Source organism: Kitasatospora sp. NPDC051853, from assembly GCF_044452665.1.
Classification (GTDB): domain Bacteria; phylum Actinomycetota; class Actinomycetes; order Streptomycetales; family Streptomycetaceae; genus Kitasatospora.
This window is the reverse complement of sequence record NZ_JBITBY010000009.1, coordinates 314,590-369,608: the sequence shown is the minus strand read 5'-3', so window position 1 is coordinate 369,608 and position 55,019 is coordinate 314,590. Positions and strand designations below refer to the sequence as shown.

The following is a 55,019-nucleotide window of genomic DNA, read 5'->3' as shown; positions in this document are numbered from 1 at the left end:
CGACGACCGGGAGACCGCCGCCGACGTGCGGACCGGCCGTCGAGCCGGAACGGGCACGGCCACCCTCATCGACGGATCCCACGGACGACCCTCCCCACCGGCCGACGACATCGCCTCGGACGGTACCCACCGACCCTCCCCTGAGGCCGTGGGAGCGACCAACCCGTTACACACCCGGACCGCCGGACCGACCGCTCCGGAAGGGTGGCCTGGCGAGGTGTCAGGGCCGGGTGGTAGCCCTGGTCCGTCGATCTTCGAAAGGGGCAGGTGTGGCCGACGGCGACGTGGCGTTCGACTGGAAGCGGGTGCACAGGGACGGGATGGGGATCTACGGGGACACCGGGCTGGACTCCCGCAAGGTGCTCACCGAGATGCCCCGGCGCGTCAAGGACGGCTTCCTGCTCGACGAGGTTCCGTGGGCCCGCTTCATGCTGGGCGACCACCGGCGCGGCCACGTACCCGCCAGGCACCTGATCGTTCAGGCCTGCTCCGCGGACGCCGGAACGGTCGACCGCGCGTTGACCGGCCTGTTCCACCTCCTCTTCTCCGACTACGTGGTCCGGGCGAGCGCACCGCTGACCGTCCCCTTCCTCATCCGCCTGGCCGTCGTCCCGGAACGCCCGTGCCGCGCCGACGCCTTGGGGCTCGCCGCCGCGCTGGCCCGCTACGGCGACCACCTGGCCACCCGCGAGTACTTCCTCGAGACCGTCACGCCCGACATCCGGTTCTCCCCCGACGGCTACCTGCTGAACTGGACCCTGGAAGCGTCCCGCATCGCCGTCACCGCCGACACCGACCTGCTCCTGCCCCTCCTCCACGACCCCGACCCACAGCTCCGCACCGCAGCCGCCGACATCCTCGGTACGGCCCTGGGCCCCACCGACCACATCACCGCAGCCCTCCGGGACCGGCTGACCACCGAGCCCGCACCGGCCGTTCGCGCCGCCCTCGTACTGGCCTGCGCGGAACTCGCCCGCAACCACCCGACCCCGCACACCACCGACTGGCCCGGCACCCTGTGGCCGGCCCCGGACCAGCCGGGCGACGTCCGCATCGCGGCCGCCCTCGCCCGGCTCTGCCTCACCACCGACCCCGTGTCCGACGACCTGCGCACCTTCGTCGAGGCGTTCGTCGCGACGGACGCGCAGCACGTCCTGGACGGCGTGCCGTGGTTCGCCCGCAACGGCGGCCTGGCAGCGACCGTACAGCGGCTGCTCGACGTTCCGACCGCCGAGGGTTGCTGACACAGCCGCACCCGCTCCACGTACCTGAACACCCCTCAGACAATCGTGAGGCAATCGCCTCCACCGGCCCGGTGCCCCACACCCCTGCCTGAGCCGCCGTCAGGCTACGGGCCCTTCCGCACCCTGCTCGGCGGCCCAGGCCCGCAGCCGGGCCACGGCCTCCTCCGCCGTCAGCGGGCCGAGTTCGAGGTGCAGCTCCTTGAGGTGCCGTGTGGCCGCTCCGACCAGCGGTCCCGGGCGCAGCCCGAGCAGGTCCATGATCGCCTTGCCGTCCAGCGCCGCCGGGACGTCCTGCAGCGTCCTGGCCCGTTCCGCCTCCGCGGCGGCCCGCTCCGTCCGCTCGTGCTCCGCGTACCACTCGTCGTGGTCCGCCGCCCACAGGGCGGCCTGACCGGCCGTCAGCCACCCCTCTGTGTCCCGTTCCCAGCCGAGGCCCGCCTCCTGGAACAGGTCACACCGGTCGGTCTTCCCGGCGCCGCCGGGAGTAACACCGAGCAGCGCCAGCGCGGCGTTGATCGGCCACGTCTCCCGGGGGCCGGTGAAGTCCCGGGTACGGACCGGACCCCACACCCGTACGCCCGCCCGCCACAGGGCGGCACTCTGGTGCCCGGTTCCCCCGTGGAACTCCGCCTCGACGTGGGCGACCGGCCCTTCCCCGGACCAGTCGCCGAGGGTCTCCTCCAACGCCGGGAACCTCAGCGCCCCCGCGACGGGCACCAGCCCCATCCCCTGGCGCAGCGGGGCGACGTGCACACCTCGGACCCCGGCGGTCCGACTCCTGAGGAGGCCGAAGTCTCCGATGACGGCGTCGAGTTCGTAGGACATCCCCGCAGGCTAGGGCATACCTCCTCGATGGGGTGAGCTGTTGATCGGATGTACTTGTCCGATGGGTGATCAGCGATGTGACGTGGGGCCCGGCGGCCCGGCGGCGAGGCCGAGCCGGTGAAGTACTGGATCTCCGACCTGCCCGTCGGCATCCCCGCCGAGAACCTCGTGTGCCTGGCCGAGTCACGCCGGCGCACCGAACACGACGACCGGGAGCTGAAGACCCCTCCGGCCTGGACCACTTCGAGAGCCGCTCCTACACCGGCTGGAACCGCCACATCGCCCTCGTCAGCGCCGCCCACCTCTTCCTCGTCCAACAGCGCACCCACCCAAAGCCCCGTCCAGGGCCTGACCTTCCATCAGACCCCGGACCTCTTCCAACACCTCATCGCCACCTGGACCGGCCACTGCCCCACCTGCCGACGACCCACCCCATGGGCGACGGCCCGGCCCTGCCGAGCTCTGCCGAGCCGGGCCGGGGCCGGGCCGGGGCCGGCTCAACCGTTGTTGCCCAGCTGGAGCAGCTTGCCCACCGCGGGCGCGGCGGCAGCCGAGCCGTGGCCGGCGCCCTCGACCTCGGCGGCCACCGCCAGGTTTCCCCGGTACCCGGTGAACCAGCTGTTCGCCGTCCGGCCGTTGACCTCGGCGGTGCCGGTCTTGCCGGCCGCGCCGGTGATGCCGCCCAAGACCTCGGCAGCGGTGCCGCTCTGGACGGTGCGCCGCATCATCGACTGCAGCTGGCCGAGGACCGTGCCGTCGAGGCGGCGGGCGGCCTTGGACTGGGGCAGGCCGGGGACGAGGATCGGCTGCCGGAAGACACCGCTCTGCACCGTCGCCGAGACCGAGGCCATCGCCAGCGCGTTGGTCTGGATCCGGCCCTGCCCGATGTACGCCATCGCGATCTGCTCGGCGTTGGTCTCGGCCGGGATCTTGGTGTCGAAGTTGCTGAGGCCCGTCCGCCAGACCTGGCCGAGCCCGAAGACGTCCTTGGCGATGGCCGGCAGGCTTCCGGCGGTGAGCCTGGCCCGCCCGGCCTCGATGAAGGCGGTGTTGCAGGACTGCGCGAAGTCGTCCTTGAAGGTGTAGCCGGGCCGGGCGTCCGGGAAGTCGTTGGACACCAGGCGGCCACCGGCGTCGGTGTTCTTCGGGCAGGCCAGCGGGCTGTCGGGGGTCAGGCCCGACTCCAGCAGCGCGGCGGCGGTGACCACCTTCATGGTCGAGCCGGGGGCGATGACGGCGGTGAAGGCCCGGTTCTGGCCGGATGCCGGAGTGTTGGCCAGCGCGAGCACATGACCGGTGCTGGGCTCGATCGCGACGATCGAGGCCGGCCCGGACCGCTCCTTGAGGGCCGCCTCGGCGGCACGCTGGAGGTCGGCGTCGATGGTGAGCTTCCGCTGCTCCCCGTTCTTGGGCTCGGTGATGGTGAACAGGGGCTCGGCGGCCGTCGCTCCGCCCGACTGGGTCACCACCACCCCCTGGCCGGCGTCCGTCGGCGGCGCGTCCGCCGTGCCGAAGTCCACCTGGCCCAACAGGGCCGCGATGGACGGGAATTCGGCCAGCGGCCGGCCCTTCCGGTCGACCACCTTGGACGGCGACGCGGTGACCGGCCGCACCGCGAGCGCCTTCCCGGCGGAGGTGAGCTTCGGGTGCACCACGCTCGGGTCCCAGCGCACCACGGCCCGGCCGTCGCTCAGCTTCACCATGGCGACCCTGCCGTCGTACTCCCAGGGGCGGGCCGCTCCGGCGAACTCCACCCGGGCCTTGAAGGTCACCGTCAAGCCGTCCGGCCCGATGGTCGCGCCCGTCGCGGCGGCCGGGACGAGGGCCACCGCCGTCGGCTTGAGGTCGTCCCGGAACCGGGCCAGGGCGAGGTTCGCGGCTCCCGGCTGGTCGGTGTGCCGCCCGGCCTCCTCGTAGTCGCCCGCCGCCCAGGCGGCGAGGAACGCCTTCGCCTCCTTGGCGGCCGTCTCGGCCGACGGGGCCTCGGCCACCGGCGTCGCCGCGCGCGCCACGGCGGACGTCCCGTCCGAGCCCTTCGCGCCGCCGGTGATCCCGTTCCACAGGTTGTACGCGGCGAGGCCGCCCCCTGTGAACATCGACGCCGTCAGGACGGCGATTCCGACCTTGGCACCCTTGTGCATCTGGATTCCCCCTGGAATGACGTATGTTCGAACGACATGTGTGCCCGCCCGCCTGCGCGGCCGGCTCAGCCCGGCATCTTCCACACGGCCGCGGTCGCGATGTCCTTCAGCTGGGCCATGGTCAGCGGCGGACGCTGGCGCGAGACGGGCAGTAGCAGGCCGGCGCTCTTGTGAGCCGAAGCGATGACCACCAGACCGTCCGGCCGCAGCGCCTGGACTGTCCACCAGCCCTCGTTCCGAATCTCCAGCAGCCGGGTGCCGTCCGGCAGGGGCTGCGCGGTGGCGTAGTCGGCGGGCGGGTTCCCGAGGTATCCCCGCCGGTCCTCCAGGACGACCTCCACCAGGCCCGCGCCCTCGCCGTCCGTCACCGTGAAGCCGACGTACCCGGCCTTGCCGGTGGAAGCGTCGGCCGGAGTGAGCCCGTGCGGCAGGAGACCGGCCACGGTGGCGAGGACCTCCTCGCCCGGGAACCAGACCGGCTGAACGGACGAAGCGGCGACCGGGAGGTCGGCCACCACGGCGTCCCAGGCGAGCGAGGTCATGGCGGCGGTCGCCTGATCGGCCGTCAGCGGCAGCGCGGCCCCGCCCGGCGAGACCGACTTGTTCGACGTGGTGATCTCGATCAGTCGCCCGTCCGGGGCGGCCAGCCTGGCCGACAACCCTCGCTCCACTCCGTCGGCGGAAGCCGCCCCCTGAACCAGTATCAGCTTCGACCCGTCCGTGAGGGTCTCGGTGCGGCAGTCGTCCTGCGGGCCGATCCGCACGTTCGCGCACCGAAGCTCGCGCGCTTGCATCGCCGCTTCAGGGGTCCTCCGCTCCACCGACAGCGACAGCGGACCGACCATCGCGCTACCGCCGAAGCGCACATTGGCCCGGGCGCCGTCGACCGTGATCTCCAGGCTCTCGGTATCCTTCGCCTCCGCCAGGAAGCCCGCCGGCAGCGCTGCCCGCAGCACCGTCCGCAGCCGCTCGGCCGTGACCGGCGCCGCCGCCGGACCGGTCGAGACGGTCGGAACTCCCGGGCCCATCACGTACACCGCCCCGCCGGCCAGGGCCAGCACCGTCGCACCGCTCACCACGGCCGCCGCTGCCCTGCGCCGCCGCCAGGCCCTACGGCCGCGCTCCAGCCCGGCCAGGTCCAGCCGCATCGTCTCGGTGCGGAACGCCTCACCGGCGCGCGACATGGCGTACGTCAGCTCGTCCTCGAACTTCTGGTCACTCGACACGCGGAAGCCTCGTCACTGTCGTCGTGGTCGTCATCGGCCCCATCACCTCGGGAAGGAAGCGCCTCAGCTGGACGCGAGCGTGCTGAGCGAATCCCCGAGCAGGCCCCGCAGCCGGGCCAGCGCCCTGGTCGTCCTGGTCCGGACCGCGCCCGGGCTGGACCGCATCACCTCGGCGGTCTCCTCGATGCTGCGGTCCTCCCAGTGCCGCAACACCACCACCGCCCGGTCCTTCGGCGGCAGCTGCGCGAGCGCCTGGAGCAGCGTCAGCCGCAGCGCGCTGTCACCCTCCTCGCCGCTCACCTCCGGCAGCTCACCGATCGGCAGCTCGCCGCTGGACCGCCGCTTGCGGTGCGCCAGGAAGGTACGGACCAGGACCCGGTACGCGTACGCCCCCGGATCCTCGATCCGCGAACGACCCGTCAGCCAGGAGTTCTGCCGCCGCCAGATCACGTACATCCGGGCCAGCGTCTCCTGCACCAGATCCTCGGCCAGATACCTGTCCCCACCCGTCAGCAGGCACGCCGAGCGGTACAGCTGGGCCGTCCGCCCGGCCGTCAGCTCAAGGAACCCGGCGTCCCTCGTCTCTGCGGCGGCGTGATTGCCTGCCATGCCCACCCCCTAGCGGTCCGTACACATGAGCAGAGCGGCCGACCAGGTCCGAACGTTACACACGAGATTTTCGAGGGGCGTGTGGTGTGCAGCACACGCCAGTGGCTCCGGCGGCCGACCTCCGGAAGCGGGGACGCCGGAGACGTCGACCGCGGAAGGCGTAGGAGGTCTTGCTCCGGTTACCGGGGGACCAGGGGCACGCCTTCGGTCGCGATGTCCTGGCTCTGCCGGCGGAGCGGAGCGGCCGATCCCCGGTCGGCCCGTTCGCGGCTCCGCGGCACGAGGTCGCCCGCCCCGGCCACGGTCCTGATCGCCCGTCGGGTCCGCACCCCCGGACCCACGGCCGTCCGCGTCCTGTGCTCCGTCTCACCGACGGCAACCCCGCGCCCGTCCGCGCGGTGCTCGCCAACCCCGCGCAGCAGGCCGGCGCGCAGGCTGAACCGCCCCCGCCCACCCTGGCCCGCCACCTGGCTCACCGCACCCGGTTCACGTACCCGGGCGCCGGCCCCCGGACGCGGTCACCGACGGCACCGACACCGCTCGGACACGCGCTGACGCCGGGTCAGCCGGTTGCCGGCACCAGGGGGGTGGTCAGCCGTTCCAGGTGGCACGGGTTGGGGTAGTGCTCCTCGAACTCGCGGAACTCGCCGTTCCAGTAGCCGCTGATCTCCAGCGTGCGCGGGTCGTAGATGCGCGGGCAGCCGCCGACCGGACCGTTGCGGAGCGGGGTGAAGTCCCCTGCCAGCTCGACCAGTCGGGCGCAGGCCGCGCCCTGGTCGGGGTGGTTGCCGCCGGTCGGGCCGGTGGGGCCGCAGCGGAGGGTCCAGTGCCGGACGGTGCCGTCGATCCCGTCCCGGACGGTGATCCCGAGTCCGGCGGAGGGGCCGGCCTCCCGTGGTTGGGCCGCGGCGGGCAGGACCGGGACCAGCGCGGCCAGGACCGCCGCGAGGACGGCGCTGCGGAGGAAGGGGCGGGCGGAACGTCGCACGGTCAAGACTCCGTTCGATCTTCGATCACTGACGGATGCTCACGTCCTGCCGAGTATCCGGTGGCCCGCGGGCGCGGCCGCTCCGCCGCACGGGGACGGCCGGATTGTTCACCCGATGTGGTGCCGGTGTCCCCGGGTGGTGCTCAGAGCTCGAGGACGGTCCGGTGGTGGCCGCCCGGGACGGGGTGGTAGCCGAGGGTGGAATTGACCGCGAGCATCGGGGAGTTGGCGCCCTCGACCTCGGTCCGCAGGCGGCGGACTCCGGCCAGGGCCAGGTGGTGGGCGGCGGTGAGTTTGAGGGTGCGTGCCAGGCCTCGGCCGCGCCAGGGGCGGCGGACGGCCGTGTAGGAGACGTGGGCGACCCCGGGGTGTCCGGTCTGCTGGACGGCGGTGACTCCGGCGAGTTCCTCGCCGCTCCGGGCCAGCAGGATCCAGTCGGGCCGGCAGCCGGGGCCGTCCAGGACCTCGGCGCGCCAGTCGGCGAAGCCGGGGAGGGCGTCCACGAAGCCCGGGTTGTCGGGGAGGGTCTCGCGGTAGAGCCGGTGGAGGGCGTGGGCGGCCCGCGACGGGTCCGGCGCGTCGGCGAGGGTCTCCAGCCGGATGCCGTCCGACCGCGGTGGTGCAGGCAGCGGTTCCGGCGCGAGGACGGCCTCGGCGAGCCGGAGGTGTGCGTCGGCGCGGTGGCCCCGGCGCAACAATATCCGCAGCAACTCCGGTGAGGAGTCCGGCACTTCACCGAGCAGTCGGGACGCACCCGCCGAACGTGCCCAGCCCTCCAGTGCGGCCGCCAGCCCGTCGAGTACGGCGTCGCCCCCGCCCACCAGGCGGCTGGCCACGTCCCCCGGCGGGGTCCACGGTGCCCGCCAGGCGGTGCCGTAGCCCAGCGCGACGCCGTCGGCGGTGAGGGCCAGCACCTGCGTCCGGCCGTGGCCGGCGAGCAGGCCGGTCGGCGCATCGGGGACGAGTGCTTCGGAGGCGGGGAACTGCCGTTCCTGGTCGATGAGTTCGGGGAGGGACAGACCCAGCAGGGCGGACAGCGCGGGCAGGTCGTCGGGCGAGCGGAGCGCCCGGAAGGTGAGGGTGTCGGTCACCCGGCCGAGGCTAGGCAGGCGGCGGCGTCCGGTGCGAGCGCATTACCGCTGCGGGCGGCGGGGGCGGCACGCGAGCGAGGCGCGGACTACTCGATCGGAGCGGGAGACCATGACGGGGAGGAGGCGAGGGGCCATCGGAGGTCCGCCGGGTAGGTGCGCCACTTCCACGAGCCGTCCGCCTCGCGCACCGCCAGGCCCGCACCGGGGTAGTGGACGACGACGACCGTGTCACCGGGGGCCGCGGCTGCCAGCGTCAGTTCCATCGCGGTGTGCGGCGGCAGCCGGTAGTCCGGTGCCGCGCGCCAGACGAGTGCCCACTGCCGTCCGCCGTCGGCGCTCTCCTCGATGACCCAACGGGTGAGGGCGGCCTCCGCCGGGCTGGACCACGACGTCGGCGTGGCCCAACTACCGGGGGTGCTGCGCGCGGGGAGCGGGACGCGCTCGCCCGGGGCCGGGACACCCGGGGCGGGCGGGCCCGGACGCTGTATCGAGGGGTCGATCCGGAGCGGGGTCCGGTTCCAGGCGGCCTCGTGGCTGATCCAGTCCGGGGGCTCGCCCTGCGTGACGCGGTAGCACCGCCGCGGCTCCCGGGGCAGGCAGAGCGCCCCCGCCGACGCACCCTCGCGAGTACCGGCTCGGCCGTCACCGCCGCCGGTGGCGGTGTGCGGTTCGGCGGCGCTCCAGGTCAGGCCGGCGTCCCGGGAGGTCCACCGCGCGTCCGGAGTGTCCAGCAGCACGGTGCCGCCCGCGCCGACGGAGAGGCGTACCGGATTGGCGGGAGGAGCCCCTCGTGGGGAAGCGCCGTCGGTCGGCGGATCGGCGCCGGTGGCCACCATCACCGCCACCGCTACCGGGACGACCAGCAGTCCCGCGTACGGGGCCCGCCGTCCCGCCCGGACCAGCCGCCACAGCCACCAGCTCACCGCCAGGGCGGGCAGGGCGAGCAGGTCGGTGGGGTCGCCGACGATCCGGCTCGGCAGACCGCTCGACGACCAGACGCCGGAGGCGAGTTCGCCCCCGGCCGGGCCGGACTTGGCGACCGCGAAGGAGAGCGCCGTCCCGGCCAGGCCGGCCACCGCGGGCCACCGGCCGCGCAGCCGCAGTGCGGGGGCGAGCAGCAGTGCCAGCACCGGCGGTGCCACCAGCATCCACGCCACGTCGCTGACCTTGCCCGTCACCGGCCCCGGCCAACTCCGCTTCCAGACCTGGTCGTTGAGCAGCAGCACGAGGACGGCGAGCACCGTCCCCGGGTGGCCGGCCCAGCGCAGCACCGCCCGAACCGACCCGCTGCGCTCCCCGTACTCCCCCTGCTCCCCGTGCTCCCGCTCCGGCATGGCGACCAGTCTGGCGGACGGCCGCCCCCTTCGCACCGGAACGGCACACTCCTCGTACGGGGAACCGTTACGGCACCAGCAGCCGCTCGCGCAGCGCCGCGACGTACGGCTCCCCGAGGCCGAGCCGGTCGGAGACGTAGCCGGCCACCGATCCGTGACGCTCCGTCAACGCGCCCAGGAAGGAACGGATCAGCGCGGCCGGCGCCTGGCCGTAGCCCGGCCAGAGCTCGGCGGGGCCGTACTTGGCCTGCCAGTCGGCGACCAGGGCCGCGGTGGCGAGGTTGGTCAGCGCGAAGTCCTCGGCGACGGTGTCCTCGGGGACGTCGAGCAGGGTGAGCACCAGGGCGCCGACGATGCCGGTGCGGTCCTTGCCGGAGGCGCAGTGGAAGACGGTGCGCCCGGCGGACGGGTCGGCGATCACCTCCATGACCCGGCGCAGCTCGGCGGTGCCGTCCTCGGCCACCTCCAGGAACTTGTCGACCAGGTAGACCGCCGGGTCCGCGTCCTGGCCCAACGCGGCCTGGTCGTAAGGGCGGTGCTCGATGCTGAAGTTGTGGAAGGCGAGCCCGGGCAGCTCCGGGACGCGGCCGCCCCGCTCGATCTCCCAGGGGTAGCGCAGGTCGATGACGGTGGCGACGCCGAGCTCGGTGAAGCGGGCCACGTCGGCCTCGGTGCGCAGCTTGCCCAGCGAGTCGGAGCGGTAGAGGATCCCCGGCCGGACCTCACGGCCGTCCCCGGTCCGGTAGCCGCCGAGGTCACGGAAGTTGTGCAGCCGGTCGAACTCCAGGTGTCTGATCATGGCCGCCACTCTAGGGGCTGCCCCGGCCCTCAGAACCGCCCGGCCGGAAGCTGCCGACCAGGGCTTGCCAGGTACGCGGTGGCGCCTGGACTCAGCCGGACGATCATGGTTCGATCATCCAGGGGGAGCAAGAGATGGTGACCAGGCGTGGATTCCTGGGCTGCGCCGCCGCGTTGACGGGGGCGTCCGCACTGCTCGGCGGCGGGGTGGCCGCGAGCACCGGTGTGGCCGAGGCGGCCGAGGCGCGGAACGTCCCGTTCGGCTCCGTTCCTCCGCCGCACCTGGTGCAGGCGGAGCACATGGTGCAGTACCAGCGGATGCTGGCGGAGGGTCAGCTGACCAGTGGTCTGGCCGGGCACTGGCTGCTGACCGGGACCACCGAGGACCGCAGTGGCAACGGCCGTGCGCTGACCAGGGGTTCGGCCACCGCCACCGGCTGGAGCGACCTGCGGGTCGGCCAGGAGCTGAGCCTCGACGGCACGGCGGACGCCGCCTACGCGGCCACCGCCTCGGTGCTGGACACCACCGCGCCGTTCACGGTGTCGACCTGGGTCCGGCCGGCCGAGCTCGGCACGATCATCACGGCGGTGAGCCAGGACGGGGCGCAGACCAGCCGCTTCCTGCTGATGTACGACACCGCCGTCAACGCCTGGGTGGACTGCACCGCCTCGCCGCACGGGGTGTTCGGCCTCTCCACCTACTGGGACTGCCCGGACACCCGGATGGTGGACAACCTCGACAAGGCCGTCTCGCAGAACCACCAGGGCGCGGGCATCGGGCACATGGTGTTCTACGCCAAGGCGGACGGCAGCTTGGCCGGGCACCGCTGGAGCGTGAACTCCGCCGAGTTCCGCGCGGTCGCCGAGACGACCGGGACCGGCCCGGACGCGACCACCTCCTCCGGCGACAGCATCACCGCCGCCCGGCCGGTCCGATCCCGCTGGGAGGAGAGGGCACCGAAAAACCGGACGACGGCGCCCGGAGCCCGGTGTTAGCGTGCGAAGCATGGAGCCACTCACCGAGCAGCAGATCCGCGCCTCCTTCGTCAACTGCACCAAGGGGGAGGCCGGTCGGCTGAGCCTGCCGCGCGGCCTGGCCGAACTGCCGTGGGAGCACCTGGACTTCCTCGGCTGGCGGGACCAGGGGGCGCCCGACCGGGCGTACCTGGTCGCGCCGGCCGAGGACGGTCCGGTGGGGGTGACGCTGCGGGTGCCGACGGTGCGCCGCAGTTCGCTGAAGAGCAACCTGTGCTCGCTCTGCCTGACCTCGCACACCGGTACCGGGGTGGCCCTGCTGGCCGCCCGCCGGGCGGGGGCGGCCGGGCGCGAGGGAAGCACCGTCGGCACCTACGTCTGCGCCGACCTGGCCTGCTCGCTCTACGTCCGGGGCCGCAAGCGCACCGCCTCCGCCGAGCGGGTGGCGGAGTCGCTCACCCTGGAGGAGCAGATCGCCCGCACCGTGGCCAACGTGGACGCCTTCCTGGCCCAGGTGCTCCGGGGCTGAGGCCGCGGGCCGCCCGGTCCGCCGGGGCGGACTCTTGACCTGCTCCTGACCTGGGGCGTCGTGAGCCGGGGGTCCGGCATCCGGACTCGCGGCGGGCCGATAGGGTACGGGCACCACGACCCATTCAGGAGGGGCAGACATGGCTGACATCGAGAACGCCAAGAAGGTCTTCGCGCGCTTCGACGCCGACGGCGACGGCTTCATCACCGCCGCCGAGTACAGCAAGGCGATGGCCGAGCTCGGTGACCCGTACGTCACCGAGACGGTCGCCCAGGCGGTCATCAACAAGGCCGACACCAGCAAGGACGGCCAGCTGAACTTCGACGAGTTCTGGGCCGCCCAGCAGGGCTGAGCCCCGACGGCCGGAGCCGCGGGGCCGAGGCCCGACGGCCGGAGCCGCGGGGCCGAGCCCCGACGGACCGGGCCGGACGGACCGGGCCGGACGGACCGGGCCCTCGCGGCCGGCGGTCAGCCGGCCGCGCCACCGTCCCGGCCGCTTCCCTCGGCCGGGACGGCCCCGAGCACCACGTAGTGCTGCGGGGCCATCGCCGTCTCCCGGCCGGGCAGTGCCGCCACCACCGCGCGGTGCACCTCGGCCGGGGTGAGCGGCCGCCCGCCGGGGTCGATCCGCGCGGTCAGCCGTCCGTCCCGGACCGCCACCGTCGTGGTGACGCCGGGGCCGAGCGCGTCGCCCAGCAGGGTCCGCACGGCCGCCAGGTCGATCCAGCTGTCGTCCACCCGCTCCCACTCCCCCACCCGCTTGCGCGGCTCCAGACCGGTCAGCTCGGTGAGCCGCGCCAGGTCGACCGGCCCCTCGGCCACCGCGGCGACCAGCTTCAGCAGGCCGCGGGCGAAGAGCTCGCTCTCCTGACGGTCCAGCACCTGCGGGCAGGTGTGCAGGGAGATCTCCACCACCTCGCGGACCCGCCAGATGTTCATCATCACCCGCACCGGCACGGCCTCGTCCGGGTACCAGCTGAGCTCCGGCTCGGCGCTCGGCAGCGGGCGGGACCGGGCGGCCGCCTCGGGGATGGTCAGGCTGAGGTCGTTGACCACCACCTGGCGGTTCCACCGCGCCCCGCGCTGCTGGGCGGCGTCCTCGACCAGCTCCCAGATCCGCGGCGCGTCCAGGGTGCTGTGCCAGTAGCCGGCGAAGGCGGCGGCCTTGGTCCGGCCGATCACCTCGTCCAGGCCGTCCGCCCCGGCGTCCACCGCGATCAGCGCGTCCTGGGCCAAGGTACCGATGTGGGTGGCGAGTTGGGCCCGGTGGCGGTTGGCCGAGAGGGCGGCGAGGACCAGCTTCGGCTGGTCGGCCAGGTGGGCGACCAGCGCGGCGAAGACGCCGAGCAGCACGCTGGACGGGCTGGCGCCGGTGCGCCGGCAGGCGGCCTCCAGGGTCTCGGCCGCGGCCCGGGAGCGGATCGCCAGGGTGGCGAGCTGCTCGGGCGGCCCGGTCAGCCCGGAGTCGGCGAAGACCGCCGCCGGGCTGGTGAGCAGGATCTTCTCCCAGTGCTTGAGCGAGGCGGTGGTGCGGCGCCGCCCGGCCGCCGAGTGCTCGGCGGCGGCGATCTCCAGCGGGGTGGGCGCGCTGACCGCGGGCGGCTCGCCGCCGGAGAGCAGGGTGAACCACTCCTCGAACAGGACGGAGGTGGCCGCCCCGTCCGCGCCGGTGTGGCAGACCACCACGGCCAGCCGGACGGGCCTGCCGTCCCGGGTGATCAGGGTGAAGCGCAGCGGGAAGTCCACCGCCAGGTCGAACGGACGCGGCCGGTCGAGCCGCGCCAACTCATCTGCCTTGGCGTCGAGTTGGTCCTCCGGCGCGACCTCGGTCAGGGTCACCTCGAAGGAGCCGGCGGCGTGCACGGACTGCCGTCCGTCCACCGCGAAGGTGGTGCGCAGCGACTCGTGCCGCTCGGCCAGCCGGCGCAGGGTGGCCAGCACGTCGGGCACGGTCGCGTCGGGCGGGACGGGCCAGACGGCGTGCTTGTTGATCTGGTCCGGGTCGTCCCGGCGGATGCACAGGATCATGTTCGCCTGGCCGAGCGTCACCGGCCCCTCGCCGGTGCTGCCGCCGTCGTACCGGACGGTGACCACGCTCACCGGCCGGCTCCGGCGAGGGGGACCCCTGCGGCACCCGTGAGTGCGGCGCGGACCGGCTGCGGCCAGTCGGCCGGGTACGGGCCGTGGGCGTGGATCAGCGCGAGCGCGATCCGCTCCAGGCCGAAGGCGGCGCAGGCGGTGTGGCCCGGCTCGCCGTCGGCGGTGAACCCGAAGACGGTGCCGAAGGTGTCCTTGTGGCAGTTGGCGGAGGCGATCGCCTGGACCAGCCCGTCGGCCACCTCCACCCGCAGCTCGTACTTCAACTCCTGGGCGCGCTGGGCGGCTTGGAACACCTTGCGGGCCCGGCCGAAGAACGGGTCGTCGGCCACCTCGACCGAGACCTTCAGGCCCGTCGCGCCGAGCCACTCGGCGACCCGGGCCAGCCAGGCGGCGCGCCAGTCCTCGCAGTGGGCCTGCGTCCCGGCGGTGACGTACTCCGACATCCGGAAGCTGCGCAGCCGGCCGGGCTCGGCGCTGCCCTCCTGGCGGAAGCAGTGCGCGGAGACCGCGAACCGGGCCGGGCCGGTCAACTCCCGTCCCTCCAGGGTGGCGTAGACCGGGTAGCAGGCGGCGGGCAGCAGCACCAGGTCGCCGATCCGCTGCTCGCGGTGCCAGTCCGGGGTGCCGGAGAGCTCGCGCCACTCGGCGGGGGTTCCGGTGAAGCTGTGCACGGTACCGAGCAGGTGCGGGAAGGCCTTGGCGTAGCCGGCCCGCTCCACCAGGGCGCGGGAGATCACCGGCGGGATGGCCAGGCGCTCGAAGGGCTCGTCGGCGCCGAGCGCCTCGATGCCCCGGCGCAGGTCGGCGATCAGCCGCTCGAAGCCCTCCGAGTAGAGCACCACGCCGGGGGTGTCCGTGGGCAGCAGGGTCGCGGCTTCCGCCGTCCGAAGGTCAGTCATCCGCTGTACCTGTGTTCCTGGTTCGAGTCTGGTCGGGGAAGAGTCGGGGAAGGGTGGTTCCGGTGCGCGCGCCGTTCACGGCTGGCGCAGCTCGGCGGTGCGGCCGGTGCGGCGGTCGGTGCCGCGGACGAGCAGCGGGCCTCCGCTCCACGCGGAGAGCGCCTGCGTCCACGCGCCGGTGAGCGGCTGGCCGGAGGCCGCGGGGGCGGTCTCGCCGGACACCGGGTCCGGGAAGGGCCAGGACGGACGCCAGGGTTCCTTCCCGCCGCCGGCCACCGTGCGCCGCGGGGCGGGAGCGGGCTGGTGGACCGTCAGGGTCCGTTCCTCCGGGGCCTGTTCGCAGAGCAGCAGCAGGCCCTCGGCGTGCTCGGGCAGGTCGACCGGCCCGGGCGGCACGTGGTGCAGCGCGGGCTGCTCCAGCAGCAGCACCAGGGCGCGCTCGCACGCCCCCGTCCGCGCGTAGCGGTCGGCGATGCGCAGGGCGGTGAACGGGCTGAGCGGGCCCTGGTCGCCGATCGCGAAGGCCATCGGCCGGCCCGGGCAGTCCCGGGCCGGCCTCAGGGTGTTGGCCAGTCCGGGCTGGACGTCGGGCACGTCGAAGGCGAGCAGCAGCAGGTCGGCCGGCCGGTCCTCGGGGAGGGCCAGGTCGGCGAGCAGCGCCTCGCCCATCTCGCCGTAGCCGTGGCCGACGCCCTCCGTCAGCAGGTCCTCGCGCAGGTCCAGCCCGTACGGGCGGGTCTGGTCGGTGACGAAGACCCGCAGGTCCGGGTCGAGCGAGGCGGCCGAGCGGCCCTCGAAACGGCGGTGCACCGCCCGGCTGATCCGTAGACCGGCGCCCCGCCCGGTGGGGCGCGGCTGCACGGCTCAGGCCTCGGTGATGGTGTGGCCGGCCACGAAGTCGGCGAGGCTGGCGACCGAGCGCAGGTCGTCCTCGCCGATCTCCTCGACGTCCACCTGGATGTCGAGCGCCTCCTCGAGTTCGAGGATCAGCTCCAGGGTGCCGGCCGAGGTGAGGCCGAGGTCGTCGAACAGGCAGGCGTTCTCCGGGATCTCGGTGAGCTCGCGGCGGAGCACCCGGGGCAGCAGGGTGCCGATGCTCTCCAGCACCTGGCCGCGCAGGGCCGGGTCGGGTGCGAGCGTGGTGTCGTCCATCGTGGTACATCCCATCGGGGGGCAGCGCGGTGTGGTCAGCGCGGGCGGACGGTGGAAGCGCCCTTGATGAGCAAGGGGCACGGCCGGTCAGTGCCGGACGGTCATCGCCGAGAAGGTGGCGCCGAGGCCGGAGGCCGCGATCAAGTACCGGTCGCCGGGGCGGAGCAGGCCCCTGGTGACGGCGGTGTGAAGGTTGATGAACCCGTCTGCGGCGAAACTGTGCCCGACTGCGGGCACGTTGTCCAGCAGTACGCGCTCGATCGGCAGGTCCAACTCCCGGGCGAGGCGGCGCCAGGAGACCTGGTTGACGTTGTGCGGCAGGATCAGCGCGAGCTCGTCGAGCCCGGTGCCGGCGCGTTCCGCGGCGGTGCGGATCACCTCGGCCATGGTCTCGGGGTAGGCCCGCTGGTAGCGGGTGAGCAGCTCCGGGTCCTCGGCGAACCGGCCGTCGAACTCGCCGAGTTGGCGCACGGCGTAGGAGAGTACCTCGCCGGGGCCGCCGCCGGCGCGCACCAGGCAGGCGGCCGCGCCCTCGGCGAACAGCGCCGTCTCGGGGACGAGTTGGGCGTCCCGGGTGAAGGTCTTCTCGCCGGTCAGCACCAGTGCGAGCGCCTCCGGGTCCGGGTCGGCGGTGAGCAGCCGTCCGGCCAGGTCGATGGCCAGCAGGCTGCCGGCGCAGGCGTGGTGGGAGAGCGAGAAGTGCTCGGCGTGGCCGAGCCCGAAGCGGTCCAGCAGGTCGGGCAGGGGGTCCAGCGGGTACGGGAGGGCCACCGGCATGCTGCGGGCGTACAGCACGTGGCGGACCAGGTGTTCCCGGCCGCGGAGTTCGGTCAGGGCGCCGATGGCGCCGGCCAGCAGGTCGTGCAGCGTCCCGTCCGGGTCCAGGCGCACCTGGTCCAGGCCGTGGAAGCGGCGGAAGAGGGAGATTTGGCGCGGGGTCAGTCCGATCCGCTCCCCGACCGCCTCGATGGGAACGGCCAAGTCGGGTAGGTGGACGGCCACTGCCTCCAGAGCGGTCACCCGGGCTAGTATTCCCACGCCCCGCGAGCCGCACAAGATGTGTTCTGACTCTTCGGCCGGAGCCCACGACCCCCCGGAGTCCGCCCTGATGGATCATCATACCCCTGTGACCAGCAGCTTCCTGTTCGTCGTACCGCCGCTCGCCGGCCACGTCCTGCCCACGATTGGTCTAGGCCGCGAGCTCGCGGCCCGGGGCCACCGGGTGGTCTGGGCCGGCTCGGAGCTGGTGCTGCGGCCGCTGCTCGGGCCGGACGCGCGGGTGGCCCGCACCGGTTCGCGCCTGTTCCGCCCGCAGGGCGGCTCGGGCGAGGCCGCGCTCCGCTCGCTCTGGGACGGCTTCGTGGTGCCGTACGCGCGCTTCACCGCGAAGGCGCTGGACGCGGCGGTGCGCACCGAGCGCCCGGACGTCCTGGTGGTGGACCAGCACACCCCGGCGGGCGCCCTGACGGCGCACCGGCACCGGCTGCCCTGGGCCTCACTGGCGCCGGGGCTGATGGAGCTGGGCCGGCCGTTCCCGGAGGCCGAGCCGTGGATCGAGGAGCGGCTGCGCGGCCTGTGGCGGCGGGCCGGCCTGCCCGAGGAGGAGTACCTCGACCCGCGCTTCTCACCGGAGTTGGTGCTGGCCCTGACCGGCGAAGCCCTGGCGGGTGACGCCTTCGGCGCGGGGATTGCCTTCGACGCGGGGGCCGCCTTCGACGCGGGGGCCGCCTTCGGTGCGGGGACCGCCCTGGTCGGGCCGGTGCTGGCCGAGCGGCCGGAGGGGCCCGGCTTCCCGTGGGAGCGGCTCGACCCGACCCGCCGTCACCTGCTGGTCTCCATGGGCACCTTGGCGGACGACGTCTCGGTGGACTTCCTGCGCCGGGTGGGCGCGGCACTGCGCCTGCTGGGCCCCGAAGTGCCCGCCGTGGTGGTGGCCCCGCCGGAGCTGTGGGAGGCCTTCCCCACCTGGTCGGTGCCGGTGGAGCGGGCCCCGGTGCTCGAACTGCTGGCCCGGGGGCGGGTGTCGGCCCTGCTCGGCCACGGCGGGCTGAACACCACGAGCGAGGCACTGGCGCACGGCGTGCCGGTGGTGCTCGCGCCGATCCGGCACGACCAGCCACTGGTGGCCGGGCGGGTGGCGGCGGCCGGGGCGGGGGTGTGCGTCGACTTCGCCGGTGCCACCCCGGAGCGGCTCGCGGAGGCCGTCCTGACGGTCCGTCGGGAGCCGTCCTACCGCGAGGCGGCCGGGCGGCTCGGCCACGAACTGCTCTCGAAGGGCGGCGCCCGCGCGGCGGTTGACCGGCTGGAGCGCCTGGCGTCCACCAGGCGAGATCCCGCGAACGACCTGGTCCAGACCATTGCTGCGAGCCCGGCCGACCCCCTAGGGTGACGCCCGGGGAGCCACTCCCCCGGCTGCCGCGCGGGTGCTTCCGCAACCCCGGCCGCCGGTGCCCGTGGCCTGCCCCGGCGTCGCCCCCGCACCGCGCGGCCGACCCCTCCTCCCCCTGTCTGCCCACCCCTGTACGGGAGTTCTGGCTTTGATCGAGACCACGGGGCTGCGCAAGTCCTACCAGTCCCGCAAGGCCGCCGCCGTCGACGCCGTCCGCGGCCTCGACCTGTCCGTGGCGGCCGGCGAGATCTACGGCTTCCTCGGGCCCAACGGCGCCGGGAAGACCACCACCCTGCGCATGCTGGCCACCCTGATCCGCCCGGACGGCGGCTCCGCCGTCATCGCCGGGGCCGACCTGCGGGCCGACCCGGCCGGGGTCCGCCGCCGGATCGGCTACGTGGCCCAGGGCGGCGGCACCGCCGACACCGTCACCGGCCGCGAGGAGCTGGTGATGCAGGCCCGGATGTACGGCTCGTCCAAGGCCGAGGCCCTGAAGCTGGCCGAAGGGGCCGTCGGGGCCTTCGAGTTGGGCGAGTTCGCGGACCGCGCCTGCCAGACCTACTCGGGCGGCCAGCGCCGCCGGGTGGACATCGCGCTCGGTGTCATCCACCAGCCCGCCGTGCTCTTCCTGGACGAGCCCACGGTGGGCCTGGACCCGGCCAGCCGGGCCGGGGTCTGGGAGGAGATCCGGCGGCTGCGCGCCGAGGGCATGACGGTCTTCGTGACCACCCACTACCTGGACGAGGCCGACGCGCTCTGCGACCGGATCGGCATCATCGACCACGGCGGCATCGTCGCCGAGGGCACCCCGGAGGAGCTCAAGCAGGAGGTCTCCGGGGACGTGGTGGTGCTCAGCGGCCTCGACCCCGAGGACGCCGCCAAGGCCCTGGCCGACGCCCCCTACCTGCACCGCACCGAGACCCCCGCCGAGGGCGGCCTGCGCCTCTACGTCCGCGACGGCGCCACCGCCATCCCCCAACTCCTCCCCACCCTGGCCGCGGCCGGCCTGACCCCGGCCACCGTCCAACTCCAGCGCCCCAGCCTGGACGACGTCTTCCTGGCCCGCACCGGCCGCTCGCTCACCTGATCCGCCGCCCGACGCACTCCCCTGGAGCCCTTCCCCGATGAAACTCGCGCGTGACACCTGGCTGGTGTTCCAGCGTCAGGTGGTGCTGATGTGGCGCACCCCCGTCTGGCTGGTCGTCGGCATCGTCCAGCCGCTCTTCTACCTGCTGCTGTTCGCCCCGCTGCTCAAGGGCGCCCTGGGCGCCTCCAGCTACCAGGAGGCGTACCGCATCTACGTGCCCGGCCTGCTCGCCGTCCTGGTGATCTTCGGCGGCCTGTTCTCCGGTTTCAGCCTGCTCGGCGAGCTCAAGGCGGGCATCGTCGAGCGCTCCCGGGTCACCCCGGTCAGCCGGCTCGCCCTGCTGCTGGGCCGGGCGCTGCGCGAGGTGGTGGCGCTGCTGGCCCAGGCAGTGGTGATCACCCTGCTGGCGCTGCCCTTCGGCCTCACCGTCGGCCTGCTGGACCTGCTGCTGGCCTTCCTCCTGCTCGGACTGCTGGCGCTGATGACCTCGGCCGTCTCCTTCGGCATCGCCCTGCTGGTGCGCAACGACGCCGCGCTCGCCCCGGTGGTGAACACCGCGGCGCAGCCCATCGCGCTGCTCTCCGGCACGCTGCTGCCGCTGGCGCTCGCCCCGCAGTGGCTACGGTCGATCGCCGAGTGGAACCCCTTCTACTGGGCGGTGGAGGGCATGCGTTCGCTCTTCACCGGCCGGGTCGGCGACGCGGTGGTCTGGCAGAGCATCACCGTGGTGGCGCCGCTGGCCGCGCTGGCGGTCTGGTGGGCGGCCCGGCTGTTCGCGGAGCGGGTGCGCTGAGCCCTGGGGAACAGGAGGAGGGGGTGGGAGCCGATGGCTCCCACCCCCTCCTCGTCGCGTCTCAGGCCTCCGCCTCCGCCCGGACGAACGCCGCCAGCCGGCCGACCCCGTCGGCGATCCGATCGGCCGTCAGGCTGCTGATGGAGAGCCGCAGCCGCCGCTCCCCGCCGCCGTCCGGGTAGAAGTCGGTCATCGGGGTCCACAGCACGCCGTGGCGCTCCGCGCAGCGCGCCACCGCGGCCGCGTCGGCGGTGAACGGCACGGTGAGGACGGTGAAGTAGCCGCCCTCCGGCTGGTTCCAGTCCACCCCGAGCCGCTCGCGCTCCGCCGCCGGGAAGTGGCGGTCCAGCTCGGCCAGCAGGCGGTCCAGGCCGGCCGCGTAGTGGGCCACCGCCTCCGCGTTGGCCTCGCGCAGGCGGAAGTCGTGGGCGATCAGCAGGCCGCCGATCACCGCCTGGCTGAGCGCCGGGGTGTTCACCGTGGTCATGCTCTTGAGCTTGGCCAGCTGGTCGGCGAGCAGGGTGGTGGACCCGTCGGGGGCGCGCACCTCCTGATCGGCGATCAGGTAGCCGAGCCGGGCGCCGGGGAAGCAGGTCTTGGCGAAGGAGCCGAGGTGCACCACCCGGCGCCCGCGGTCCAGCGCCTTGAGGGTGGGCCGCCGCTCGCCCGTCCGGGAGAAGAAGCCGTAGGGGTCGTCCTCCAGGACCAGCAGGTCCTCCCGCCCGGCCACCGCGAGCAGTTCCTCGCGGACGGCCGTGGGCAGGCTGACGCCGGACGGGTTGGCGAAGTCGGGGACGACGTACAGCGCCCGGGGCCGCCGCCCTTCGGCCCGCAGGCGCCGGGCGGTGGCGGCCAGGGCGGCCGGGTCGCCCTCGGGGACGGGGACGGTGGTGATGTCCAGCAGCCGGGCCGCGCCGGTCACGCCCACGTAGCAGGGCGAGCTGACCAGCAGCACGTCGTCCGGTCCTGCGCAGAGCGCGCGCAGCACCAGCAGCATGCCCTCCTGGGCGCCGACGGTGACCACCACCGAGGCCGGGTCGACGTCCAGGCCCTCGTCGTTGGCCAGCGTCCGCGCGATCAGGTCGGCCACGATGCCCTTGGTCGGCCCGTACTGGAACAGCGCGGTGCGGACCTGGTCCTCCGTCAGGCCGCGGCCCCGCAGGTGCTCCAGGTAGACGTCCAGGTACTTCGCCACCAGACCGGTCTCGAAGAAGCCCTCGAAGGGGCGCCCCGCGGCGAAGGAGACGGCCTCCGGGTAGCGCTCGGCGACCTCGTTGAGGAAGGTCATCGCGTCCAGCAGCGGATCGGCGAGCGAGCCGTGCAGGCCGGCCAGGGACAGCGGGCTCACGCGAACGCCTCCCGCAGCCGCCGGGCCGCGTACTCCTGGGCCTCCCGCCCGGTGTCCAGCACTCCGGCCATGGCGAAGAAGCCGTGCACCATGCCCTCGTAGCGCCGGGTCTCGACCGGGACCCCGGCCGCGCGCAGCGCCTCGCCGTAGGCCTCGCCCTCGTCGCGCAGCGGGTCGTACTCGGCGGTGATCACCGTGGCGGGCGGCAGTCCTGACAGGTCGTCGGCCCGCAGCGGGGAGGCCAGCGGGTCGTCGCCGTCGGCCTCGGCCTTCAGGTAGTGGCCCCAGTACCAGTCCACCGAGTGCCGGTTGAAGAGCAGCGGGTCCTCGTTCTCGCGCAGCGAGGCGGTGTCGGCCCGGCGGTCGGTGTTCGGGTAGACCAGCAGCTGGTGGCAGAGCTGCGGGCCGCCCTCCGCGCGGGCCAGCAGGGTGAGCGCGGCGGCCAGGTTGCCGCCCGCGCTGTCGCCGCCGATGGCGATCCGCCGGGCGTCCAGGCCGAGTTCGGCGGCGTACGCGGTCAGCCAGACCGCCGCGGCGTGGCAGTCCTGCACGGCGGCGGGGAACGGGTGTTCGGGGGCCCGGCGGTAGCCGACGCCGACGGTGACGCAGCCGGCCGCGTTGGCCAGGCGGCGGCAGATCGCGTCACTGGTGTCCAGCGAGCCCAGCGTCCAGCCGCCGCCGAAGAGGTAGAGCAGGGCGGGCAGTCCGGGGGCCTCGCTCGGGCGGTAGACCCGCAGGGTGAGCGGGCCACCGGGGCCGGGGACGGTGAACTCCTCGACGGCGTGGACCGGCTCGGGGTCTCCCCCGGCGGCCTGGATCGCGGCCAGGTCGGCGGCCCGGGCGGTGGCCAGGTCGAGCGTGTAGAGAGGGGGGGTACCCGCTTCGGCGCGGCGGGCCCGCAGGGCCAGGACTTGCGGGTCGAGTGGCATCGCTTCGCCCAACCTTCGTTCGGGGAAAGGGAACTGATGGGGAGTGAGCGGAGATTCGTCAACGGCTTCGCCGTCACTGCGTCAACTCCGGCGACGCGCCTCGACATAGATCGTCTCGTCACTGCGGAAGGCGGTGTCGAGATCTGCGATTTCCGTGTGCAGGCCGACACGGTACGAGCACAACCGGACCGCCTCCGCGTCGAAACCGGCCTCGGTGAGCACGTAGGTCAGCTCGGCCTGGTCGTAGATCCAGCGGTGGCCGTAGTAGGCGAAGATCTGGTTGATCAGGAAGGCCTTGCGGTCGGGCATCGGCGGGCCGAAGCCGAGCTTGCTCAGCCGTCGTCGGTGCCGGGCCAGGAAGCCGTCCTCCTGGACGTAGCCGGCCAGGTACTTGGCCAGGTCAGGCGTGGTGAGCCGGATCACCCCGCCGGGGGCGAGCACCCGGTGGCACTCCTTCAGCCAGCCCATCGCGACGTTCAGCGGGACGTGCTCGATGAGGTGCTCGGCGTAGATCCAGTCGACCGCGCCGTCCTCGAAGGGCAGCGGCCGGGAGACGTCGAGCTGGGTGAAGCAGCGGTCGCCGTCGACCCGGTAGAGAGTGCCGGGCTCGCTCACCGCGACGGCGCTGCGCAGCGGGGTGAGATCAGTGCCGAGTCCGTTCGGGTGGTCGGTGCGGAACGCAGCGAATTCGATTCCGGTGAGGCCGAGCGCCTGGAATTCCGCGCGGGTCCGGGGAATTCCCTGCTCCATCGCCTCGAGTTTCTCGCAGACCGCGACACCGGCACTGAATTCGTCCATGGTGACGGCGAGCGTCTCGGGATTCTCCCAGTCCCATCCGGCAAATCTGTTCACGGTGGATCGCGCCTTTCCTGTCCTCGACGGGCCGTCAGCGCGTACAGGTCAATCCGTGTACGGCTGATCGGAAGGGGTGCGGGCAGGCCGCGAGGCCGGCCCTGGAGCTCGGCAGCGTAGGGGCCCGAAGCCGCATTGGTATAGACCTTGACCCGGTCAATCGTCCTGTGCCAGGGTCTGGGAACGCGGAATTCGATCCGCCGAAACTGAACCGCTGCCAATCTCTGTCGCCCCGATTCATGGAGTGGCGTTGCCCGGTTTCCCCACCGATGCGCCCCCGCATTCCGAAGTCCCGGAAGGCTGGGTCGATCACTTCCTTTTGGCCGGTCCCGGTCAAGAAGTCTGTCTCCGGTTCGAAAGACCGGTGACCCGCTCCGCCCTGCGTTCCCTGGTGGACGCGCGGCGGGCACAGCTCGCCGCCGCCGGGCTCTCGGCCGGCGGCACGGTGGCCCTGCGGCTGCCGCCCTCGCTCGGGTACGTCACCGCCCTGCTCGCCGCCTGGCGGCTGGGCGCCCAGGTGGCCCTGCTGGACCACCGCCTGACGGACCACGAGACGGCGGCGGCGCTGGAGCGCCTGAACCCCCAGGTGCTGGTCGAGGCGGACCGGCCGCCGGCGGCGGGGCTGCGCGGGTTCAGCGAGGTCGAGCCGGTCGTCACCACGCGACCGGACGGCCTCCCCGCGCGGTCCCCGCACGCACTGGTCCAGTTGAGCTCCGGCTCGACCGGGCCGTCCAAGGTGATCGCCCGGACCGCGGGCGACCTGCTGCGCGAACTCGGCTGCTACCGCTCGCTGCCGGACTTCCCGGCCGCGGGCAGCCGCACCGTGCTGCTCTCCTCCGTGGTCCACGTGCTGGGCCTGGTCGGAGGGCTGCTGCACTCCCTGCACGCCCGGGTCCGGCTCACCGTCCCCGAGCGGATGACGGCGGCCGGCATCCTGGCCGCCGTCGCCGAGGAGGACCTGCCGACCACCGTGATCGGCGTCCCCTTCCACGCCGAACTGCTCGCCGGGGTGCGTGTGCCCCGGCCGCTGCCGCACCTGACCAGGATCGTGGTGGCGGGCGAGCTGACCCGCCCGGGAGTGGCGCAGGCGGTACGCGAACGGTACGGTGTGCCGCTCGGCACCATGTACGGGATGACCGAACTGGGCGTCATCGCCACCGATCTGACGGGTGCCCTGGCACCGAGCGTGCTCCCGGTCCCCGGACTGGAGCTGCGCACCGAGGGCGGCGAACTGCACATCCGCCGCCCCGACTCCCCCTATCTCGGGCCCACCGATCCGAGCCGCTGGTCCGACGGCTGGCTGCACACCCGGGACGCCGCCGCGTACGACGCGGAGAGCGGCCTGCTCACCGTGCACGGCCGCCGCGACTCCCAGGTCTCGATCGGCGGGCTCAAGGTCGACCTCACCGAGGTCGAGCACACACTGGCCGCACTGCCCGAAGTCCGGGAAGCGGTCGTGGTGTTCGAGCGCGGCGCGGTCGAGGCCTACCTGGTCCCCACCGAGGGGGCCGGGGCCGAACAGATCCGCGCGGGCCTGGAGCAGAGGCTCGCCGGATACAAGCGCCCGCGCAGGCTGGCGCTGCTGCCGTCCCTTCCCCGCACCGCCACCGGCAAGCTGCTGCGCGACCCCGCAGGGCTGCGCGCCGCCGCCGCGGCGCTCTGACCCGCACCACCCGGGCCGCACCACGCCGACCGCGCCACCGCCCTTCCCGCCGAGGCTGGGCAGTGGCTGGGCAGTGCCTGGGCACTTCCTGTGAGTTCTTCCCCGTCTGCGAATCCCCCCGTCCCTCCGATCCGTTACGGAGCCCCCCGATGCAGGACACCATCCGCGAGTTCGTGCTCGCCACGCTCACCGCGATGAACTACGACGTCTCCGAGGTCACCGGCGACACCGACCTGGGCCCGGCCGGCCTGGACCTGGAGTCCCTCGCCCTGGCCGACCTGGCCGTCCAGGTCGAGGAGGAGTACGGCGTCCGCTTCGAGCTGGACGACATGGAGGGCACCGCGCTGATGACCCTCGACGAGTTCACCGCCGACGTGGCCAAGCGCCTCGCCTCCGCCGGTACCCCGGCGTGAGTGCCGCGCCGCCGCCCGGCCGGGCGGAGGTGCTGGCCGTGCTGGCCGAGTTCGGCGGCCGCTCCCCCGAGACCGTGGACGAGGAGCTCGGATCGCTCGAACTCACCTGGCTGATCGCCGAGTTCGAGCAGCGCCACGGCGAGCTGGCGTACTCCGACGAGGCGCTGGACGCGGTCCGCACGGTGACCGACGCGGTGGAGTTGCTGCGCTCGGCGGTCCTCCCGCCCGCGGGCGTGCGGCCGTGACGGACACCAGGGTCGCGGTCACCGGCATCGGTGTCCGCTCCGCCTTCGGGGCCGGCCTCGACCCGCTGGTCGCCGCCGCCACCCGGGGTCTGCCGGCCTTCGGGCCGGTCGGCCGCTTCGACGTGACGCACCGCCAGGCCCGCCGGGCCGCGCTGGCGCCGGGCACCCCCGTCCTCGGCGAAGCGCTCTCGGCCGTCCTGGACGAGGCCGTCACCCAGGCGGGCCTCGACCCCGGGGCCGCGGGCCCGCTGCTGCTGGCCCGTCACGGCGACCCGGTGACCGCCGGGGCCTGCCGCCCGGTGCACGAGCGCTGGGGCGACGGGCGGGTCTACACCGGCGCCTGCACGGCCGCCGGTTCGGCGGTGGCGGACGCCGCCGCGCTGATCTCCGCGGGCCGGGCCGAGCGGGTCCTGGTCGCGGCCGGGTACCTGGTCGAGCCGGACACCTTCGCGGTCTTCGACGCCGGCCGGGCCCTGGCCCGGGACGGCGTGGCGCGGCCGTTCAGCGCCGGGCGCAGCGGACTGCTGCTCGGCGACGGCGTGGTCGCGGTGGTGCTGGAGTCGGACGCGGCGGCGGACCGCCGCGGCGCCGAGGTGCTGGCCCGGATCGCGGGCTGGGGCCGGGCGGGCGACGCGTACCACGTCTGCCGTCCGGTGCCGGACGGGTCGGGCCTGGCCCGGGCCGTGCGGTCCGCGCTGGGCCGGGCCGGGCTGACGCCCGCCCAGGTGGGCTACGTCAACGCCAACGCCACCGGTTCGCCGCTGGCGGACCAGGCCGAGGCGCGGGCGCTGGAGACGGTCTTCGGGCCCGACGGGCCGCCCGTCAGCTCCAGCAAGTCCGTCCACGGCCACGCCCTGGAGGCCTCCGCCCTGCTCGAACTGGCCGTCACCATCGGCGCGTTGCGGGCCGGCCTGCTCCCGGTGAACGCCGGCCTGCTCGGGCCGGACCCGGAGTGCGCGCTCGACCTGGTCGACGAGGGGCCGCGCCGGGCCGCACCGGTCCACGCGCTGACCCTCAACTCCGCCTTCGGCGGCGCCAACACCGCACTCCTGGTGGCCGCCGCGTGAAGCAGCTCGCCGAGGGGCGCTGGCCCGGGCCGCAGGACGAGACCCTCCCGCGCCTGCCCGGCTTCGCCGACTCCCCGTTCAACCCCCTGGTGGTCGCGGCCGCCGAACGCTGCCTACAGCAGCACAGCGCCGCACCCCGCACCGCCCTCCTCCTCGCCAGCCACAGCGGGGACCTGGGCACCGCCGAGGCGATCGCCCGCGCGGCGGCCGGAGAGCGGCGGGTACCCCCGCTGCTCTTCTTCCAGTCCAACCCGAACGCGGTGCTCGGCCACCTGGCCGCCCGCTGGGGCCTCACCGGCCCGGTGCTCGCGATCAGCCCGGCCAGCGCCACGCCCGGTGAAGTACCGCGTGACGCCTACGAGTTGGCCGATCTCCTGCTGCTCGACGGGGACGCCGACGAGGTACTGCTGATCGCCGCCGAGCAGGCCCACCCGGCCGACCCGGGCCGAGCGGTGGCCGTCCTGCTCGCCCCCTGAACCACCCTCCGACCCCCATCCGACGCCGCCCGCGCGGGCGGCGCCGCGCCCCGTGCTCTCCCCGTGCGCCCCGGTGCGGCCTCCAGAAGGGAACCCCTACCCGTGAGCATTCGCAGCATCCGCGCCCGGCTGGCCGCCGATCCGGCCCTGGGCGCCGGGAACGTGCTGACCACCCGGATCGCCCTCGGCGAGGGTCTCGACGAGCCGCTGCTCACCTTCGACACCCCGGTGGACGACCACGCCGCCTGGCAGCCCTTCACCCTGCGCGAGCTGGACCTGGCCGTCCGCTCCCGGGCCGCCGCCCTGCACGAGCTCGGCATCGGGCGCCGCGACCCGGTGGTGGTCTGGTCGACCGCCGCCGCCGACCACGTGCTGACCTTCCTGGCCGCCGCCCGCCTCGGCGCCGTCCCGGCCCTGCTCAACCCCAACCTGGACGGCGAGAAGGCCGCGCTCTACATCCACCGGCTGCGCGCCACCGGCATCCTGACCGACGCCGAGCACCGCGAGCGGCTGGCCGGCTACGACCCGGGCGCCCCGCTGCTGCCGGACGTGGCCGCCCTCGGCCTCGGCGACCCGGCCAAGGCGCCCGAGCCGTACCGGCACTGGGGCGGCGACCCGGTGGCCATCACCCACTCCTCCGGCACCACCGGCCTGCCCAAGGCCGTGGTCCACTCGCACGACAGCCTCTACGCGGCGATCCGCTACCGGCTCGCGCTGCCCCGCCCGCAGGGCTCCGAGCGGATGCTCTCCGCGCTGCCCGCCCCGCACGCCGCCACCCTGATCATCTCCAACCTGGTGATGAGCCAGCACGCCCAGCTCGCGGTGCTCTCCAGCCAGACCGGCGCCGGGGTGCTGGACGCCGTCGAGCGCTGGCAGCCCGGCGGCGTGATCGGCTTCGCCGCCACCTGGGCCGACCTGGCCCGGCACGACCTGAGCGAGCGCCGGCTCGACTCGGTGGCCCTGTGGTGGAACACCGGGGACTGCGCGCACGAGGCCCACATCCGCCGCCTGATCGCGGTCGGCTCCCGGGAGTCGGTCTCCCGGGAGGGCCGCGTCCGCACCCCCGGCTCGGTCTTCGTCGACGGCCTGGGCTCCACCGAGATGGGCCACTCGCACTTCTTCATCACCCACAGCCAGGGCACCGACCGCTACGGCCGCTGCGTCGGCCGCCCGCACGCCTTCGTGGACTGCGCGGTGCTGGCCCCCGACGGCTCGGAGCTCGGCCCGCACGAGATCGGCGAGCTGGGCACCAAGTCCCCCACCCTGGCGCTCGGTTACTGGAACGACTCGGTCACCACCTACCGCACCCGGGTGCGCGGCTACTTCCTCACCGGCGACCTGATGTACCGGGACGAGGAGGGCTACTACTACCACGTGGACCGCGCGGTGGACTCGGTCGACCTCGGCAACGGCCACCGGCTGCTCACCGCGATGAGCGAGGAGCGGGTGCTCGCCGCCTGCCCCGACGTGCTGGACTGCACCGTGGTCGCCGTCCGTGAGAACGGCACCGTGGTCACCGACGTGCTGCTCCAGCTCGCCCCGCAGGCCGACCAACTGGCCGACCGCACCAAGGAGGTGACGGCCGCGCTGGACGAGTGGACCGCCGCCACCGTGCGCCGGGTGCTGGTGGTGCCGGACGAGCGCATCCCGCTCGGCCCGACCGGCAAGGTGCGCAAGATCCTGCTGCGCGAGCGTCACCTCGCCGAGTCCGCGGCGAGCGGGACCGCCCGGTGACCGCCGCCGTCACCGGGCTGGGCCTGGTCACCCCGCTCGGCCGCAAGGTGGCGGAGGTCTTCGAGGCGCTCACCTCCGGCCGCTCCGGCATCGCCTCCGTCCCCGAGGGCCACCCCGCGCACGGCTGGCTGCCGTTCGCCGGCATCGCCCCGCACATCGACGGCACCGAGGTGCTGCCGCCCACCGAGACCCGCTGCGTGGACCGCTTCGTCCTGCTGGCCCTGGCCGCCGCCGACGACGCGCTGGCCGACGCCGGGCTGGTGGTCGGCCGCGACGTCGAGCCGGAGCGGATCGCCGTGGTGATCGGCACCGGCGGCGGCGGGCTGGAGACCTTCGAGCAGCAGTCCCACCGCCGCCTGGAGCGCGGCCGGCCGGCGGTCAGCCCGTACCTGCTGCCCGGCATGCTCTCCAACATGGCGGCCGCCCGGATCGCCATCAAGTACGGGATGCGGGGCTACAGTTCGGCTCCCGTCACGGCCTGCGCGGCCGGCGCCCAGGCGATCGCCGAGGGCCTGCGGCTGCTGCGGGCCGGGGAGGCCGACGTGGTGGTCTGCGGCGGCAGCGAGTCCTCGCTGCACCCGACGATCGCCGCCGCCTTCACCAACGCCCGCGCGCTGGCCCAGGGTTGGCCGGACCCGCAGCAGGCCAGCCGCCCCTTCGACCTGCGGCGCAACGGCTTCGTGCTGGGCGAGGGCGCCGGGGTGCTGGTACTGGAACGGGCCGAGCACGCGGCCGCCCGCGGCGCCACCGTCCGGGCCGAGCTGCTCGGCTGGGGCGGCACCACCGACGCCCACCACCCGACCATGCCCCGCCCGGACGGCGCCGGTGCGGCCGCGTCGATGCGGGCCGCACTGCGCAGCGCCGGCCTGGCCCCGTCCGACATCGGCTACGTGAACGCGCACGGCACCGGCACCAAGCTCGGCGACACGGCCGAATCGGCCGCGCTGAACGCGGTGTTCGGCGAGCACCGGCCCGCCGTCAGCTCCACCAAGGGCGCCACCGGGCACCTGCTCGGCGCGGCCGGGGCGGTGGAGGCGATCGTCTCGGTGCTCGCCCTGGAGCGGGGCCAGCTGCCGCCCACCGTCAACCTGGAGGAGCCGGACCCGGCCTGCCCGCTGGACCACGTCCGGCAGGTGCGCAGCACCCCGGTACGGGCCGCGCTCTCCAACTCCTTCGCCTTCGGCGGGCACAACCTGAGCCTGATCTTCGGCCTGCCGTCCACCACCGGCAGACCTCACCAGCCTGGAGAGATCCGTTGACCGTCCAGAGCATCGCCCACGTCGAGTTCCACTGCGCGGACGCCGACCGCTTCGCCGCCGACCTGGCCAGCGCCTTCGACTTCACCGTCACCCCGGCCCCGGCCGAGCCGGGGGTGCGCCGGGTCTGGCTGAGCCAGGGCACCATCCGCTTCCTGCTGGCCTCGGCCGAGCAGCCGGACCACCCGATCGCCCGCTACGTGGAGCGGCACGGCGACGGGGTCGCGGTCTTCGCGCTGGCCTGCGCCGATCCGGCCGCCGCCCTGGACCGGGCGCTGCGCGGCGGGGCCCGCCCGCTGGCCCCCGGGCTGGTGGCCGGCTTCGGCGACGTGGCCCTGCGCTTCGTCCCCGAGGGCGACCAACCGGCCGACGAGCACGGCCTGCTGGGCTTCCTGGACCACGCGGCGCTCTGCGTGCCGGCCGGGGAGCTGGGTGCGGCGGTGCGGTTCTGCGAGGAGGCCCTGGGCTTCCGCCGGATCTACGAGGAGTACATCGAGGTCGGCCGCCAGGCGATGGACTCCAGCGTGGTGCAGAGCCCCTCCGGCAAGGTCACCTTCACCCTGATCGAGCCGGACGCCGGCCGCGAGCCGGGGCAGATCGACACCTTCCTGCGCAACCACGAGGGCGCGGGCGTCCAGCACCTGGCCTTCCACACCGCCGACATCGCCACCGCGGTGCGGGAGTTCGGCGCGCGCGGGGTCAACTTCCTGGCCACCCCGGACGCCTACTACGAGCTGCTCCCCTCCCGGATCGGCCCCACCAGCGTGCCGGTGGAGACGCTGCGCGAGCTGGGCGTGCTGGTGGACCAGGACCACGGCGGCCAGCTGTACCAGATCTTCACCCGCTCGGTGCACGAGCGGCGCACCTTCTTCCTGGAGCTGATCGAGCGTCAGGGTGCGGAGACCTTCGGCTCCGCCAACATCAAGGCCCTGTACGAGGCCGTCGAACGCCAGCACGCCACCACGGCCGGCTGAGAGGAGCCCCAACCATGAACGACGTCGTCGCGGACGAGTTCGGCCTGACCGAGGCGGAGCGTGCCCTGCTCCCCACCCGGCAGGAGCTGGACCACTACGCCGAGCACGGCTGGTACCTGTCGAAGAAGCTGTTCACCGACGAGGAGCTGGACCTCCTCCAGGACGCCACCGACAAGTACTACGAGGGCCACCGGGACCGCACCCTGCCGGTCCGCCCGCCGAAGCTCGCCTCCTGGCAGCCCTCGGACGGCCCGGTGCAGCGGCACAACGACTACATCCACTACGAGAGCGAGGCGGCCGGGCGCATCCTGCGCAAGCCGCTGCTCGGCGCGGTGGCGGCCCTGCTGGCCCGCACCGAGGAGATCCGGGTCTTCCAGGGCACCCTGATCTACAAGCCCCCGGTGGCCGGCGAGCCGAGCAACCTGGTGCCCTGGCACTTCGACAAGCACTACTGGCAGACCAGCACCTCCGACCGGATGCTGACCGCCTTCATCCCCTTCCACGACTGCGGGGTGGAGAACGGCACCATCACCATGGTCGACGGCAGCCACCGCTGGCGCGAGCTGCCCGCCGGCGAGGACTCCAGCCGGCACTTCGCCGAGCGTGACAACTCCGAGCTGGACGAACTGCTGGCCGCCAACGCCGCGTTCAACGGCGTGGAGGTCGTCAAGGTGCCGGTCGAGATCCCGCGCGGGCACGTCTCCTTCCACCACTGCCGCACCTACCACGGCAGCGGCCCGAACCTGGCCCCCTCCCCGCGCCGCGCCGTCTCCCTGCACCTCCAGGACGGCGCCAACGAGTACCGCCCGTGGGCGAAGGCCGACGGCACGCCGGTGGTCTACAACCACGACGTGCTGGTGCGCCGCACCCCGGACGGCCGCCCGGACTACGCCGACCCGGAGTTCTGCCCCGTCATCTGGCGGGGGGAGGTGTGACGTCCCCTCAGGGCCTGGACACCCTCCGGGACCGCTACCGGATGGTCCGGCTGATCCGGGGCTTCGAGGAGCTGGCGCTGGAGCTGGTCCGCAGCGGCGACATCGTCGGCGGCACCCACCCGTACATCGGCCAGGAGGCGGTGGCGGTCGGGGTCTGCTCGGCGCTGGAGCCGGGCGACCAGCTCACCTCCACCCACCGGGGCCACGGCCACGTGCTCGCCAAGGGCGCCGACCCGGCCCGGCTGCTGGCCGAACTCACCGGCCGGGCCACGGGGTTGAACCAGGGGCGGGGCGGTTCGATGCACGCCGCCGACCTCTCCCTGGGCATCCTGGGCGCCAACGGCATCGTCGGCGCGGGCGCCCCGATCGCGGTCGGCGCGGCCTGGGCCGCCCGGCTGGCCGGGCAGCCCCGGGTGGTGGCCAGCTTCTTCGGTGACGGAGCGCTGAACCAGGGCGTGGTGCTGGAGGCGTTCAACCTGGCCGCGATGTGGCAGGTGCCGGTGGTCTTCGTCTGCGAGAACAACGGCTACGCCACCACCCTGCCCGCCTCGGTGGCGGTGGCCGGCAGCGCGCTCGGCCGGGCCGAGGCCTTCGGCATCAAGGCGGTGACGGTGGACGGCATGGACACCGAGGCGGTCCGGGCCGCCGCCCTGGAGGCGGTCGAGCACGCCCGCTCCGGCGAGGGCCCGGTCTTCCTGGAGTGCGTCACGTACCGCTTCGAGGGCCACCACACCATGGAGCGGCGGCTGCGGCCGGTCTACCGCACCGAGGAGGAGCTGGACGGCTGGCGGCTGCGGGATCCGCTGCACCACGCCGCGGCTCTGGTCGAGGACGCCGCCGAGGTGGACCGCGAGGTCGCGGAAGTCCTGTCCGCGGCGAGGGAGTTCGCCCTGAGCTCCCCCGTGCCGGAGGTCTCCGGGGCGGCCGACCACCTGTACGCGAGCGGCCTGCGGCCGAGGGCGGGGTCCCTGGCATGAGCTGGCTCTCCTACACCAAGGCGCTCAACCGGGCCCTCACCGACGCGATGGCCGAGGACTCCTCGGTGGTGGTGCTCGGCGAGGACATCGGCGCCGGGCTGGCGGGGCCGACGCTCGGGCTGCAGAAGCGCTTCGGCACCGGGCGGGTGGTGGACACCCCGCTCTCCGAGCAAGGCTTCACCGGGATGGCGGTGGGTGCGGCGCTGGCCGGGCTGCGGCCGGTGGTGGAGTTCCAGATCCCCGCACTGCTCTTCCTGGTCTTCGAGCAACTGACCAACCAGGCCCACAAGTTCTCACTGATGACGGGTGGTCAGGCGAGCGTTCCGCTGACCTGCCTGGTCCCCGGCTCCGGCTCCCGGGACGGCTGGGCCGGGCAGCACTCGGACCACCCGTACAGCCTGTTCGCGCACATGGGCGTGAAGACCGTGGTGCCGGCCACCCCGACCGACGCCTACGGCCTGCTCCGCTCGGCGATCGCCGATCCGGACCCGGTGGTGGTCTTCGCCCCGGCCGCCGCGCTGGCCGTCCGGGACGACGTGACGGCGCCGCTGCCGGCGGTCCCGCTCGGCTCGGCCCGGACCCACCGCGAAGGCAGCGACGTCACGGTGGTCGCCGTCGGCCACCTGGTGCACGAAGCCCTGGCGGTGGCCGAGGAGTTGGCCGCCGAGGGGATCTCGGTGGAGGTCCTCGACCCGCGCACCCTGTACCCGTTCGACTGGGAGGCGCTCGGCGCCTCGCTGGAGCGCACCGGCCGCCTGGTGGTGGTCGACGACTCCAACCGCAGCTGCGGCATCGGCGGCGAGGTGCTGGCCACCGCCGCCGAGCAGTTCCGCCTGGTCGCCCCGCCCCGCCGCGTCACCCGCCCGGACGGCACCGTCCTGCCGTTCGCCCGAGACCTGGACCGCGCCCTGCAACCGGGGCGCGACCAACTGCGCCACGCCGTAAGGACCGTGGCCAAGCACTGATGTCCCTCCCGTTTCCACTTCCCGAGGAGCACTCATGTCCAACCGTTACCACTGGGACCGTTCGCACCCCGGCCTGACCAGCCTGCAGGCGGCGATCGACCCGCTGCGCCGCGAGGCGGTCGGCCACACCATCTACGGTGAGCTGAACAGCCACGAGCGGGTCACCACCTTCCTGGAGCGCCACGTCTTCGCGGTCTGGGACTTCATGTCGCTGCTGAAGAGCCTGCAGCGCGAGCTGACCGGCGTGGACGTGCCGTGGGTGCCCTCCGGGCCGACCGCCAGCCGCCGCCTGATCAACGAGATCGTGCTGGTGGAGGAGAGCGACGAGCTGGGCGAGGGCTTCATCAGCCACTTCGAGCTCTACCTCGGCGGCATGGCCCTGGCCGGTGCGGACACCACCGCGGTGGAGGCCTTCCTGGCCGAGCTGGGCCGGGGCACCGCGGTGCCGGAGGCGCTGAAGCTGGCCGGCGTGCCCGAGGCCGCCGTCGACTTCACCTCCACCACCTGGGAGATCATCGAGAACGCGCCGGTGCACTGCCGGGCCGCCGCCTTCGCCTTCGGCCGCGAGGACCTGATCCCGGAGATGTTCGAGCAGGTCGTCAAGATCGAGGACCCGGACGGCCGGCTGACCACCTTCAAGGACTACCTGGCCCGCCACATCGAGGTGGACGGCGAGCAGCACACCCCGATGGCGATGCAGATGCTGATCGACCTCAACGGCGACGACCAGGCCAAGTGGGACGCCTGCGCCGAGACGGTGCGGCAGGCGCTGGCGGCCCGGGTCCGGCTCTGGACGGGCATTCAGGAGGCTTTCCCGGTGGCCCCGGTGACGGTCTGACGGATCCCCGTGGGGGCGGACGCGTCCGGACTCTGGACAGCAACTGACCGGTACATGTAGAAAAGCTGTCCGGCAGCGTCCGCCCCCGACTCCCAGGTTCAGCGCACCCTGCCTCACTCCCGTGCCACCGGTCGCCGCCGAAGCCGCATCTGCCCCCGCCCCTCCGAGGAGCATCATGCACTTCCGCACGCGCACCGCCGCCGTCGCCACCGTGGTCGCCCTCGCCGCCGGGACCGTGGCCGCCGCCGCGCCCGCCCCCGGCACCGCCCCGGACCGCAACGGTGTCCGGACCGTCAGCGACGTGGTCACCGACCAGGACGGCAGCCGGCACGTCCGCTACGACCGCACCTACGCCGGACTCCCGGTGCTGGGCGGCGACCTGATCGAGCACCGGGCGCCGGGCGGTGCCCTGCGCTCGACCGACCGCGCGGCCCAGGGCCCGGTGTCGGTCGCCTCCACCACGCCGAAGGTCTCCGGCGAGAGCGCCGGGGCCCAGGCCGTCCGCGAGCTCTCCCGGGCCGCCGGGGCCGAGGGCAAGGCGGTCCGGCAGGCCCAGGCGCAGCCGCAGTTGGTGATCGACGCGCTGCACGGGGCGCCCCGCCTGGCCTGGCGGACCACCGCCACCGGCCAGGACTCGCTGGGCAACCCGGTCTCCCGCACCGTGCTGCTGGACGCCCGCACCGGTGAGCAGATCGACGCCTGGGACGCGATCGAGACCGCCACCGGCGACGGCCAGTCGCTCTACGGCGGCACCGTCCCGCTGGAGTCCACCGTCTCCGGCTCGACCCACCAGCTCAAGGACCCCACCCGGGGCAACACCTACACCGGCGACGCGGCCAACAAGACCGACCTCTGCTTCGGTTCGATCTGCCTCAGCCGGGCGCCCGCGACGCTCTTCACCGACGCGGACAACCACTGGGGCAACGGCGCCACCACCGACCGGGCCTCGGCCGCGGTGGACGCCCAGTACGGCACCAACGTCACCTGGGACTACTACAAGAACGTCCACGGCCGCAACGGCATCGCCGGTGACGGCAAGGGCGCGTACAACCGGGTGCACTACGGGAGCAACTACAACAACGCCTTCTGGATGGACAGTTGCTTCTGCATGACCTACGGCGACGGGGACGGCAACGTCTTCGGCCCGCTGGTCGCCCTCGACGTGGCCGGGCACGAGATGTCCCACGGCGTCACCTCGCGCACCTCCAAGCTGGTCTACTCGGGCGAGTCCGGCGGCCTCAACGAGGCCACCTCGGACATCTTCGGCACGCTGGTGGAGTTCTACGCCGCCAACGCCAACGACCCGGGCGACTACCTGATCGGCGAGGAGATCGTGAAGCCCGGCTTCGGCAAGGCCGCGCTGCGCTTCATGGACAAGCCCTCCAAGGACACCAAGTCGGCCGACTGCTGGAGCTCCTCGGTCGGCAACCTGGACGTGCACTACTCCTCGGGCGTGGCCAACCACTTCGCGTTCCTGCTGGCCGAGGGCAGCGGCGCGCGCGTGGTCAACGGCGTCTCCTACGACAGCCCGACCTGCAACGGCTCGGCCCTCGAAGGCATCGGCCGGGACAAGCTCGGCAAGATCTGGTACCGCGCGCTGACGGTGTACATGACCTCCAGCACCAACTACGCGGGCGCCCGCACCGCCACCCTGAAGGCCGCCACCGACCTCTACGGGGCCGGCAGCACCGAGTACGCGGCGGTGGCCGCGGCCTGGTCGGCGGTCTCGGTCAACTGACCCTGCCTCGGCACCCGATCGGCCCGGACCGGCTCCTGGTCCGGGCCGAAGTGCTGGGAGAGGCGGTCCAGCAGACGCTGGAAGTTGGCGGTGTCCTGCTCGTTCAAAGTATCGGTCCGCATTCCTGAGGGTTCGTTCGTTCGACCCTGTGATGCTCCCCCGAACGGCTCAACAGCCGATAAACGACACGCCGTTCGAATCGAAACCGATCGGACCGGTCGTCAGAACCGTCCGAGCACACGGTCGACCGCGATCTCGATCGCCACCCGGGCCGGGTTCTCCCGGGGCGCCCGGTAGCGCGCGGTGTACCGGGCCACCGCCTCGGCCACCGCCTCCGGCTCGTCCCGCACCACGGCCCGGCCCTCCAGGGTGCACCAGCGCGCGCCGTCCACCTGACAGACCGCCACCCGCAGGCCCTGCGGCCCGGCGGCCAGCACGTTGCGCACCTTGCGGCTGGAGCCGCTGCTGATCACCCGGGCGGTGCGGGTCAGCGGGTCGTAGGTGACGCCCACCGGCGCGACGTGCGGGGTGCCGTCCGGGCGCAGCGTGGTGAAGGTGGCGAGGTGCCGCTCGGTCCAGAAGGCGTGGAAGGAGTCGCCGAGCCCGGCGAGATCGTGAGACATGCTCCGCATGCTACGGGGCGGCCGTCGGGGCCGGGCCGAGCGGCCTCCGGGGCCGGGCCCGCCACGCCGTGACACCTCTGTGGCAGCTCCGTAGCAGCTCAGAGGCTGCTCGGCGGGCACCCGAGGCGGTAGCGTCTGCTCCGTCGCCCGCGCGGTGCGGGCGGCACCGGCGCCGTCGGGCGTCACGGGGAGCCGGGCGCGGGAGCGCCACGGGGAGGAGTCACGGTGCGGGAGTTCGCGGTCGAGGGGTTCGCGGCCTGGCCGCCGCAGGGCGGCGCGAAGCGGCGGGGCAAGGACCTGCGGGAGAAGACGCCCCGGGAGGCGCACTCCTGGTTCGAGCCGCCGGCGGACCGGCCCTCGGTGGTGGAGTCGGTGGAGTCGGCCAACGCCGGGCGGCTGCGGTCCCTGGTGCCGATCCGGGTCGGCCGGATGGCCGCCTCGCCGTTCGCCTTCCTGCGCGGCTCGGCCGGACTGATGGCGGCCGACCTGGTCACCACCCCGACCAGCGGTCTGACCGCCCAGCTCTGCGGTGACGCGCACGCGGCCAACTTCGGCCTGTACGGCGACGCCCGGGGCCGGCTGGTGATGGACATCAACGACTTCGACGAGACGGCGCCGGGCCCCTGGGAGTGGGACCTCAAGCGCCTGGCCGCCAGCCTGGTGCTGGCGGGCCGTCAGGCCGGGGCGGACGAGTCCACCTGCCGCAGCGCCGCGTTCGACGCGGTGGGCTCCTACCGGCGCACCATGCGCCTGCTGGCGGGGCTGCCGGCCATAGACGCCTGGAACGCGGTGGCCGACGAGCACCTGGTCACCTTCGCCGAGGCGCAGGACCTGCGGGTGCTGATCGAGGGGGTGGCGGAGAAGGCGCTGCGCAACACCAGCGCGCGCTTCGCCGCCAAGTCCACCGTCCAGGAGCCGGACGGGCGTTCGCGCTTCGTCCCGGCCCCGCCGGTGCTGCGCGCCGTCCAGGACTCGACCGCCGAGGCGGTGGCCGCCTCGCTCACCGCCTACCGGGAGTCCGTGCCGGTGGAGCTGCACCCGCTGCTCTCCCGCTACAGCGTGCAGGACGTGGCCTTCCGGGTGGTGGGCACCGGCAGCGTCGGCACCCGCTCGTACGTGGTGCTGCTGCTGGACCAGCGCTCGGAGCCACTGGTGCTCCAGGTGAAGGAGGCCCGCCCCTCCGTGCTGCTGCCCCAACTCGCCCGCGCGGGCTACCCGGTGCACGCCCCGGTGACGCACGAGGGCCAGCGGGTGGTGCTCGGCCAGAAGCGCATGCAGGTGGTCACCGACGTGCTGATCGGCTGGACCACGGTGGACGGACTCCCGTACCAGGTACGGCAGTTCCGCAACCGCAAGGGCAGCGTCGACCCGGCGGCGCTGCAGCCCGCCCAGCTGGACGACTACGGCCGCCTCACCGGCGCGCTGCTGGCCCGGGCGCACGCGCACACCCTGGACGCGGCGGTGGCGGCGGGCTACTGCGGCAAGAGCGAGGCGCTGGACGAGGCGGTGGCCGCCTTCGCGGTGGCCTACGCCGACCGGACCGAGGCCGACCACGAGGAGCTGGTGGCGGCCGTCCGCTCGGGCCGTCTCCCGGCGGAGTCCGGGGTCTGACGCCCCGTCTCCTCCCTTGCTGGTCAACGCCGGGGCGCATCCGTTCGAGGGTGCGCCCCGGTGGCTTGAACCCGGCGCGTGCTTGGCCGGTTCGCCCCCTACCTGACAAGGTCTGCGGGGCCTACGGTCAGTGGTGGCCCGGACCCGCTCCGTATCAGGGAGTACACCCCCCATGACCACTGCCCCCCTCATCCCGCTGCACTGCCTGCGCCAGCTCGAACCGGGGCCGCCGCGCCAGGCCGCCCTGCCGACCGGCACCCCGGTCTGGCTCTGCACCCGGCACGCGGACGTCCGCCAGGCGCTCACCGACCCCCGTCTCGGCCGCGCCACCCTCTACGCCGAGGACGCCCCGCCGGTCACCCTGACGCCCAACATCCTCGACGTGCCGGACACCCTGATCAACCTGGACGGCCCCGAGCACCAGCGGCTGCGCCGCACCGTGCAGCGCGCCTTCACCCCCCGGGCGATCGAGCGCTGGCGCCCCTGGGTCTCCTCCGTCATCGAGGAGCTGCTCGACGAACTCGCCACCCAGGACGGCCCGGTGGACGTCATCGGCGCCTTCACCCGCCCGCTGCCGGTCGCGGTGATCAGCCGGCTGATGGGCCTGGACGGCCTGGACATGAGCCGCCTCGGGCACTGGAGCGACCACGCGCTCTCCACCTCCGCCTACACGGCCGAGGAGATCCAGACGGCCATGATGGAGTTCGCCGGCTTCTGCCACCAGTTGGTGGTCGACCGCCGGAAGAACCCGGGCGAGGACCTGGTCAGCAGCCTGGTGCAGGCCGCCGACGAGACCGAGGGCGTCACCGACGAGCAGGTCATCATGCTGGTGCTCGGCCTGGTGGTGGCCGGCCACGAGACCACCATGACCACGCTCGGCAACGCGCTGGTCTACCTGCTCGGCGAGGACCGCGCCGCCTGGGGCCGGATAGCCGAGAGCAAGGAGGCCGCGGGGGCGGCGGCCGAACAGGTGCTGCGCACCATCCCGCTGGGCGACCGGGAGACCTTCCCCGGCCTGCTCCGCCGGGCCACCGAGGAGCTGGAGATCGGCGGCGTGACCATCCCGGCTGGCGCCATCGTGGCCGCCGACACCGGCGCGGCCAACAACGACCCGGCGGTCTACGCCCCCGTCCCCGAAGGCGGGTTGCGCGACCTCTTCGCCCCCGTCGGCACCCCCAGCCTCACCTTCGGCGCCGGACCGCACCACTGCCTCGGCGCCTGGCTGGCCCGGATGGAGCTGGAGGACGGCCTCAACCGCCTGGCCGCCCGCTTCCCCGACCTCTCCCTGGCCGTCCCCGCCGAGGAGATCGACTGGCGCACCGGCCTGCTCACCCGCAGCCCCAACACCCTCCCGGTCACCTGGTGACCGCCGCCCCCGGCCCGCTGGAGACCCGGGTCGACCGCACCCGCTGCGTCGGCACCGGCGCCTGCGCCGCCACCGCCCCCGAGGACCTCACCCTCACCCCCGACGGCCGCGCCCTCCCCCTGCGCACCACCCCCAGCGACCTCGAACTCCTCACCGAAGCCGCCGAGTTGTGCCCCGTCGAGGCCCTCACCATCCACCGCACCGACACCGGCGAACAGATCGCCCCGGCGTACTGAGCGCACGGACACCCTGAGCCGTCCGGCCCCTCCGGGCCGGGCGGCTCAGCGCCGCAGCACCAGCACGCCGAGCACCACCGCCGCCGCAGCCGCCAACGGCCCCCAGTACCACAGCGGATGACGGTGACGCACCCCTGCCGGAAGCTCGGCGGAGGCACTGAGGTGCCAGGCCAGTGCCATCACCAGCGGAAGGGCGAACGCCGCCCCGACGATCTCACCGACGACGGTGCCCCAGGCCGCGTCCGGAACCGCCGGTGCCACCGCTGCCCGCCCCGCCACGACGCACGCGCCCGCCACCGCGACACACACCGCGGCGGCACGCTTGCGGTAGCGCGGCCGCTCCCGCAGCAGGACCCCCGCCGCGACACCGGTGGCGATGTAGAGCCCTCCCGGCCCGACCCCCGGTGGCACCCCGTCGGACCACAGCGCGGCCCCCAGGACCACCAGCAGGTGGACACCGAGGAGACCCGCTCCGAACCACGCCCCTCGTACCAGCACCTGACGCGTCGACACTTCGTCCTGCATCCCGACCCCCGTCCGTCCGAAACACGCACTTCCCGGCCGCCCGGCCCGCCAGGGGCCGGACGGACTGCTCAGGGGAACAGCGCCAATGCGCCCAGCGCCACCACCGCCGCGGCCGCCAACGGCCCCCAGTACCAGAGCGGGTGGCGGTACCGCAGCCCCGCCGCGTGGGAGGCCGGGGCGCTCAGGTGGAACATCAGCGCCACACCGACCGGGAGCAGCAGTGCCGCCCCGAGGGTCTGTCCGAGGCCGGCGTTCCAGGCCGCGTCCGGGAAGGCCAGCGTGGCGGCCGTCAGACCGACCGCGGTCCCCGCCCCCACCACCGCCGTACCGACCGCGATCGCCCTCCACCGGTACCGGGGACGGCCCGCGAGCTGCACCGAACCGGCGATCACGCCACCGGCGACGAACCCCGTGGACAGATCGACCGCGGGCGGGCTCCCGGCCCACCAGATCGACCCCAGGCAGACGAGCCCGAAGAGCCCGAGCGTGATGACGTCGTACCGCAGCATCGCTCTGAACACATCACGCGTTGACGGTTCATCGGACATCCCAACCCCCGTGTTGGTCGGTCACTCACCACCGGCTCGCTCAGCGTACAAACGCCCCCCCTGCTCGACCAGACCCCGCGTCGCCTCCGTACCGGGTGGGTAACGTCCCGGCATGACCGTGACTTTCGACCGGGTGGTGCGTGCCCGGCTGCTGGCCCCCAACTTCTGGTACGTGGGCACCGTCAACGCCGACGGCTCCCCTCAGGTCAGCCCGATGTGGGTGGACCTGGAAGGCGAGGGCGAACTCGTGTTCAACTCCTCGGTGGGCCGCGTCAAGGAGGAGAACCTGCGCCGCGACCCCCGCGTCTACCTCTCCCACGCCGACCCCGCGGACCCCTACGACCGGGTCCAGATCAGCGGCGTGGTCAGCCGCTTCGTCGAGGGCCCGGAGGCCGTCGAGCGGATGGACCGGCTGGCCCGCAAGTACCTGGGCACCGAACGCTACGAGTGGCTGGTCCCCGGCGAGCGCCGGGTCGCCGTCGTCGTCCGCGCCCTGAAGGTCCGCCACATCGTCGGGGTGGAACCCTTCCGGGCCGGCGGGCCGGGCCGCTGACCCTCAGCGCCGCGTCACCAGTTCCGCCAGCGCCTCCGGGGCGCCGGCCTGACCCCGGATGCCCGGGAAGGCGTTGACGTCCACGACGACCGGTTCGCCGGCCACCTCCAGGACGTCGACGCCGTAGACGCTCAGGCCGAAGGCCTCGCCGGCCCGCAGCGCCAGCTCCGGCCAGCGGGGGCGGTGGTCGACCGACTCCCGCGCCCCGCCGGCCAGTTCGGAGCGACGCAGCTCGCCGAAGACCTGCTCACCGACCACCCAGAGCTTGTGGTCCCAGCCGTCCCCGGGCAGGTAGGGCTGGTACACCACGGGCTCCCCGGGCCAACGGGCCGTCAGCTCCGCCAGCTCCTCCGCGCTCCGCACCCCCGCGACCAGATCGTCCTTCCTGCTGTACCGGCTCTTCACCACCGCGGGGAAGCGCGGCTCCGCCGACGTCTCCACGAACGGCAGCCCGGCCGCGAGGGCGGTGGCCGCCATCCACTCCCGGTCCTGGCAATTTCCGGTCGCCGCAGCCGAGTTGAGCACCACCGAACCGCGCAGCTCCAGCTCCCGGGCCAGCCCGAGCGCCGCCGGGGTACGGGCCTTGAGCAGGTAGACCTCCGCCGGGTCGGCGAGGTCCGGCTCGCCCCACTCCACCCGGTGCCCGGCCGCCTCCAGCAGCGCGGCCGTCGCGACCAGCAGCGGGTGCCCCGGGTCGCGGCAGATCACCCCGACCCTCACAGCAGCGCCCCGGCCACCGGGAGGGCCTCCCGGGGCGTCGGCACGGAGGAGCCGCGCCGGGCCAGGCTGAGGATCGCCCGGGCCACCCGGGGCACCGCGTCCGGCACCTGACGGAAGCTCGGGAAGTCGTTGACGTCCACCACCACCGGCCCGTCCGGGCCGAACACCACGTCGACGCCGAACAGGTCGAGCCCGTAGAGCTCACCGATCCGGTGCACGATCCCGGCGACCTCACGGCTCAGCGGCACCGCCCGCTCCCGCCGCTCCCCCGCCACCAGCGGCGAGGTCCGCTCGGTGGCGAAGAGCTCGCCGTCCGCGCTGTAGACCTTGAGGTCGACCCCGGAGTTGCGCACCCAGGGCTGTGCGATCAGCATCCCCTCTCCCGCGAACTCCTCTTCCAGGGAGACGAGTTGGTCGATCGAGTCGACCCTGCGGACGGCCCGGCCGCGGCTGCCCTCGGCGGGCTTGACCACCAGCGGGTAGTAGTCGCCGGGGATGCCGGCCAGGTCGGACGGCCGGGCGGCCGCCCAGGTGGGCGGCACCGGCAGGCCCTGCCCGGCGGCCCGGATCGCGGCCGACACCTTGTCCCGGACCACCCGGACCGCCCGGGCGTCGTTCACCGTGGTCAGCCCGGCCGCCGAGGCCGCCTCCAGCAGGCCGAGCCCCGGCCCGCCGGAGACCGTCTTCAGCACCCACACGTCGTGGCTGCCCGCCCGCACCAGCCCGTCCAGGGCCAGCAGCGAGCCGCTGGGCCGCAACACGTCCACCCGGTGCCCCCAGTCCGCCAGCTGCCGGACCACGTCCCGGGGGATGCCGTCGTTCCGGTACAGCTCCTCCACCAGGAAGCAGATCCTCATCCGCCTTCGCCCCCTACCCGCCAGCCGTCTCGTCGTCAGAGAACGCCCAGCTTGCCATGAATCGGGCACCACAAGATCATTCACCTCGTAAGGAATCGGCCACAGACCTGCTACGGTCCGCCGCCCGATGTCACGGCTTCGTCCCGGGCCCGCCGCGGAACGGACGGCTCGGCGACTGCTGTCCGCCCCTCCCATTACCCTTTCTTGGTACAGGCCCACCCCGGCACCGGCCCGCCGGCCGGGGCGAGGGGGAGGGCCGCGAAGGAGGGGCAGTGCGCGAGACCGTAAGCCCGGGCCCCGTCAGGCCCGAGGAGGCCCGGCCGGCCGAGGGCCGAGTACCGGAGCAGCAGCCCCGCCGTGCCGCCGGGCCCCGGGGAGGCTGCGGCCACACCGAGGCAGGCCCCACCCTGCGTCCGCGGGACTTGCACGACCTGCGCGGCCTGCCCGCCCCCGGCACCCTGGCCTACCCGGCCGACGACCTGCTGGTGGTCTCCGGCCTGCCCGGCAGCGGCAAGTCCACCCTGATGAGCCGCTGCTCGACGGCCCCGGTGATCGACTCCCAGTACAGCCGTGAGCACTGGGCCGCCAGGCTCCCCGCCGCCCTCCCGTACGCGCTCTACCGTCCGCTGGTCCGCGCGCACCACTACCTCCGGCTGCGCCGCGCCCTGCTGGCGGGCGGCCCGCTGGTGGTGCACGACTGCGGCACCCTCCCCTGGGTCCGCTCCTGGCTCTCCCGCACCGCCGCCGCCCAGGGCCGCCGCCTGCACCTGCTGGTGCTGGACTCCACGCCCCAGCAGGCCCGCCAGGGCCAGCTCGACCGGGGCCGCCGGGTCTCCGCCTACGCCTTCACCCGCCACCGCCGGGCCACCACCCGCCTGCACGCCGCGCTCCACGGCGGCCCGCTGCCCGGCTGCGCCAGCACCGTGGTCCTCTCCCGCCCGGGCGCGCTCGACCTGGAGCGGATCACCTTCACCGGCTGAGACGCCGCCCGCCCCGCCTCACCCTCCGTCAACTCCCCGCCCGCACTCCCCCGGGTCCGGCGGTCCGACGTCCGGCGTGCGGCAGGACGGGTGAGCCCGACGGCGGGTCGCCGGACCGGCGCGGCGCCGCTGGCTAGGGTGCGGCCATGACGGACACTGCCATGAGTGACACCGCGCGCGAGGCACGTCTGCGCAGGCTGGCCGAGCGCCTCGGCACCGAGCACCGGACGGTGGTCGAGCCGCTCCACGACCCGGAGCGGCGCAGCTGGACGCTCCGCTGGTACGACGGGCCCTCGGTGGCCGAGGTCCGCGCCGCGCTGCACCGCGAGGACGCCGGCTGCCAGGACGTGCTGGTCCGGCGGGACCTGACGCCCCGTGCGGTGGTGCTGGCCGCGATCCGCGGGACCAGGTCCGGCACGCTGCGCCGCTGGGTGGGCAGTTGGGGCCAGCGCTACCACCTGGAGCAGATGATCGGCGACCGCCCCTACCCGGAGCGTGCCGCCGACCCGCGCGAGGAGGCCATGCTGGCCCGCCTGCTCACCGCCGCCACCACCGGTGCCACCGGCACCGGCCGCTGGGCCGTCCCCGACGAGCACCGCGCCTTCGAGCTGATCGCCCGCGACGGCATCGCCTGGCTGCTCCCCTCCCACGAACCGGCCCGCCCGGGGGAGACCGACGGCCTGGGCCTCGACCCGCTGGAGTACCTGACCTCCCGCTACGCCACCGGCGAGCACCGCACCGCCTGGGAGACCACCCTCGCCCCCATGCCGCTGCGCGCCGCCGTCACCGCCGTGCACACCGACCGCTCCCCCTCCCCCGAGGCGGCCCGGGCCGCCCTCGCCCTGCTGCCCACGCTGCGCTCCGAGCTCACCGACCACCTCGACCGGGTCGAGGCCGCCCTGCGACGGGCGTCCGCTCCCTGACCGCCGCCCCGACCGCCGCCCCGACTTCCGGGTTCCCGTCCCAACTCCGCCCACACCCTTGACGGTTCGTCGACCACCCCGCTGGGATGGGCCCGTGAGCGAGAAGCGGAACCTCCGACTCGGCGGCCTCTCCGGCTGCCTGGCCCTCCTCGTGGTGTCGGCCGGCCTGGTCGCCCTCCTGGTCTGGGCCCTCGGCAGCACCAGCGGCACCATGCACTGACCCGCCCGGTCCGGGCAGACCGGGCGGGCGGACCGGAAGGGCCGGGCGGCCCTACGCGGCGGGGGCCCGCCGCAGGCGGGCGGCCACGATGGTGACGCCGGGTCCGATGGTCAGCATCACGCCCTCCTCGCCCGGCTGCGGGCCGTCGGGCTCGTCCAGGGTCCGGGCCAGCACGTCGAGCACCGACACCGAGCTCATGTTGCCGTGCTCGTGCAGCGAGTCCCAGGAGTGGCGCAGGTGCTCGCGCTCGCACCCGAGGACCTGCGCGGTCCGGTCGAGGATCGCGGGTCCGCCGTGGTGGACGACGTGGAACGCCGGGTCGCCCGGCAGGCCGGCCCGCCAGGCGTCGAGCTGCGGTTGGGCCTTGAGGACGGCGAGCGGGGCCCGGGACGTGGAGGTGAAGCCGATGTGACCGCTCCGGTGGTCGGCGGTGAGCCGGTAGTTGTCCTCGGTGTCGGGTATCAGGAGTTCGAGCGGTGCGGAGAGCTCCACGGCGGTGCCGGGCCGCGGGTCGTCGGCCCCGGTGACGACGGTGGCCGCGGCGCCGTCCCCGCCGAGCGCCTTGTAGATCATCCCGGGGATGCTGGTGTCGTCGGGCTGGAAACTGGTGCTGAACGCCTCGGCGGCCACCACCAGGACTCTGGAGCCCGGATGGGCGGCCACCTGCTCCCGGGCCCGGATCAGCCCGTACAGACCGCCGGCGCAGCCGATGGTGCTCACCGGGACCCGGCGGACCGTGGCGGGCAGCCCCAGCATCCGGATCAGCCGGACGTCGAGGTTGGGCATCGTCCAGCCGGTCACGCTCGTCACGACCAGGGCGTCCACCTCGTCCGGTGCCAGAGCGGCCGCCGCCAGGGCCCGCGTCGCGGCCTCGGCCGCCAGGCCGGCCAGCAGGTCGGCCGTCCGGTCCCAGAACTCCGGGCCCGCACCGAGGTCGAACAGCTCCTCCGGAGGGCGCACGAAGGAGCGGGTCCGGACCCCGGTCGCCCGCATCATGCGTTCGACCCGGTCGGGCAGCACTCCGCCGGCGTACGCGCCCCCGGCCAGCTTGACCACCTCGTCGATCGACGCGACGTGCGGCGCCGCGCGGAAGACCGGCCGGTGCACCCGGGCGGCGGAATCCGAAGTCGAGTAGCCCGTTCCCATGAAATCGTCCTCTCCCAGACGACGTCGGTCCTGCGCACGGACTTCCCGGGCAGGTGGTCCTCCTCCGGAACACCGTCCGGCGGCGGCGAGGTCGTACGGACGCACCGTCAGGCCCTGATGATCATCACCCACCGTCCCGGTGACGGGCAAGCGCCGCCGCCCCGAGGCCGCCCGCCGGTCAGCCCAGGTAGTCGTCCAACCGGGCCAGCGCGAAGCCCTGTTCGGTGGCGGTGCGGATCACCAGGCGGGCCAGGTCGGTCATCGAGCCGCCCCACTCCTCCGGGCCGCGGAAGTGAGTGAGGATGATGTCCCCCGGGTGCAGCCGCTGGTCGAGGTGGCGGTACTCCATCCGGTCGGGGAAGGCCTCCTCGTTCCACAGCGGCATCGCCGTCACGCCGCACTCCCCGGCCACCCGCAGGGTGTCGGCGGTGAACTCCCCGTACGGGGGCCGGAAGAGCAGCGGGCGCGGGCCCACCTCCCGCACCAGCTCGTCCTGCTGGCCGCAGATCTCCTCCCGCTGGCGCTGGTACCCGAGCCGCCGCAGGTCCTTGTGGTTGAGCGTGTGGTTGTTGACCCGCACGCCCTGCTCGTTCAGCTCGCGGAAGTACCCGTAGTCCTCCCTGGCCAGGTAGCCGGAGACGAACGCGCTGAACGGGACGCCGAGTTCGCGCATCATCCGGTTGAACCGGCGGTCCTTCTCCCGCCCGTCGTCGATGGTCAGGAACACCACCTTGTCGGTGGTCGGCACCCGGCGCACCAGCGGCGGCAGCCCGTCGCCCTGCAGCCGGACGTGCGGGCCGTCCTCGCGCAGTGCCGGCTTCACCGCGGGCGGAGCGGGTGCGGGCAGCGGCGGCGCGTCCAGGCCCCAGGCCCGGGCCACCTCGGCCAGTTCGGGGCCCCGCAGCGGCGCCGCCCGGGGCACCGCCACCTCGTGCTGCTCCTGCTGCTCGGCCCGGCCGGGCAGCGCGACGGGGCGGGCGGCGGCCGGGGGCGGGGCGGTGTCCCGGCCGGGCTCGGTGGGCAGCGAGCCGCAGCCGGCGGCGGTGACGGCCAGGCAGAGACCGGCCAGGAGGCGGGCCCGGGGGCGTGCTGATCCGAAAGACATACCAGTACATCTTCCGCATGCGGGGCCCGCCGCCACCCCGCCACGCCACCAGGTCCACCGAATGCCTCGCCCGATGCCCACCCCCGTCCCCCGTCCCACCGTGCACCCGTGACACCCCGTCAGCCGCGCCCGTGCACCGGTGAGTCTGTCCCCGCCCCGGCCACGGGCGTAGCGTCCTCGGACGAAGGCACCGGCCGTCCCGACTTCCTCCGCCCTGGGGTCCGGCCGGTGCCGGGCGGCCCGCACCCCCTCCGGTGGCGGGCCGCCCTCCCTCCGCCGCCCCTCCCCGCGACTTTCGTCGCACCCCTCCGCGACCATCGGCGACTGCGGCCGCGGCCACCCGGTCGTCTAGCCTCGCGAGGGTGAGCGAGCGCAATACGGAACACCCCGGCACGGACCCGGAGGACGACGGCGGCCGGACCGCGTCCTGGTGGAGACGGCTGCCGCGGATCGTCCTGCCCGGGCCGTGGACCCGGCGCACCGTCGTCCGAGAGTCGGCCGGGGCGGTGCTCTCCGCGCTGCTGGCCTGCCTCCTCGACCTGGCGTCCGGCGGCCCGCCGCTGCGCACCGCGCTGGCCACCACCGGCGCGGCCCTGCTCTTCCTGCTGCGGCGCGGTCTGCCCCGCACCGTCCTGGTGCTGACCGCGGTGGGCTGCGGTCCGTTCGGCGCCTGGCTGCCGATGCTGATCGCGGCCGGCTGGTCGCTCGGCCGCCGGGTGGCCCGGGCCCGCGACGCGGTGATCACCTCGCTGGTGGCCCTGGTCGCGATGGTCGCCTACGCCGTGGCGACCGAGCGCGAGAGCATGCCGCTGCCCGCCCTGCTCGGCCTCACCACCGGCGCCTACCTGGTGGTCGCGGTCCTGCCCGCCGTCTTCGGCCGCTACCGGACCCAGCGCGCGGCCCTGCTCACCGCCCTGGAGGAGCGCAACGACCAGCTGCTCCGCGAGCGGGTGATGATCGCCCGTCAGGCCCGGCTGCGCGAGCGCCACCGGATCGCCCAGGACATGCACGACAGCCTCGGCCACCAGCTGGCCCTGATCTCGGTGCACACCGGTGCGCTGGAGGTGGACCGCGGCCTGACCGACCGTCAGCGCGAGGCCGTCGGCGTGCTGCGCCAGGCCGCCGTCGACGCGATGCGGGAGCTGCGCGGGGTGATCGGCCTGCTGCGCGAGGACGACCAGGCCGAGGAGGAGCAGACCGGCGGCCTGGACGGGATCCCCCGCCTGGTGGACTCCTCCCGGGCCGCCGGGGCCTGGGTGACGCTCACCCGGCAGGAGGGCCCGCGCACCGCGACCACCGCCACCGGCCACGCCGCGTACCGGATCGTCCAGGAGGGGCTGACCAACGCCCACAAGCACGCGCCGGGCGCCCCGATCACCGTCGCCCTGCGCTTCGAGCCGGACGCCCTGCTGGTCGAGGTGGTCAACGCCCCCTGCCCGCCCGCCGCTCCCGGCACCTCCGCACACGCCCCCGTCAGCGGCGGCCAGGGCCTCACCGGCCTGCGCGAGCGGGCCCGCCTGCTCGGCGGCATGCTGCACACCGGCCCGACCCCGGACGGCGGCTACCGCCTGGCGGGCGTCCTCCCGTACGACGGCACCGGCCGCCCGGCCGGCGAGGACTTGGAGGCCGACCTCGGCCTGGTGCCGCCCGTCGGGGCCGCCCCGCTGCGGCGCCGCCGCCCGGCGCTCGGCTGCGCGGTGGCGGTCGGGGCGGTGCTGCTGGTCCTGCTGGGCCTGCTGGTCTGGGGCGGCGTCAAGTTCGTCCAGTCGCTGGAGGACACCACGCTCGACCAGGACCGCTACACCTCCTTCCAGGTCGGCCAGCGGGAGGAGGACGTCCGGCGCCAACTGCCGCACGGCAGCGGCTTCCTGACCGAGGGCTTCCAGCGCCAGGGCCCGCCGGTGCCGGCCGGGGCCGGCTGCGTCTGGTTCCTCTCCGAGAAGCAGCCCGACGGGTTCTCCACCAGCGAGGTGTCCCGGCTCTGCTTCCGCGACGGCGTGCTGGTGGAGAAGGTGCAGTACCGTGCGGACGGTTGAGCGCGGTGATCGCCGCCGCGCTCCGGGAGGGAAGACAGCACCGTGATCCGAGTCCTCGTCGCCGACGACGAACCGCTCATCCGCGCCGGGATCAGGATGATCCTCGCCAGTGAGGACGACATCGAGGTGGTGGCCGAGGCCGGGGACGGCCGCGCCGCGCTGGAGCTCGCCCGCGAGCACGCGGTGGACGTGCTGCTGCTGGACATCCGGATGCCGGTGCTGGACGGGCTCGGCGCGCTCGCCGAGCTGCCCCGGTACGCGTCCGCCGCCCGGGCCCTGATCCTGACCACCTTCGGCGAGCGCGAGAACGTCCTACGGGCCGTCACCTCCGGCGGGGCCGGCTTCCTGCTCAAGGACACCGCCCCGGCCGAGCTGATCCAGGCCGTCCGGGCGGCCGCCGTGGGCCACGCCTTCCTCTCCCCGGCCGCCACCCGCCACATCGTCGACAGCCTGGCCGCCGCCCCGGCCGCCGACGCCCGCGCCGCCGACGCCCGCGCCCGCCTGGCCACCCTGAGCCCGCGCGAACGCGAGGTCCTGGACCTGCTCGGCGAGGGCCTCTCCAACGCCGACGCCGGGGCCCGCCTCCACATGAGCGAGGCCACCGTGAAGACCTACGTCAGCCGCATCCTGGCCAAGCTCCACTGCGACAACCGCGTCCAGGCCGCCCTGCTGGCCCGCGACGCCCAGGGCTGACGCCCCGTCCGTCGCCGGTCACACCGGGGGCGCGGGGAACTGCGCGAGTCCGGAAGGCGGACCAGCGCTGGATCGGGGCACGCGAGCCAGTTGCAGGTGTTGCCGTTCCCCCGCGCGCCCCGCAGCGGAGCCGCAGATCAGCAGAGCCCCGCGCCCCCGGTGTGACCACGTACGTTCCCCACGCCCCGGCGAGCTCAGCGCAGCCGCGTCCGCGTCCCCGGGCCGGAGCGCGCGCGAGCCGGACGGCGCATGCGAGTGGGTCGCGCGCCCTCCTCCGCGGACACGCCGGCCGCCTCGGCCGCCGCCCGCGCGGCCCGCAGGGCGAGGGCCGCCGCGAAGGCGGGCTCGCGGATGCCGAGTTCGGCCATCCGCCCCTGGCAGGGGCCGCACCAGAGCGGGCTCGCCGCACTGCCGTCCCCGTACCGCAGATCCTCCGGCGGCAGGTAGTGCACCCCGCACTCCTGGCAGACGAAGACCAGCCGCATCAGCCCCACACCTCCCCGGTACCACCGCACCGGCCGCACGGCGAGAGGTACCGGTGCTCGCGCGCGACCTGGTCGCCCCGGCTGTCGGTCTCCACCGTGTACTCGATCTTCTCGGTCACCCGGCCACCACCGCAGGCGGGGCAGAGCTGCGGCTCGGCCACCTTACCGTCACCTCCCGTGCACGGAACGTACCGACCGTACCGCGCGCCGGACTTGATCGCTGCCGATCCACCGGACCGCCCGGCCCGGCCGGACTGATCCACTGTCATATTCCACCCCGTCACCTTCCCCGCCGGCCCCCTCGCCATGCGCATGTTGACCAGCTCCCGCCGTCGTCCCTATGCTGCGGCCCTTCCGAGAACACGTTCCACCTCCCGGGAAGGGCCCCCCTCATCACCAGCGCAGCGCAGGAGCCGGACGTCACCGCTCCCCGGCCGACCAGCCGCCGTCGTTTCCTCACCTACCTGGTGGCCGCCCCCGCACTCGCCGTCGGCGCCCAACTGGCGCTCGACGCCGAGCCGGCCGAGGCGCTGGTCCGGATCGGCGGCCTCCCCGGCCTGCCCGCGCTGGCCGACCTCGGCGACGTGCTGATCCTGGCCGGGCTGCCGACCGCGCACCTGCTGGTGCTGGAGGTGACCGAGGCGGGCAAGGCGGTGCTCCAACTCCCGCGCCTGGAGGTCGGGCAGGGCCTGACCACCGCGATGGCGATGCTGGTCGCCGAGGAGCTCGACGCCCGGCTGGCCGACGTCGAGGTGCCGCTCTCGCCCGCCCGCCCCGAGCTGCTCTTCGCCCAACTCACCGGCGCCTCCAACTCGGTGCGCTCGCTCTACGAGCCGGTACGGGCCGCCGCCGCGGCCGCCCGGGCCCGGCTGGTGACCGCCGCCGCCGAGCGCTGGCAGCTGCCGGCCGGCACCCTGAGCACCGCCGACGGCCGGGTCACCGCCCCGGACGGCCGCTCGGCCGGCTACGGCGAACTCGCCCTGGCCGCCGCCAAGGTGGTCGTCCCGGCGGTCTCCACCGCGCCCAAGGCCGAGGGCGCGCAGCGCCTGGTCGGCACCCCGACCGGCCGGATCGACGCCCGGGACATCGTCACCGGCCGGGCCAAGTACGCGGGCGACCTCGACGTGCCGGGCGCCGTGCCGACCGTGGTGCACCGCCCGCCGACCATCGGCGGCACCGTCCGCTCGCTGGACGCCTCCGCCGCCCGGGCGATGCCCGGGGTGCTGGACGTGGTGCAGATCCCCACCGGTGTCGCGGTGCTGGCCGAGACCTTCGACCAGGCGCTGAAGGCCAAGGCCGCGCTGCGGGTGGACTGGCGCCCGGGCCCGCTCGCGGGCGTCTCCGACGCGCAGGTCAAGGCGGGGCTGCGGGCGGTCAACAAGCCGTTCCTGGTACCGCCGTTGCTCACCCTCAGCCTGGACGCCGAGTTCGACTTCGCGTTCGTCAGCCACGCGCCGATGGAGGTGCTGACCGCCGTCGCGGACGTGCGGCCGGACCGGGCCGAGATCTGGTTCGCCGCGCAGTCCCCGATCGCCGCCCAGGAGCAGATCGCGCTCGAACTCGGGCTCCCCGTCCCGGCGGTGACGGTGCACGTGGTGCGGGCCGGCGGCTCCTTCGGGCGGCGGCTGTTCCACGACGCGGCACTGGAGGCGGCCAAGGTCTCCAAGGCGGCCGGACGGCCCGTCAAGCTGATGTGGACCCGCAGCGACGACATCCGGCACGGCCGGGTGCGCCCCGCCAGCCACCACCGCGTCCGGGCCACCCACGCGCTCGGCCAGGTGCTCACCTACGAGCACCGGGTGGCCACCGTGCGGACCGACTTCGGCCACGGCCTGGGCGAGCTGCTCACCGCCGCCGGGGCCAGCCTGCCGGTCGGCGACGCGCTCTTCTCGCAGACCTTCTTCGAACTCACCCAGGAGGTCCCGTACGACCTCGGGATCTCCACCCAGCTGCTCTCCGAGTTGCCGCTGGAGATCCCCACCGGCAGCTGGCGCTCCGTCTACTCCGGCATGGTCCGGGTCGCCGACGAGGTGATGCTGGACGAGCTGGCCCGCACTCTGGGCCGCGACCCGGTGGCCTTCCGCCGGGCCCGGCTGACCAGCGCCACCGGCCGCGCGGTGCTGGACAAGGTGGCCCAGGCCGGGAGTTGGGGCCGCGCGATGCCGCCCGGTCACGCCCAGGGCGTCGCCTACCACGCCGAGCACCGCTCCGCGGTGGCCTGCCTGATCGAGCTGGACGCCTCGGACCGGGCCAACCCCCGGGTCACCAAGGCCGTGATGGCCGCCGACGTCGGCCGGGTGATCAACCCGCGCGGCCTGGAGGCCCAGCTGCTCGGCGCCGTCACCGACGGCATCTCGGTCACCCTGCGGGCCGGCGTCCACCTGGACGACGGGGCCATCCGCGAAGGCAGTTACGCCGACTTCAAGTACGCCCGGCAGCGGCACAGCCCGCTCGCCTTCGAGGCCCACTTCCTGCCCCCGAGCGGCCCGCCCGGCGGCGCCGGCGAGCTGGGCTTCCCGGCGGCGGCCGCGGCGGTGGCCAACGCCTACGCCCGCGCGACCGGCACCAGCCCGCGCAGCTTCCCGATCGCCTTCTGACCCCTCGATCCCCCTGAAGGACCTTCACGTGCCCAGCTACCAGTTCGTCCTCAACGGCAGTCCGGTGACGGTCGAGGCCCCCGCCGACATGCCGCTGCTCTGGGTGCTCCGCGACAAGCTCGGCGTCACCGGCCCCAAGTACGGCTGCGGGGTGGGCGTCTGCCGGGCCTGCACCAGCCACCTGGACGGCGCCGAGGTGCAGCCCTGCGTGGTGCCGGTGGCCGACTGCGCCGGACGCACCGTCACCACCATCGAGGGCCTGGCCGACGGCGACCGGCTGCACCCGGTGCAGGAGGCCTGGCTGGAGTGCGACGTGGCCCAGTGCGGCTTCTGCCAGCCCGGCCAGATCATGACCGCCGCCGCGCTGCTGAAGACCACCAAGTGCCCGAGCGACGCCGACATCGACCGGATCGAGAACGTCTGCCGCTGCGGCACCTACGCCCGCATCCGCGAGGCGGTGAAGAAGGCCGCCGCCAAGATGCCCTGACGGCGGCCCACGGCGGACCGCCCGCCCTTCAGTGCAGGGCGGTGCAGGTCAGCGCGTCACTGTTCTGCGGGCCCAGGCAGGCGCGGGCGGGGTTGTTCCCGTTGATCATCGCGGTCCAGACGTACTTACGGGCGCCGTCGGTCTTCCTGGTGTACTTCACGGAGTAGTCCCGGTTGGCCACCATCACCGCTCCGCCGTTGGGCGCGTCCACGCTGCGGGCCCACTTCGCCTTGCAGGCCGCGCTGCCGAACAGCTGCACCTTCACGGAACCGTCGAGCGCCTTGGTCTCCAGCAGCTTGCCGTCCTGGGCGCAGCCGGTGGTGTCCGGGTCCTTGCCGTTGCAGCCCGCGCCGCTGCAGGCGGCCGCGGTGGCCGGCTGGGCGGGCGCGACGGCGATCCCGGCGGCGACCAGGGCGAGCGAGGCGGTCAGGACCGCGAGCAGGCGCGTGGGGGCGTTGGACATCGGTGCTCCGTTCGTGGGGGAAAGTCCGTGTCCTGACTACCCGTTGGAACGCCGCCGTCATGCCGCGCCACGCGGCGTTTCAGCAGTTCGGGTGATGCGGGCCGGTCGGTCAGGCCGGGGCCAGCCCGTGCAGCACCCTGTCGTGCCCGAGGAACAGGTGGCGGCCGTCGGTGGCCACCCGCCAGTACTGGACGCCCGGTTCGGCGTCCCGGAAGGTCCAGCGGACGGCGCCGGTCCGCTCGTCCAGCGCGCACA

Annotated in this window: 59 protein-coding genes (1 of these 59 running past the window's edge); 31 read left to right on the top strand and 28 right to left on the bottom strand. The window is 74.3% G+C overall.

Translation table 11 applies throughout. The annotated features are described in order from the left end of the window. The first annotated feature begins 269 nt into the window (after positions 1–269). On the top strand, positions 270–1,244 hold the full coding sequence (locus ACIA8O_RS26475) for a hypothetical protein (RefSeq protein WP_396296470.1): 975 nt from the start codon (positions 270–272) through the stop codon (positions 1,242–1,244). Between the two features lie 99 nt (positions 1,245–1,343). Here ACIA8O_RS26475 and ACIA8O_RS26470 read toward each other — a convergent pair whose 3' ends face one another. The 8 genes from ACIA8O_RS26470 to ACIA8O_RS26435 form a co-directional block, all read right to left on the bottom strand. Next, the gene (locus ACIA8O_RS26470; RefSeq protein ID WP_396296469.1) at positions 1,344–2,069 is read right to left on the bottom strand and encodes a hypothetical protein; all 726 of its coding nucleotides are present in this window, start codon (positions 2,067–2,069) and stop codon (positions 1,344–1,346) included. Between the two features lie 497 nt (positions 2,070–2,566). Then, positions 2,567–4,210: a penicillin-binding transpeptidase domain-containing protein gene (locus tag ACIA8O_RS26465; protein ID WP_396296468.1), complete on the bottom strand. Its 1,644-nt coding sequence runs from the start codon at positions 4,208–4,210 to the stop codon at positions 2,567–2,569. Positions 4,211–4,275: 65 nt separating this feature from the next. Beyond that, positions 4,276–5,436, bottom strand: a complete 1,161-nt coding sequence (locus tag ACIA8O_RS26460) for a hypothetical protein (RefSeq protein ID WP_396296467.1) — start codon at positions 5,434–5,436, stop codon at positions 4,276–4,278. A gap of 63 nt (positions 5,437–5,499) precedes the next feature. Continuing rightward, positions 5,500–6,045: a SigE family RNA polymerase sigma factor gene (locus ACIA8O_RS26455; RefSeq protein WP_396296466.1), complete on the bottom strand. Its 546-nt coding sequence runs from the start codon at positions 6,043–6,045 to the stop codon at positions 5,500–5,502. A gap of 562 nt (positions 6,046–6,607) precedes the next feature. Continuing rightward, positions 6,608–7,033: an SSI family serine proteinase inhibitor gene (locus ACIA8O_RS26450; protein WP_396296465.1), complete on the bottom strand. Its 426-nt coding sequence runs from the start codon at positions 7,031–7,033 to the stop codon at positions 6,608–6,610. A 143-nt stretch (positions 7,034–7,176) separates the two neighbouring features. Continuing rightward, positions 7,177–8,124 (bottom strand): GNAT family N-acetyltransferase, encoded by a 948-nt coding sequence (locus ACIA8O_RS26445; RefSeq protein ID WP_396296464.1) that lies wholly within the window; start codon positions 8,122–8,124, stop codon positions 7,177–7,179. A gap of 86 nt (positions 8,125–8,210) precedes the next feature. Beyond that, positions 8,211–9,458, bottom strand: coding sequence for a hypothetical protein (locus ACIA8O_RS26440; protein ID WP_396296463.1), 1,248 nt, complete (start codon positions 9,456–9,458; stop codon positions 8,211–8,213). A 67-nt stretch (positions 9,459–9,525) separates the two neighbouring features. After that, a complete protein-coding gene (locus ACIA8O_RS26435; protein ID WP_396296462.1) occupies positions 9,526–10,257 on the bottom strand; it encodes a tyrosine-protein phosphatase in 732 nt (243 codons plus the stop codon). 134 nt (positions 10,258–10,391) lie between these two features. Here ACIA8O_RS26435 and ACIA8O_RS26430 point away from each other — a divergent pair, with 134 nt between their 5' ends. The 3 genes from ACIA8O_RS26430 (at position 10,392) to ACIA8O_RS26420 (ending at position 12,112) form a co-directional block, all read left to right on the top strand. After that, positions 10,392–11,252, top strand: coding sequence for a hypothetical protein (locus ACIA8O_RS26430; protein ID WP_396296461.1), 861 nt, complete (start codon positions 10,392–10,394; stop codon positions 11,250–11,252). 10 nt (positions 11,253–11,262) lie between these two features. Next, positions 11,263–11,760 (top strand): FBP domain-containing protein, encoded by a 498-nt coding sequence (locus ACIA8O_RS26425; RefSeq protein ID WP_396296460.1) that lies wholly within the window; start codon positions 11,263–11,265, stop codon positions 11,758–11,760. 139 nt (positions 11,761–11,899) lie between these two features. After that, entirely contained in the window at positions 11,900–12,112 is a 213-nt protein-coding gene (locus ACIA8O_RS26420; RefSeq protein WP_396296459.1) for an EF-hand domain-containing protein, read from the top strand. Between the two features lie 116 nt (positions 12,113–12,228). Here ACIA8O_RS26420 and ACIA8O_RS26415 read toward each other — a convergent pair whose 3' ends face one another. The 5 genes from ACIA8O_RS26415 to ACIA8O_RS26395 form a co-directional block, all read right to left on the bottom strand. Continuing rightward, complete coding sequence (locus ACIA8O_RS26415) at positions 12,229–13,860, bottom strand: condensation domain-containing protein (protein WP_396296458.1); 1,632 nt, start codon at positions 13,858–13,860, stop codon at positions 12,229–12,231. Then, positions 13,857–14,759: a hypothetical protein gene (locus tag ACIA8O_RS26410; RefSeq protein ID WP_396296457.1), complete on the bottom strand. Its 903-nt coding sequence runs from the start codon at positions 14,757–14,759 to the stop codon at positions 13,857–13,859. Before ACIA8O_RS26410 ends, ACIA8O_RS26415 begins: the two co-directional genes overlap by 4 nt. Before the next feature lie 75 nt (positions 14,760–14,834). Then, on the bottom strand, positions 14,835–15,569 hold the full coding sequence (locus ACIA8O_RS26405; RefSeq protein ID WP_396296456.1) for a hypothetical protein: 735 nt from the start codon (positions 15,567–15,569) through the stop codon (positions 14,835–14,837). Between the two features lie 54 nt (positions 15,570–15,623). Beyond that, positions 15,624–15,911: a phosphopantetheine-binding protein gene (locus ACIA8O_RS26400; RefSeq protein WP_345284502.1), complete on the bottom strand. Its 288-nt coding sequence runs from the start codon at positions 15,909–15,911 to the stop codon at positions 15,624–15,626. Positions 15,912–15,998: 87 nt separating this feature from the next. Next, positions 15,999–16,931, bottom strand: a complete 933-nt coding sequence (locus ACIA8O_RS26395) for a 3-oxoacyl-[acyl-carrier-protein] synthase III C-terminal domain-containing protein (RefSeq protein ID WP_396296455.1) — start codon at positions 16,929–16,931, stop codon at positions 15,999–16,001. A gap of 106 nt (positions 16,932–17,037) precedes the next feature. Between ACIA8O_RS26395 and ACIA8O_RS26390 the strand changes: the two genes are divergently transcribed. The 3 genes from ACIA8O_RS26390 to ACIA8O_RS26380 all read left to right on the top strand — a co-directional run bounded on the left by ACIA8O_RS26390 (position 17,038) and on the right by ACIA8O_RS26380 (position 20,180). Further along, positions 17,038–18,300: a glycosyltransferase gene (locus ACIA8O_RS26390; RefSeq protein WP_396296454.1), complete on the top strand. Its 1,263-nt coding sequence runs from the start codon at positions 17,038–17,040 to the stop codon at positions 18,298–18,300. 148 nt (positions 18,301–18,448) lie between these two features. Next, on the top strand, positions 18,449–19,387 hold the full coding sequence (locus tag ACIA8O_RS26385; RefSeq protein WP_396296453.1) for an ATP-binding cassette domain-containing protein: 939 nt from the start codon (positions 18,449–18,451) through the stop codon (positions 19,385–19,387). Positions 19,388–19,424: 37 nt separating this feature from the next. Continuing rightward, entirely contained in the window at positions 19,425–20,180 is a 756-nt protein-coding gene (locus ACIA8O_RS26380) for an ABC transporter permease (protein WP_396296452.1), read from the top strand. Positions 20,181–20,241: 61 nt separating this feature from the next. Here ACIA8O_RS26380 and ACIA8O_RS26375 read toward each other — a convergent pair whose 3' ends face one another. The 3 genes from ACIA8O_RS26375 to ACIA8O_RS26365 all read right to left on the bottom strand — a co-directional run bounded on the left by ACIA8O_RS26375 (position 20,242) and on the right by ACIA8O_RS26365 (position 23,255). Next, a complete protein-coding gene (locus ACIA8O_RS26375; protein WP_396296451.1) occupies positions 20,242–21,528 on the bottom strand; it encodes a PLP-dependent aminotransferase family protein in 1,287 nt (428 codons plus the stop codon). Next, positions 21,525–22,457 (bottom strand): alpha/beta hydrolase, encoded by a 933-nt coding sequence (locus ACIA8O_RS26370; RefSeq protein ID WP_396296450.1) that lies wholly within the window; start codon positions 22,455–22,457, stop codon positions 21,525–21,527. The genes ACIA8O_RS26375 and ACIA8O_RS26370 overlap by 4 nt, the downstream gene beginning before the upstream one ends. A gap of 81 nt (positions 22,458–22,538) precedes the next feature. Further along, on the bottom strand, positions 22,539–23,255 hold the full coding sequence (locus ACIA8O_RS26365; protein WP_396296449.1) for a class I SAM-dependent methyltransferase: 717 nt from the start codon (positions 23,253–23,255) through the stop codon (positions 22,539–22,541). Positions 23,256–23,673: 418 nt separating this feature from the next. On the opposite strand from ACIA8O_RS26365, the gene ACIA8O_RS26360 reads away from it, so the two are divergent. The 13 genes from ACIA8O_RS26360 (at position 23,674) to ACIA8O_RS26300 (ending at position 36,590) form a co-directional block, all read left to right on the top strand. After that, positions 23,674–24,972: a class I adenylate-forming enzyme family protein gene (locus ACIA8O_RS26360; RefSeq protein ID WP_396296448.1), complete on the top strand. Its 1,299-nt coding sequence runs from the start codon at positions 23,674–23,676 to the stop codon at positions 24,970–24,972. A gap of 149 nt (positions 24,973–25,121) precedes the next feature. Further along, the gene (locus ACIA8O_RS26355) at positions 25,122–25,385 is read left to right on the top strand and encodes an acyl carrier protein (RefSeq protein ID WP_396296447.1); all 264 of its coding nucleotides are present in this window, start codon (positions 25,122–25,124) and stop codon (positions 25,383–25,385) included. Then, the gene (locus tag ACIA8O_RS26350) at positions 25,382–25,630 is read left to right on the top strand and encodes an acyl carrier protein (protein WP_396296446.1); all 249 of its coding nucleotides are present in this window, start codon (positions 25,382–25,384) and stop codon (positions 25,628–25,630) included. The genes ACIA8O_RS26355 and ACIA8O_RS26350 overlap by 4 nt, the downstream gene beginning before the upstream one ends. Continuing rightward, entirely contained in the window at positions 25,627–26,697 is a 1,071-nt protein-coding gene (locus ACIA8O_RS26345) for a beta-ketoacyl-[acyl-carrier-protein] synthase family protein (protein ID WP_396296445.1), read from the top strand. Before ACIA8O_RS26350 ends, ACIA8O_RS26345 begins: the two co-directional genes overlap by 4 nt. After that, a complete protein-coding gene (locus ACIA8O_RS26340; protein ID WP_396296444.1) occupies positions 26,694–27,173 on the top strand; it encodes a beta-ketoacyl synthase chain length factor in 480 nt (159 codons plus the stop codon). Before ACIA8O_RS26345 ends, ACIA8O_RS26340 begins: the two co-directional genes overlap by 4 nt. Before the next feature lie 102 nt (positions 27,174–27,275). Next, complete coding sequence (locus ACIA8O_RS26335; protein ID WP_396296443.1) at positions 27,276–28,907, top strand: class I adenylate-forming enzyme family protein; 1,632 nt, start codon at positions 27,276–27,278, stop codon at positions 28,905–28,907. Next, complete coding sequence (locus tag ACIA8O_RS26330) at positions 28,904–30,166, top strand: beta-ketoacyl-[acyl-carrier-protein] synthase family protein (protein ID WP_396296442.1); 1,263 nt, start codon at positions 28,904–28,906, stop codon at positions 30,164–30,166. The genes ACIA8O_RS26335 and ACIA8O_RS26330 overlap by 4 nt, the downstream gene beginning before the upstream one ends. After that, a complete protein-coding gene (gene hppD / locus ACIA8O_RS26325) occupies positions 30,163–31,137 on the top strand; it encodes a 4-hydroxyphenylpyruvate dioxygenase (RefSeq protein ID WP_396296441.1) in 975 nt (324 codons plus the stop codon). The genes ACIA8O_RS26330 and hppD overlap by 4 nt, the downstream gene beginning before the upstream one ends. Before the next feature lie 14 nt (positions 31,138–31,151). Next, positions 31,152–32,072 carry a phytanoyl-CoA dioxygenase family protein gene (locus ACIA8O_RS26320; RefSeq protein ID WP_396296440.1) on the top strand — a complete coding sequence of 307 codons (921 nt, stop codon included), beginning with the start codon at positions 31,152–31,154 and terminating at the stop codon, positions 32,070–32,072. Continuing rightward, entirely contained in the window at positions 32,069–33,049 is a 981-nt protein-coding gene (locus ACIA8O_RS26315) for a thiamine pyrophosphate-dependent dehydrogenase E1 component subunit alpha (RefSeq protein ID WP_396296439.1), read from the top strand. The genes ACIA8O_RS26320 and ACIA8O_RS26315 overlap by 4 nt, the downstream gene beginning before the upstream one ends. Continuing rightward, positions 33,046–34,014: an alpha-ketoacid dehydrogenase subunit beta gene (locus tag ACIA8O_RS26310; RefSeq protein WP_396296438.1), complete on the top strand. Its 969-nt coding sequence runs from the start codon at positions 33,046–33,048 to the stop codon at positions 34,012–34,014. The genes ACIA8O_RS26315 and ACIA8O_RS26310 overlap by 4 nt, the downstream gene beginning before the upstream one ends. A gap of 34 nt (positions 34,015–34,048) precedes the next feature. Next, on the top strand, positions 34,049–34,852 hold the full coding sequence (locus ACIA8O_RS26305; protein WP_396296437.1) for a DUF3050 domain-containing protein: 804 nt from the start codon (positions 34,049–34,051) through the stop codon (positions 34,850–34,852). Between the two features lie 175 nt (positions 34,853–35,027). Further along, positions 35,028–36,590 (top strand): M4 family metallopeptidase, encoded by a 1,563-nt coding sequence (locus tag ACIA8O_RS26300; RefSeq protein ID WP_396296436.1) that lies wholly within the window; start codon positions 35,028–35,030, stop codon positions 36,588–36,590. Here the strand turns inward: ACIA8O_RS26300 and ACIA8O_RS26295 are convergent. Beyond that, on the bottom strand, positions 36,524–36,697 hold the full coding sequence (locus ACIA8O_RS26295; protein WP_396296435.1) for a hypothetical protein: 174 nt from the start codon (positions 36,695–36,697) through the stop codon (positions 36,524–36,526). The genes ACIA8O_RS26300 and ACIA8O_RS26295 overlap by 67 nt on opposite strands. A 114-nt stretch (positions 36,698–36,811) precedes the next feature. After that, positions 36,812–37,213 (bottom strand): pyridoxamine 5'-phosphate oxidase family protein, encoded by a 402-nt coding sequence (locus ACIA8O_RS26290; RefSeq protein WP_396296434.1) that lies wholly within the window; start codon positions 37,211–37,213, stop codon positions 36,812–36,814. A gap of 225 nt (positions 37,214–37,438) precedes the next feature. On the opposite strand from ACIA8O_RS26290, the gene ACIA8O_RS26285 reads away from it, so the two are divergent. From ACIA8O_RS26285 to ACIA8O_RS26275, 3 genes are all read left to right on the top strand, one after another. Then, on the top strand, positions 37,439–38,824 hold the full coding sequence (locus ACIA8O_RS26285) for a DUF2252 domain-containing protein (RefSeq protein WP_396296433.1): 1,386 nt from the start codon (positions 37,439–37,441) through the stop codon (positions 38,822–38,824). A 172-nt stretch (positions 38,825–38,996) separates the two neighbouring features. After that, entirely contained in the window at positions 38,997–40,190 is a 1,194-nt protein-coding gene (locus ACIA8O_RS26280) for a cytochrome P450 (RefSeq protein ID WP_396296432.1), read from the top strand. Further along, complete coding sequence (locus ACIA8O_RS26275) at positions 40,187–40,426, top strand: ferredoxin (protein WP_396296431.1); 240 nt, start codon at positions 40,187–40,189, stop codon at positions 40,424–40,426. Before ACIA8O_RS26280 ends, ACIA8O_RS26275 begins: the two co-directional genes overlap by 4 nt. Positions 40,427–40,471: 45 nt before the next feature. Here the strand turns inward: ACIA8O_RS26275 and ACIA8O_RS26270 are convergent, their stop codons facing one another. After that, complete coding sequence (locus ACIA8O_RS26270) at positions 40,472–40,939, bottom strand: hypothetical protein (RefSeq protein ID WP_396296430.1); 468 nt, start codon at positions 40,937–40,939, stop codon at positions 40,472–40,474. An 80-nt stretch (positions 40,940–41,019) separates the two neighbouring features. Then, the gene (locus ACIA8O_RS26265; protein WP_396296429.1) at positions 41,020–41,460 is read right to left on the bottom strand and encodes a hypothetical protein; all 441 of its coding nucleotides are present in this window, start codon (positions 41,458–41,460) and stop codon (positions 41,020–41,022) included. A 151-nt stretch (positions 41,461–41,611) separates the two neighbouring features. Between ACIA8O_RS26265 and ACIA8O_RS26260 the strand changes: the two genes are divergently transcribed. Continuing rightward, complete coding sequence (locus tag ACIA8O_RS26260; RefSeq protein ID WP_396296428.1) at positions 41,612–42,052, top strand: TIGR03618 family F420-dependent PPOX class oxidoreductase; 441 nt, start codon at positions 41,612–41,614, stop codon at positions 42,050–42,052. A 3-nt stretch (positions 42,053–42,055) separates the two neighbouring features. On the opposite strand, the gene ACIA8O_RS26255 is transcribed toward ACIA8O_RS26260, so the two are convergent. Then, positions 42,056–42,772, bottom strand: coding sequence for a RimK family alpha-L-glutamate ligase (locus ACIA8O_RS26255; protein WP_396296427.1), 717 nt, complete (start codon positions 42,770–42,772; stop codon positions 42,056–42,058). Beyond that, positions 42,769–43,629, bottom strand: coding sequence for a RimK family alpha-L-glutamate ligase (locus tag ACIA8O_RS26250; RefSeq protein ID WP_396296426.1), 861 nt, complete (start codon positions 43,627–43,629; stop codon positions 42,769–42,771). The genes ACIA8O_RS26255 and ACIA8O_RS26250 overlap by 4 nt, the downstream gene beginning before the upstream one ends. Positions 43,630–43,901: 272 nt before the next feature. Between ACIA8O_RS26250 and ACIA8O_RS26245 the strand changes: the two genes are divergently transcribed. The 3 genes from ACIA8O_RS26245 to ACIA8O_RS26235 all read left to right on the top strand — a co-directional run bounded on the left by ACIA8O_RS26245 (position 43,902) and on the right by ACIA8O_RS26235 (position 45,752). Then, entirely contained in the window at positions 43,902–44,609 is a 708-nt protein-coding gene (locus tag ACIA8O_RS26245) for an AAA family ATPase (protein WP_396296425.1), read from the top strand. 146 nt (positions 44,610–44,755) lie between these two features. Further along, positions 44,756–45,532: a hypothetical protein gene (locus tag ACIA8O_RS26240; RefSeq protein WP_396296424.1), complete on the top strand. Its 777-nt coding sequence runs from the start codon at positions 44,756–44,758 to the stop codon at positions 45,530–45,532. Positions 45,533–45,626: 94 nt separating this feature from the next. Continuing rightward, entirely contained in the window at positions 45,627–45,752 is a 126-nt protein-coding gene (locus tag ACIA8O_RS26235; RefSeq protein ID WP_396296423.1) for a hypothetical protein, read from the top strand. Positions 45,753–45,803: 51 nt separating this feature from the next. On the opposite strand, the gene ACIA8O_RS26230 is transcribed toward ACIA8O_RS26235, so the two are convergent. Both ACIA8O_RS26230 and ACIA8O_RS26225 read right to left on the bottom strand, forming a co-directional pair. After that, positions 45,804–46,898 carry a 3-oxoacyl-[acyl-carrier-protein] synthase III C-terminal domain-containing protein gene (locus tag ACIA8O_RS26230; RefSeq protein WP_396296422.1) on the bottom strand — a complete coding sequence of 365 codons (1,095 nt, stop codon included), beginning with the start codon at positions 46,896–46,898 and terminating at the stop codon, positions 45,804–45,806. A 178-nt stretch (positions 46,899–47,076) separates the two neighbouring features. Continuing rightward, a complete protein-coding gene (locus ACIA8O_RS26225; protein ID WP_396296421.1) occupies positions 47,077–48,003 on the bottom strand; it encodes a polysaccharide deacetylase family protein in 927 nt (308 codons plus the stop codon). A gap of 362 nt (positions 48,004–48,365) precedes the next feature. On the opposite strand from ACIA8O_RS26225, the gene ACIA8O_RS26220 reads away from it, so the two are divergent. Together ACIA8O_RS26220 and ACIA8O_RS26215 are read left to right on the top strand one after the other, a co-directional pair. Further along, on the top strand, positions 48,366–50,039 hold the full coding sequence (locus tag ACIA8O_RS26220) for a sensor histidine kinase (protein WP_396296420.1): 1,674 nt from the start codon (positions 48,366–48,368) through the stop codon (positions 50,037–50,039). Between the two features lie 42 nt (positions 50,040–50,081). Next, complete coding sequence (locus tag ACIA8O_RS26215) at positions 50,082–50,732, top strand: response regulator (RefSeq protein ID WP_396296419.1); 651 nt, start codon at positions 50,082–50,084, stop codon at positions 50,730–50,732. A 194-nt stretch (positions 50,733–50,926) separates the two neighbouring features. Here ACIA8O_RS26215 and ACIA8O_RS26210 read toward each other — a convergent pair whose 3' ends face one another. Then, entirely contained in the window at positions 50,927–51,217 is a 291-nt protein-coding gene (locus tag ACIA8O_RS26210) for a hypothetical protein (protein ID WP_396296418.1), read from the bottom strand. Beyond that, positions 51,217–51,378, bottom strand: a complete 162-nt coding sequence (locus ACIA8O_RS26205) for a hypothetical protein (RefSeq protein WP_396296417.1) — start codon at positions 51,376–51,378, stop codon at positions 51,217–51,219. The genes ACIA8O_RS26210 and ACIA8O_RS26205 overlap by 1 nt, the downstream gene beginning before the upstream one ends. Positions 51,379–51,684: 306 nt before the next feature. Here ACIA8O_RS26205 and ACIA8O_RS26200 point away from each other — a divergent pair, with 306 nt between their 5' ends. Beyond that, positions 51,685–53,814, top strand: a complete 2,130-nt coding sequence (locus tag ACIA8O_RS26200; RefSeq protein ID WP_396296416.1) for a molybdopterin cofactor-binding domain-containing protein — start codon at positions 51,685–51,687, stop codon at positions 53,812–53,814. Between the two features lie 28 nt (positions 53,815–53,842). Beyond that, a complete protein-coding gene (locus ACIA8O_RS26195) occupies positions 53,843–54,301 on the top strand; it encodes a (2Fe-2S)-binding protein (protein ID WP_396296415.1) in 459 nt (152 codons plus the stop codon). Between the two features lie 28 nt (positions 54,302–54,329). Here the strand turns inward: ACIA8O_RS26195 and ACIA8O_RS26190 are convergent, their stop codons facing one another. Together ACIA8O_RS26190 and ACIA8O_RS26185 are read right to left on the bottom strand one after the other, a co-directional pair. After that, on the bottom strand, positions 54,330–54,764 hold the full coding sequence (locus tag ACIA8O_RS26190; RefSeq protein ID WP_396296414.1) for a DUF2690 domain-containing protein: 435 nt from the start codon (positions 54,762–54,764) through the stop codon (positions 54,330–54,332). Between the two features lie 109 nt (positions 54,765–54,873). Next, positions 54,874–55,019: the 3' end of a PQQ-binding-like beta-propeller repeat protein gene (locus ACIA8O_RS26185; RefSeq protein ID WP_396296413.1), read on the bottom strand. It continues 1,081 nt past the right edge of the window; 146 of the gene's 1,227 nt are visible here — the last part of the coding sequence; its start codon lies beyond the right edge, outside the window; its stop codon occupies positions 54,874–54,876.

Excerpts from the sequence above, each read along its gene's own strand:
- ACIA8O_RS26470 (WP_396296469.1), bottom strand. The coding sequence starts at position 2,069 with ATGTCCTACGAACTCGACGCCGTCATCGGAGACTTCGGCCTCCTCAGG.
- ACIA8O_RS26465 (WP_396296468.1), bottom strand. The coding sequence starts at position 4,210 with ATGCACAAGGGTGCCAAGGTCGGAATCGCCGTCCTGACGGCGTCGATG.
- ACIA8O_RS26455 (WP_396296466.1), bottom strand. The coding sequence starts at position 6,045 with ATGGCAGGCAATCACGCCGCCGCAGAGACGAGGGACGCCGGGTTCCTT.
- ACIA8O_RS26440 (WP_396296463.1), bottom strand. The coding sequence starts at position 9,458 with ATGCCGGAGCGGGAGCACGGGGAGCAGGGGGAGTACGGGGAGCGCAGC.
- ACIA8O_RS26435 (WP_396296462.1), bottom strand. The coding sequence starts at position 10,257 with ATGATCAGACACCTGGAGTTCGACCGGCTGCACAACTTCCGTGACCTC.
- ACIA8O_RS26430 (WP_396296461.1), top strand. The coding sequence starts at position 10,392 with ATGGTGACCAGGCGTGGATTCCTGGGCTGCGCCGCCGCGTTGACGGGG.
- ACIA8O_RS26425 (WP_396296460.1), top strand. The coding sequence starts at position 11,263 with ATGGAGCCACTCACCGAGCAGCAGATCCGCGCCTCCTTCGTCAACTGC.
- ACIA8O_RS26420 (WP_396296459.1), top strand. The coding sequence starts at position 11,900 with ATGGCTGACATCGAGAACGCCAAGAAGGTCTTCGCGCGCTTCGACGCC.
- ACIA8O_RS26410 (WP_396296457.1), bottom strand. The coding sequence starts at position 14,759 with ATGACTGACCTTCGGACGGCGGAAGCCGCGACCCTGCTGCCCACGGAC.
- ACIA8O_RS26400 (WP_345284502.1), bottom strand. The coding sequence starts at position 15,911 with ATGGACGACACCACGCTCGCACCCGACCCGGCCCTGCGCGGCCAGGTG.
- ACIA8O_RS26380 (WP_396296452.1), top strand. The coding sequence starts at position 19,425 with ATGAAACTCGCGCGTGACACCTGGCTGGTGTTCCAGCGTCAGGTGGTG.
- ACIA8O_RS26370 (WP_396296450.1), bottom strand. The coding sequence starts at position 22,457 with ATGCCACTCGACCCGCAAGTCCTGGCCCTGCGGGCCCGCCGCGCCGAA.
- ACIA8O_RS26365 (WP_396296449.1), bottom strand. The coding sequence starts at position 23,255 with ATGGACGAATTCAGTGCCGGTGTCGCGGTCTGCGAGAAACTCGAGGCG.
- ACIA8O_RS26355 (WP_396296447.1), top strand. The coding sequence starts at position 25,122 with ATGCAGGACACCATCCGCGAGTTCGTGCTCGCCACGCTCACCGCGATG.
- ACIA8O_RS26320 (WP_396296440.1), top strand. The coding sequence starts at position 31,152 with ATGAACGACGTCGTCGCGGACGAGTTCGGCCTGACCGAGGCGGAGCGT.
- ACIA8O_RS26310 (WP_396296438.1), top strand. The coding sequence starts at position 33,046 with ATGAGCTGGCTCTCCTACACCAAGGCGCTCAACCGGGCCCTCACCGAC.
- ACIA8O_RS26305 (WP_396296437.1), top strand. The coding sequence starts at position 34,049 with ATGTCCAACCGTTACCACTGGGACCGTTCGCACCCCGGCCTGACCAGC.
- ACIA8O_RS26300 (WP_396296436.1), top strand. The coding sequence starts at position 35,028 with ATGCACTTCCGCACGCGCACCGCCGCCGTCGCCACCGTGGTCGCCCTC.
- ACIA8O_RS26290 (WP_396296434.1), bottom strand. The coding sequence starts at position 37,213 with ATGTCTCACGATCTCGCCGGGCTCGGCGACTCCTTCCACGCCTTCTGG.
- ACIA8O_RS26280 (WP_396296432.1), top strand. The coding sequence starts at position 38,997 with ATGACCACTGCCCCCCTCATCCCGCTGCACTGCCTGCGCCAGCTCGAA.
- ACIA8O_RS26265 (WP_396296429.1), bottom strand. The coding sequence starts at position 41,460 with ATGCTGCGGTACGACGTCATCACGCTCGGGCTCTTCGGGCTCGTCTGC.
- ACIA8O_RS26260 (WP_396296428.1), top strand. The coding sequence starts at position 41,612 with ATGACCGTGACTTTCGACCGGGTGGTGCGTGCCCGGCTGCTGGCCCCC.
- ACIA8O_RS26250 (WP_396296426.1), bottom strand. The coding sequence starts at position 43,629 with ATGAGGATCTGCTTCCTGGTGGAGGAGCTGTACCGGAACGACGGCATC.
- ACIA8O_RS26240 (WP_396296424.1), top strand. The coding sequence starts at position 44,756 with ATGACGGACACTGCCATGAGTGACACCGCGCGCGAGGCACGTCTGCGC.
- ACIA8O_RS26230 (WP_396296422.1), bottom strand. The coding sequence starts at position 46,898 with ATGGGAACGGGCTACTCGACTTCGGATTCCGCCGCCCGGGTGCACCGG.
- ACIA8O_RS26225 (WP_396296421.1), bottom strand. The coding sequence starts at position 48,003 with ATGTCTTTCGGATCAGCACGCCCCCGGGCCCGCCTCCTGGCCGGTCTC.
- ACIA8O_RS26210 (WP_396296418.1), bottom strand. The coding sequence starts at position 51,217 with ATGCGGCTGGTCTTCGTCTGCCAGGAGTGCGGGGTGCACTACCTGCCG.
- ACIA8O_RS26190 (WP_396296414.1), bottom strand. The coding sequence starts at position 54,764 with ATGTCCAACGCCCCCACGCGCCTGCTCGCGGTCCTGACCGCCTCGCTC.